Here is a 54960-nt window from a genome sequence, read left to right on the forward strand (position 1 = left end):
ACACCGCTCCGGCACCATCACCGGCCTCACCGCCGAAGTCGGCGCCTCCCTCACCTCCGGCGCCACCATCTGCGAAATCAAGGACTGACCTCGCCAGACGCCAGACGTCAGAGGTCAGACGCCATCGGCCCCCAGGACCCGTTCGGGTCCTGGGGGCCGATGTCATGTACGGAGAGCCGCCGCGGGACGCGACCGAGCCGTCACCGCCGTGCCGCCCCCGGCGGGGTCACCGCCGCCGCATGTCCGCCACCCTCGCGCGTTCGCGCTCCCGGTCGCCCGGGTCCGGGAGGGCCGACGCGCTGCGCAGTTGCGACGGCGGGGCGCCCCGGCGCTGGACGGGGAGGGGGGAGTCGCGGCGGGGCCGACGGCCCTGCATCGGGTCACCGGCGGTACCCGGGTGGGCCGATCCCGCCACCGTGATCTGTACGCCCTGGTCGGCGAGGGCCTGGAGCTCGGTCGCCGCGCGGTCGTCGTGCGGCGGCGGCTCGTCCGTGACGAGGCGGGTCATGACGTCGGTCGGCACCGTCTGGAACATGGTGTCCGTGCCGAGTTTGGTGTGATCGGCCAGGACGACCACCTCCGCCGCCGCCTGGACGAGGGCCCGGTCCACGCTCGCGCTGAGCATGTTGGACGTGGACAGCCCGCGTTCGGCGGTCAGGCCGCTCCCGCTCAGGAAGGCCCGGGAGACGCGCAGCCCCTGGAGGGACTGCTCGGCACCGCTGCCGACCAGCGCGTAGTTGGACCCGCGCAGGGTGCCGCCGGTCATGACGACCTCCACCCGGTTGGCATGGGCCAGGGCCTGGGCGACCAGGAGGGAGTTGGTCACCACGGTGAGACCGGGCACCCGGGCGAGCCGGCGGGCCAGCTCCTGGGTCGTGGTGCCCGCGCCGACGACGATGGCCTCGCCCTCTTCCACGAGGGAGGCCGCGACATCGGCGATGGCGGTCTTCTCCGCCGTCGCGAGATGGGACTTTTGCGGAAAGCCGGACTCCCGCGTGAAACCACCCGGCAAGACCGCACCGCCGTGCCGGCGGTCGAGGAGTCCTTCTGCCTCCAGCGCCCGCACGTCCCGCCGTACGGTCACTTCGGAGGTCTGGACGACGCGGGCGAGCTCCCGGAGCGATACCGCTCCGTTGGCCCGCACCATTTCGAGGATCAATTGGCGACGTTCTGCAGCGAACACGAAACTGACAGTAACCCCAACGACCGTCTGCTTTCAGCTCCTTGCGCCGGAATACCGAAGTTGTCCGTATGGCAGGGCGACTAGTGGTATACGCGGCCCGAGCCTTGGGTGAACGGACGGCCACACGGCGACCCACCGCCCCAACACCATGACGGCTTGGGGCGGTTGGGGCGGATCAGGCCTTGCCTTCGGCCTTGCGGGTGTGGAGCTGGCGGGCCACCTCGGCGATCGAACCGGACAGCGAGGGGTACACGGTGAACGCGTTTGCGATCTGCTCGACCGTCAGGTTGTTGTCGACCGCGATCGAGATCGGGTGGATGAGCTCGCTCGCCCGCGGGGAGACGACCACGCCGCCGACCACGATGCCCGTGCCCGGGCGGCAGAACATCTTCACGAAGCCGTCCCGGATGCCCTGCATCTTCGCGCGCGGGTTGCGCAGCAGCGGCAGCTTCACCACCCGCGCGTCGATCTTCCCGGAGTCCACGTCCGCCTGGGTGTAGCCCACGGTGGCGATCTCGGGGTCGGTGAACACGTTCGAGGAGACCGTCTTCAGGTCCAGCGGGGCGACCGCGTCGCCGAGGAAGTGGTACATCGCGATGCGGCCCTGCATGGCGGCGACCGAGGCGAGGGCGAAGACGCCGGTGACGTCACCGGCCGCGTACACGCCGGGGGACGAGGTGCGGGACACCTTGTCGGTCCAGATGTGCCCGGAGTCCTTGAGGCGGACGCCCGACTCCTCCAGGTTCATGTTCCGGGTGTTCGGGATCGCGCCGACCGCCATCAGGCAGTGCGTGCCGGTCAGCACCCGGCCGTCGGAGAGGGTGACCTCGACCCGGTCGCCGACCCGCTTCGCGGACTCCGCGCGCGAGCGCCCGACGACGTTCATGCCGCGGCGCCGGAAGACGTCCTCCAGTACGGCGGCGGCGTCCGGGTCCTCGCCCGGCAGCACCCGGTCGCGGGAGGAGACGAGCGTCACCCGGGAGCCGAGGGCCTGGTACGCGCCGGCGAACTCGGCGCCGGTCACGCCGGAGCCGACCACGATCAGTTCCTCGGGGAGCTCCTCCAGGTCGTAGACCTGGGTCCAGTTCAGGATGCGCTCGCCGTCGGGCATCGCGTCCGGGATCTCGCGGGGGTGTCCGCCGGTCGCGATCAGAACGGCGTCGGCGGTGAGGATCGTCTCCGAGCCGTCCGCGGCCGTGACGATGACGTCCCGGGTGCCGTCGATGCCCTGCGGGCCGCCGAGCTTGCCGCGGCCGCGCAGCACGCGGGCGCCCGCGCGGGTGACGGAGGCGGTGATGTCGTGCGACTGGGCGAGCGCGAGGCGCTTGACGCGCCGGTTCACCTTGCCGAGGTCGACGCCGACGACGCGCGCGGCCTGCTCGATGTGCGGGGTGTCGTCCGCGACGACGATGCCGAGCTCCTCGTACGACGAGTCGAAGGTCGTCATGACCTCGGCCGTCGCGATGAGCGTCTTCGAGGGAACGCAGTCGGTCAGGACCGACGCCCCGCCCAGACCGTCGCAGTCGACGACGGTCACCTCCGCGCCGAGCTGGGCCCCCACCAGGGCTGCCTCATACCCGCCGGGTCCGCCGCCGATGATCACGATCCGGGTCACGAAAAGTCCGCCTCACGTCTACCCGGTCGGCTGCCGCCCCGGCCGGTGTTCCGGGGGGTCTCCCCGGGGGATGCATTCCGTGCCCCATTGTCCCGCACGCATCAAGGTGCTTCGCGCCCGGTCCCTCCATCCGGGAACGCGGCCACCGCCGCCCCTCCCGTACCCTCGACCCCATGTCGCTCTACGCCGCGTACGCCGGCAACCTCGACCCGCGGCTGATGACGCGCCGCGCCCCCCATTCGCCGCTGCGCGGCACGGGCTGGATCAACGACTGGCGGCTGACGTTCGGCGGCGAGCAGATGGGCTGGGAGGGCGCACTCGCGACGATCGTGGAAGCCCCGCGCCACCAGATCTTCGTCGCCCTCTACGACATCGCGCCGCTCGACGAGGAGTCGATGGACCGCTGGGAGGGCGTCGGGCTCGACATCTACCGCCGGATGCGCGTACGGGTGCACACCCTCGACGGCGAGGAGGCGGCCTGGGTGTACGTCCTGAACGGTTACGAGGGCGGTCTGCCCTCCGCCCGCTACCTGGGCGAGCTGGCCGACGCCGCCGAGTCCGCGGGCGCCCCGCACGATTACGTGATGGAACTGCGCAAGCGCCCCTGCTGAGCCCCGCGGCCCGGCCCCGCGGCCCGGCGCCCGCCCCGTACCGGCCCCCGCACCGCGCGACCGGGACGATTCGGCGGAAACGACAAGGCAACGATCCGAACACCGTGAGCTGCGCCATCTACGCGCGTAGGGATTGAGCGGTTACGCTCGTCCGCGTGAACGCATCTGTTACCGACCCCTTCGCCGCCGCCGACGCCGCAGCCGCCCGTCTGCGCGAGCTGACCGGCGCCGAGACCCACGATGTCGCCCTCGTGATGGGCTCCGGCTGGGCCCCCGCCGCAGAGGCGCTCGGCGCGCCCGAGGCCGAGTTCCCGGTCACCGAGCTGCCCGGCTTCCCGCCCCCCGCCGTCGAGGGCCACGGCGGCAAGATCCGCTCGTACAAGATCGGCGACAAGCGCGCGCTGCTCTTCCTCGGCCGGACCCACTACTACGAGGGCCGCGGCGTCGCCGCCGTCGCCCACGGCGTGCGCACCGCGGTCGCCGCCGGCTGCAAGACCATCGTGCTGACCAACGGCTGCGGCGGTCTGCGCGAGGGCATGAAGCCCGGCCAGCCGGTCCTGATCAGCGACCACCTGAACCTCACGGCCACCTCGCCGATCGTCGGCGCGAACTTCGTGGACCTCACCGACCTCTACTCGCCGCGCCTGCGCGCGATGTGCAAGGAGATCGACGAGACCCTCGAAGAGGGCGTCTACGTGCAGTTCCCCGGCCCGCACTACGAGACCCCGGCCGAGATCAACATGATCCGCGTGATGGGCGCCGACCTCGTCGGCATGTCCACCGTGCTGGAGGCCATCGCCGCCCGCGAGGCCGGCGCCGAGGTACTGGGCATCTCCCTGGTCACCAACCTGGCGGCGGGCCTGTCGGGCGAGCCGCTCAACCACGAAGAGGTGCTCCAGGCCGGCCGCGACTCGGCCTCGCGCATGGGCACGCTGCTGACCCAGGTCCTCGCGCGCATCTGAGCGACCGCGCGAGAGGCCGCAGGGGCCGCAGAGGGCCGCAGGGGTCCCAGAGGTACGAGAGGTAAGGCGGAAGCAGTGCAGGAACAGGACGACCTGATCACCCGGGCGCGGGCCTGGCTGGCGGAGGACCCGGACCCCGAGACGGCGGCGGAGCTCGCCGCGCTCCTCGACGCGGGCGACACGGCCGATCTCGCGGACCGCTTCGCCGGCACGCTCCAGTTCGGCACCGCCGGACTGCGCGGCGAGCTGGGAGCGGGCCCGATGCGGATGAACCGCGCCGTGGTCATCCGGGCGGCGGCGGGCCTCGCCGCCTACCTGAAGGCCCAGGGCCACGCCGGCGGCCTGGTCGTCGTGGGCTACGACGCGCGCCACAAGTCGGCGGACTTCGCCCGCGACACCGCGGCGGTCATGACCGGCGCCGGGCTGCGCGCGGCCGTCCTGCCCCGCCCGCTGCCGACGCCCGTCCTGGCGTACGCCATACGGCACCTGGGCGCCGTCGCCGGCGTCGAGGTGACCGCGAGCCACAACCCGCCCCGGGACAACGGCTACAAGGTCTACCTGGGCGACGGCTCGCAGATCGTGTCCCCGGCGGACGTGGAGATCGCGGCGGAGATCGCCCGCGTGGACACCCTCGCCTCGGTCCCCCGCCCGGAGTCCGGCTGGCAGGACCTCGGCGACGAGGTCCTGGGTGCCTACCTGGCCCGTACGGACGCCGTGCTGACCCCCGGGTCCGCCCGCGGCGTACGGACCGTCTACACGGCCATGCACGGCGTCGGCAAGGACGTCGTCCTGGCGGCCTTCGCCCGCGCCGGGTTCCCGGAGCCGGTCCTGGTCGCCGAGCAGGCCGAGCCCGACCCGGCCTTCCCGACCGTGGCGTTCCCCAACCCGGAGGAGCCGGGTGCGATGGACCTGTCCTTCGCGACGGCCGCCCGGGTGAACCCCGACATCGTGATCGCCAACGACCCGGACGCCGACCGCTGCGCGGTGGCCGTCTCGGACGCCGCGTCGGCCACCGGCTGGCGGATGCTGCGCGGCGACGAGGTCGGCGCGCTGCTGGCGGCGCACCTGGTGCGCAAGGGCGCGCGGGGCGTCTTCGCCGAGTCGATCGTCTCGTCCAGCCTGCTGGGCCGGATCGCGGAGGCGGCGGGGGTCGGCTACGAGGAGACCCTGACGGGCTTCAAGTGGATCGCCCGCGTCGAGGGCCTGCGCTACGGCTACGAGGAGGCGCTCGGCTACTGCGTGGACCCCGAGGGCGTCCGCGACAAGGACGGCGTCACCGCCGCCCTGCTGGTGGCGGAGCTGGCCTCGGAGCTGAAGGAGCAGGGCCGCACCCTGACGGACCTGCTGGACGACCTGGCGCTGGCCCACGGCTTGCACGCCACCGACCAGCTGTCGGTCCGCGTCTCGGACCTGTCGGTGATCGCCTCGGCGATGGCCGCGCTGCGGGCGGAGCCCCCGGTGTCCCTCGCCGGTCTGCGGGTCGTCTCGGCGGAGGACCTGTCCGTCGGTTCGGCGGCGCTGCCGCCCACGGACGGCCTGCGCTACCACCTGGACGGCGACTACAAGGCCCGGGTGATCGTCCGCCCGTCCGGCACCGAGCCGAAGCTGAAGTGCTACCTGGAGGTGGTGGTCCCGGTCGCCGACGCCTCCGGCCTCGCCGCGGCCCGCACCCGTGGCCAGGAGATCCTGGACGCGGTCAAGAAGGACCTGTCGGCGGCGGCAGGAATCTGACCTTCTCGACGCGCCCGACATCCGACGGCCCCCGGCAGCCCCAGGCTCCGGGGGCCGTCGTCGCGCGTACCCCAGCCCCCGGGCCCGCCCCGTCGCGGGGGCGCGCCCGGGCTCGTACGGGCGGGCGCACCGTCCGCCCCGGCCCGCGGGCGGGTCAGGACGGGGTGGGTGACGGGCGTACGAGTTCGCCCAGCGTCGGCACCGACTCCGGTCGCGAGCGCACCGCGTCCGTGCACTCCCACGCCCGCGGCGGGTCCGCGTCCGGACCGCCCAGGACCACCGGCCCCGGGCCCGCCGAGACCGCCTCGTTGCCCGCCAGCGTGCAGACGATCTGCGACAGCGCCACCGGCGGCAGGTCCTCCGGCTTGCGGCTCAGGCGCACCGCGCCCGCCGGATCGCCCGGCCTCGGCGCGCCCGCCGTCAGCCCCGAGGGCACCCCGGTGCTGAAGCCCGCGTCCCGTTCCTGGGCCGAGGGCGACTTCTCCAGCGCCTCCAGCAGCGCCTGCGCGGCCAGTGCCACGGGATCCCGTACGACCCGCTTCTCGGGCACCGGGACGATCCGCTCCACCCCCACCAGCTGAGACCCGCAGACCAGTTCCACCGAGGCCCGGAAGCCCTGCACCCCGCCCTGCCCGGACGGCTGGTCCGGGGTGTCGCACGACACCCGCGACGGCGCCGGCCCCACGTCCACCGGCACGGTCGTCGCCCGGATGCCGCACCCGGACACCAGGCCCGCCAGGACCACCAGGCCCGCCAGCCCCTTCAGTCCCGCCACACCCCTCAGACCCAGCGGCGCCCGCGCCGCCGCCCTCCTACTCCTCGTCATCCTCGGTCACCTTCCCCACGTCCACGGGCAGCCGCAGCGTGAACAGCGCACCGCCCCCCGCCCCGTTGGCCGCGGTGATGTCGCCGCCGTGGATGTGCGCGTTCTCCATGGCGATCGACAGGCCGAGCCCGCTGCCGTCCGACTTCGGCCGCGACGCGCTCGCCTTGTAGAACCGGTCGAAGACGTGCGGCAGCACCTCCTCGGGAATGCCCGGCCCGTTGTCGCGCACCGCGATCACCAGCCACTCCCCCTCCACCGCCAGCGACACCCGCACCGGCGAGCCGCCGTGCTTGAGCGCGTTGCCGATCAGGTTGGCGAGGATCACGTCGAGGCGGCGCGGGTCGAGCCGCGCCACGATGCCCCGCTCGGCGTCGAGTTCGACCGCGTCGAGCCAGGCCCGCGCGTCGATGCAGGCGGTGACCTGGTCGGCGACGTTCACGTCGTCGAGCACCAGCCGGGCCGTCCCCGCGTCGAAGCGGGTGACCTCCATCAGGTTCTCCACCAGGTCGTTGAGGCGCCGCGTCTCGCTCACGACCAGCGCCACCGCCGGCGCGATCATCGGATCGAGGTGGTCGACCTCCTCCTCCAGCACCTCCGCCACCGCGGTCAGCGCCGTCAGCGGCGTGCGCAGCTCGTGCGACATGTCCGCGACGAAGCGCCGGCTGGACTCCTCGCGCGCGCTCATGTCGGCGACCTTCTTCTCCAGCGCCTCCGCCGTCTTGTTGAAGGTGTGCGACAGGTCCGCGAGTTCGTCCGTGCCCGACACGGCCAGCCGGTGGTCCAGCTCGCCCTCGCCCAGCCGCCGCGCCGCGTCGCCGAGGCGCTGCACGGGCTTGAGCACGGTCCGCGCCGCGGCCTGCGCGAGCAGCGCCGAGCAGAGCAGCGCCAGTCCGGTGGCGATCGTCAGCGACCAGCCCAGCGCGTTCAGGTCGTCGCGCTCCTGCGCGAGGGACTTGTACATGTAGCCGGTCGGCCCGCCGCCCACGATCCGCGTCCCGCCGACCAGGTACGGATTGCCCCGCGGCTTCGTCCGCTGCCAGTACACGTGGTACTCGGAGTCGTTCGCCGACGTCGTCTTCTGCCGGTCGTCGACCGCGTGCCGCAGCGACCTCGGTACGTCGTCCAGCCCGAAGGAGTCGGGCCCCGCCGCGCCGAACACCTCGCGGCCGTCCTCGCCCTCGTTCACCAGGAGCACGCTGTATCCGGGGCTGCTGCCCGCCATCAGCTCGGCGGTCCGCTGCATCTCCTCGGCGGTCGGGTCCGCGGGAAGCGCGGCGGCCCGGTTCTGCATCTCCTGCCGGAAGTCGCCGAGGGCGGCGTCCTGCGTACGGGTCAGGACCGCCTCACGGTTGAGCCAGTACGCGATCCCGGAGGCGGAGACCGCGGCGGTGAGCGCGACCAGCGCGAAGACCACGAGGAGCCGCAGCCGCAGGCTGGTCCAGCGCCGGCCCGCGAGCAGCGCCCGGATCACTGCGGCGAGTCCAGGCGGTACCCGACGCCGCGGACGGTACGGATCAGGGTGGGCGAGGACGGCACGTCCTCGACCTTGGCGCGCAGCCGCTGCACGCAGGCGTCGACGAGCCGCGAGTCGCCGAGGTAGTCGTGCTCCCAGACGAGGCGCAGCAACTGCTGGCGGGACAGGGCCTGGCCGGGGCGGCGGCTGAGTTCGAGGAGCAGCCGCAGTTCGGTCGGCGTGAGCTGGAGGTCCTCGCCGTTCTTCGTGACGGTCATGGCGGCGCGGTCGATGACCAGTGAGCCGAAGCTCGCCGAGTCGGTGGACTCGCGCTCGCCGCGGCGCAGCACGGCCCGGATGCGCGCGTCGAGGACCCGGCCCTGGACGGGCTTGACCACGTAGTCGTCGGCCCCGGACTCCAGTCCGACGACCACGTCGATGTCATCGCTGCGCGCGGTGAGCAGGATGATCGGCAGCTGGTCGGTGCGGCGGATGCGGCGGCACACCTCGAAGCCGTCGATCCCGGGCAGCATCACGTCCAGCACGATGAGATCGGGCCGCTGCTCGCGCAGCAGTTTCAGGCCGTCCTCTCCCGTCGCCGCGGTGGCCACTCGGTGGCCCTGGCGTGACAGGGAGAGTTCGAGGGCCGTGCGGATGGCGTCGTCGTCCTCGATCAGCAACAGGAAAGGCACGGGCTCATTCTGTCCCATCGGCCGTCGGGAGTTCGACCGTCGGGAGCGGGTGATCTCGACAGGGCCGCTGTGACAGGGCTGTGACAGTCGACGGACACCCCGGTTAAGTCGGCCCGGCAGGCTTCAGTCATCGAACGAAGCACGGACCGGAGCAGACTCCACGACGGGGGGCGCGAGATGAACACGCTGCACAGCATCAACACCAGCGCGATTGTCACGCGGCTGCACGATGTGAACCGCCGGGCGGGTGTCCGTACGGTCGCGGTCGCCCGCCCCCGGCAGTCGCACGTGGTGGCCATCGACGCGAACACGTACCAGCCGCCCACCGCCGTCCCGGCGCCGGCGGCGCGGCCGTCCGCCGCCGCGGAGGCCGAGTTCACGGCGTACGTCCAGGAGCGCCGGTCCGCCCTCTACGCGACGGCCTTCCACCTCACCGGTGACCGGCACGAGGCCGAGGACCTGCTGCAGAGCGCGCTGTTCTCCACGTACCGGGCCTGGGACCGCATCAGCGACAAGGCCGCCGTCGGCGGGTACCTGCGCCGCACGATGACGAACCTGCACATCAGCGCCTGGCGCCGGCGCAAGCTCAACGAGTACCCGACGGAGGAACTGCCGGAGACGGCGTCGGACACGGACGCGATGCGCGGCACGGAGCTGCGCGCGGTGCTGTGGCAGGCGCTGGCCCGGATCCCCGAGCCGCAGCGCACGATGCTGGTGCTGCGCTACTACGAGGGCCGCACCGACCCGGAGATCGCCGAGATCCTGGGCATCAGCGTCGGCACCGTGAAGTCGAGCATCTGGCGGTCGCTGCGGCGGCTGCGGGACGACGAGGCGCTGAGCTTCGGCAACGACGAGGCGGAGTCCTTCGAGGAGCTGGTGGCGTAACGCGCCGCCGTACAGACCATCGGGCCGGGGGCCCGTCCCGCGGGGGTGGGACGGGGAACGGGGGGAAGGGGCGGGAACGAGCGGCCGGGGGTCCGCTTGTTCCCGCCCTTTCGCATGCCCCGCCCTTTCGCATGCCCCGCCCTTTCGCATGCCCGGAGCCCGTGCGGGCGGGCGTTCCGCGCTCCTACACCGTTGCGGCCGGCGTGCGGTGGCGGCCCGCCGCCGCGGCGGCCAGCCGGCCCAGGGCCTCGTCCCGGGCGCAGGCGTGCGCGCCCAGGGCGGTGTGCCGGGCCACGATGCCCCGCTCGGCCCGCATCAGCCGCCAGCCCCGGCGCAGCAGGAACGGCACCGACTTGCGGCCCTCCCGCAGGTCGCGGGCGAGGCGCCGCCGGAACGTCGTCGAGGGGCGCCCCCGCAGGCACAGGGCGTCCGCCAGCAGGCCCAGTTCCTGGCAGCGGGTCGCGATGTCGGCGGCGAAGATGCCCTCCGCGATGAACAGCGGGGTCCGCGGGGAGCGGGCGATGTCCAGGGTCTCGGTGCCCGTGCGGGAGCTGGTCGCGATGTCGTAGACCGGGATCTCGGTGCGGCCCGTCGCGCAGAGCTCGGCGATGGCGGCGACCGCCGCGGCCGCGTCCCAGGAGCCCGGGGAGTCCCAGTCGATGTCGGAGCTGCCGGCGACCAGGGGGAGGGTGGGGTCGTCGCCCTCCTTGTAGAAGTCGTCGAGGCGCAGCACGGGCAGCCCCGAGCGGGCGGCGAGGGAGGATTTACCGGAGCCCGACGGACCGGTCAGCAGGACGACTCGGGTCGGCGAAGGAGAGGAGGAGCTCACGGGACACCAGTCTGAACCATTCCCCCGGGCAGGGGACCCTCCCGGTGGCCGGTTGGTATCGAGGATCACACCTCAACTACGCTGCGTGCGCACGCGACTACGACCTCAGGCGGGATTCCCATGGCACGTCACGCAGCCTCCTCCACCCCGAACCGGTTCCGCGCCGCGGGCCTGACCGTCTCCATGGCAGGCGCGGCGCTGGCCATGGCCGCCGGCGGCGCCCAGGCCGGTGAGCTGTCCGTACCGGCGGCGCTGGCCGGGGTCGCCGACCCGATCTCGAACCTCAAGGTGAACCCGCTCGCGCACACCGGCGTGGACCCGCTCGACAACGGCGTGGCCACGAAGGTCGCGGACTTCCCGTCCGTCGGCACCGGCATGGTCACCGGGATCCTGACCCAGGGACCGTCGGTCGGGGAGCTGCCGACCGCGGCCGTGACCTCGCTGCTCGGACCGGCGCTCCCGAGGACGTAGCGGTCCGCGGGCACGGGAAGGCCCCGGCAGCGCGGGGGACGCTGCCGGGGCCGGCTCGTGCGGGGCCCTCCCGTACGGGGACGGCCCGGGGACGCCCGCTAGTACGAGGAGCCGCCCGCGCCCAGCGAACCCGTGGGGTGCCAGACGGTCTTGGTCTCCAGGAACGGCGTCATGCGCGCGGTGCCCGGGTCGGCGCTCCAGTCGTCCACAGGCTGTGGACGCAGGACGCGCTTGAGGTTGTCGGCCGCGGCGATCTCCAGCTCCTTGGCGAGCTCGGCGCCGGCACCGGCCAGGTCGATCGCGTTGACGTCCTGGTGGGAGGCCAGGTGCGGGCCCATCTCGGCGGCCTTGCCGGACAGGATGTTCACCACGCCGCCCGGCAGGTCGGAGGTGGCCAGCACCTCGCCCAGGGAGAGGGCGGGGAGCGGGGACTTCTCGCTGGCGATGACGACGGCCGTGTTGCCCGTCGCGATCACCGGGGCGATCACGGAGACCAGGCCCAGGAACGAGGAGTCCTGCGGGGCCACGACCGTGACCACACCGGTCGGCTCCGCGGTGGAGAGGTTGAGGAACGGGCCCGCGACGGGGTTGGCGCCGCCGACGAGCTGGCCGATCTTGTCGGTCCAGCCCGCGTACCAGACCCAGCGGTCGATGGCCGCGTCCACGACGGCGGCCGCCTTGGACTTGGACAGCCCCTCGGCCTCGCCGACCTCGCGGACGAACTGCTCGCGGCGGCCCTCCAGCATCTCGGCGACGCGGTAGAGGATCTGGCCGCGGTTGTACGCGGTGGCGCCCGACCAGCCGCCGAAGGCCTTGCGGGCGGCGACGACCGCGTCACGGGCGTCCTTGCGGGAGGACAGCGGGGCGTTGGCCAGCCACTTGCCCTTCGAGTCCGTCACTTCGTACACCCGGCCGCTCTCGGAGCGGGGGAACTTGCCCCCGACGTACAGCTTGTAGGTCTTGAAGACACTCAGACGCGTCGACGACGACTCAGACATCGAGGTACCCCTCCAGGCCGTGACGGCCGCCTTCGCGCCCGAAGCCCGACTCCTTGTAGCCGCCGAACGGCGAGGTCGGGTCGAACTTGTTGAACGTGTTGGCCCAGACGACGCCCGCGCGGAGCTTGTTCGCGACCGCCAGGATGCGCGAGCCCTTCTCCGTCCAGATGCCGGCGGAAAGGCCGTATTGGCTGTTGTTGGCCTTCGCGACCGCCTCGTCGGGCGTGCGGAAGGTCAGCACGGACAGCACCGGGCCGAAGATCTCGTCGCGGGCGACGGTGTGCGCCTGGGTGACGTTCGTGAAGAGCGTCGGGGCGAACCAGTAGCCGGCGGAGGGCAGCTCGCACTCCGGGGACCAGCGCTCGGCGCCCTCGGCCTCGCCGGTCTCGGCGAGCGCCGTGATGCGGGCGAGCTGCTCGGCGGAGTTGATCGCGCCGATGTCGGTGTTCTTGTCGAGCGGGTCGCCCAGGCGCAGCGAGGAGAGGCGGCGCTTGAGGGAGTCGAGCAGCTCGTCGTGGATCGACTCCTGGACCAGCAGGCGCGAGCCCGCGCAGCAGACCTGGCCCTGGTTGAAGAAGATGCCGGTGACGATGCCCTCGACGGCCTGGTCGATGGGGGCGTCGTCGAAGACGATGTTGGCGCCCTTGCCGCCCAGCTCCAGGGTGACCTTCTTGTCGGTGCCGGCGATCGTGCGGGCGATGCGCTTGCCGACGGCCGTGGAGCCGGTGAAGGCGACCTTGTTGACGTCCGGGTGCTCGACGAGGGCCGCGCCCGCGTCGCCGTGGCCGGTCAGGATGTTGACGACACCCTTGGGCAGACCCGCCTGGCGGCAGATGTCCGCGAAGAACAGCGCCGACAGGGGAGTGGTCTCGGCGGGCTTGAGGACGACCGTGTTGCCGGTGGCGAGCGCCGGGGCGATCTTCCACGCGAGCATCAGGAGCGGGAAGTTCCAGGGGATGATCTGGCCGGCCACGCCGAGCGGGCGGGGGTTCGCGCCGTAGCCCGCGTGGTCGAGCTTGTCGGCCCAGCCCGCGTAGTAGAAGAAGTGCGCGGCGACCAGCGGGAGGTCCGCGTCGCGGGTCTCCTTGATCGGCTTGCCGTTGTCCAGGGTCTCCAGGACGGCCAGTTCGCGGCTGCGCTCCTGGATGATCCGGGCGATGCGGAAGAGGTACTTGGCGCGCTCGGAGCCCGGCAGCGCGGACCACTTCTCGAAGGCCCTGCGGGCGGCCTTGACGGCGCGGTCCACGTCGGCGGCGCCCGCCCGGGCGACCTCGGCGAGGACTTCCTCGGACGACGGGGAGACGGTCTTGAAGACCTTGCCGTCGGCGGCCTCGGTGAACTCGCCGTCGATGAAGAGCCCGTAGGAGGGGGCGATGTCGACGACCGAGCGGGACTCGGGGGCCGGTGCGTACTCGAAGAGGGATGCCATGGTGATCAGTCCACCGTCACGTAGTCGGGACCGGAGTAACGCCCGGTGCTCAGCTTCTGGCGCTGCATCAACAGGTCGTTGAGCAGGCTGGAGGCGCCGAAGCGGAACCAGTGGTTGCTCAGCCAGTCCTCGCCCACGGTCTCGTTGACCAGGACCAGGAACTTGATCGCGTCCTTGGTGGTGCGGATGCCGCCGGCCGGCTTCACACCGATCTGGATGCCGGTCTGCGCGCGGAAGTCGCGGACGGCTTCGAGCATCAGCAGGGTGTTGGCGGGGGTGGCGTTCACCCCGACCTTTCCGGTCGACGTCTTGATGAAGTCGGCGCCGGCCATCATGCCGATCCAGGAGGCCCGGCGGATGTTGTCGTACGTCGACAGCTCGCCGGTCTCGAAGATGACCTTGAGGCGGGCCGCGGTGCCGTCGGGGCGGACGCATGCCTCCTTGACGGCTCTGATCAGCTCGTACGTGTCCAGGTAGCGGCCGGCGAGGAAGGCGCCACGGTCGATGACCATGTCGATCTCGTCGGCGCCGGCGGCCACGGCGTCCGCGGTGTCCGCGAGCTTGACCGGCAGGGCGGCCCGGCCGGCGGGGAACGCCGTGGCGACGGAGGCCACCTTGACGTCGGCGCCGTTCAGCGCCGCCTTGGCGGTGGCCACCATGTCGGGGTACACGCAGACGGCGGCCGTCGTCGGGGCGGTACGGTCGGTCGGATCGGGGATGACGGCCTTGGCGGAGAGCGCCCGGACCTTGCCCGGGGTGTCCGCGCCTTCCAGGGTCGTCAGGTCGATCATCGAGATGGCCAGGTCGATGGCGTACGCCTTGGCCGTCGTCTTGATCGAACGGGTGCCGAGGGCGGCCGCGCGGGCCTCCAGGCCGACAGCGTCGACGCCGGGCAGCCCGTGCAGGAAGCGGCGCAGCGCACTGTCGGACGTCGTCACGTCAGCGAATGCGGTGAGGGTGGTGGGCATGGTCACCACATGAGCATATCTACGCGCGTAGCGGCCTGTCACCCCCCTCCCCCGATTCCGGTGCGGAATCGACACCTCCGCTCCCGCGCGCCCGCCGGCCGGGGGCGGGAGCGGCGCCGATCTCGTCCGCCGGCACGGCGTGGGGCAGAATCGACCGCATGAGCAGCCAGCCGCAGCCGACCGACGAGCCCGTCTACGACGACCGGGTCTACCGCTCCTCCATGGCCGTCGTCACCGGGGTGCTGCTGCTCGGGCTGACCGCCTGGCTGTGCGGGGACGCGGCGGTGCGGGGCTCGGGGAACACCCCGTGGATCGCGCTGGCCCTGGCGCTGTGCGCGGTCCCGCTGATCGTGGCGTTCACCGTCCGCCCGGCCGTCTTCGCCAACGACGACCGGATGCGCGTGCGCAACCCCTTCCGGGTCATCGAGCTGCCCTGGGCGGCCGTGGACACGGTGCGCGCCGGATACTCGGCCGAAGTGCTGGCCGAGGGGTCCACGTACCAGCTCTGGTCGGTGCCCGTCTCGCTGCGGGAGCGCAAGAAGGCGACCCGGCGCCAGCACAGCCGCCGCGGCGGACTCACCGGCCGCGGCACGGCCGCCCCGGCGCAGAACGGCGCCTCCGGCGCCGCCGCTCCCGCCGCACCGCAGCGGGCCGCGGCGGACCGGGTGGTGGACGAGCTGCGCGAGCTGGCCGAGCGCGGCGCCTCGCGGGCGGGCGCCCAGGGCGGCGTGCGCGTGCAGTGGTCATACGAGGTCATCGTCCCCGCCGTGGCCGGAGCGGTGCTCCTGGCCGTCCTCCTCGTCGCCGGCTGACGCTCCGCCCGGCGTGGTCCCCGCCACACCCCCGCCGGTGCGGAACCGGCGCTACCGGTGGCGCGTCCTCGCAGGTGTGCAGCGTCATGAGGCCGGCGGGAACGCCGCCACCGCCATCCATCCCCGGTTCCGACTCGCGGCCGGGGTCCTGCTGGCCGCTCATCTCCTGGTCGTCGCCTGGCTCACCCTGCGGCCCCTGGACGTGCCCTGGGCCGCGGCGGCCAATCTGACCCCGCTGGAGGGGATCAGGACGGACCTCGCCCTCGGCCCCCTGGAGGCCGCCCGCCGGATCGGCGAGGGGCTCGCGCTGCTGGCCCCGCTGGGGGTGCTGCTGCCCCTGGTCAGCGGACGGCTCGCGCCCTCACGGCTGTCCGCGTGGTCCTCGCTGGCCCGGACCGCCGCCGCGGGCGCGCTGGTCTCGGTGTGCATCGAGCTGCTCCAGACCGCCGTCCCGGGACGGGTCGTCGACGTGGACTCGGTGCTGCTGAACACGGTGGGCGTACTCCTCGCCCACGCGGCCGTGGTACCGGCGCTGCGGGCCCGGATGCGGCGTGCGCGAGCCGTTTATCAGGGGGCGACCCCGAGAATTACCAGGGTCGGCCTCGGCCCCTGGACCGAGGTCGTCTCGGCAGTTCAGCGGGAGTATTGAGGCATCGCGCAAGAGCGATCCCGACGAAGGAGACACACCATGAGCGCCTTGGCCCGCCCCCGTGACGGACGATGGATCGGCGGCGTCTGCGCCGCGCTGGCGCGCCGCTTCGGAACGTCGGCGAACACGATGCGCGTCATCTTCGTCGTCTCGTGCCTGCTGCCCGGCCCGCAGTTCCTGGTCTACCTGGCGCTCTGGCTGCTCCTGCCGAACGACAAGAGCGCCTCCACCGCCTGGTAGACCTCCCGGCGGATCAGCCGGCCAGCCGGACCTTCTCCAGCTGCTTGTCCGCCACTTCCTGCGGCACCAGCGCCTTCTGCTCGGCGGCCGCCACGTTGAGGGCCATCAGCCGCACGACGGTGTCGCCCTCGCGCACGACGACCAGGTGGACCTGCGCCGAGACGCCCTGGGCGGCCGCGGTCGTGGTCCAGCTGACGCTCTCGTCGCCGGACGTCGTGTACGCGGCGGCCCGCACGTCGCGGTAACTGCCGGTCTGCTTCTCGACGGTCGCGGAGAAGCCCGTGGCGCAGGCCGCCACGGCGCTCTTGAGCCGGGCGATCAGGGCCTTGGCGTCGTCCTGCGCGTACGAGCTGACGGAGGCGGAGACGGCGAGGCCGATCTGCTTCTGGGAGCCGACGCCGCGGTTGACCGTCTCGACGGCGGCCGGGTCCGGCTTGTCGCCCATGATGTCCGCCAGCGGCTGGCACGCCTTGCGGTCGGCCTGCGGCTGGCCGTCGGGGGCGTTCGGGTTCTTGCCCTGGGCGGAGATCTGGTAGCCGGGCAGGTCGCCCTGTTCCAGCGCGGACCGCTCCGCCTTCGTGCCGCCGGTCTTGGGCGCGCCGCTTCCGGCGGGGGCGGCCGCGGTCGGGGCCGGGGCGCCGGGGGCGCCGGGCGCACCGGAGGCGGAGGATCCCTTGGGGTCCGGGGCCTCGCCCTTGGCGGGGGTGTCCGTACTGCTGCATCCGACCGCCGCGAGGAGCAGGGCGGGGACCAGCGCGACCAGGGTCGCTCGTGCCTTCATTCGCATGACCAAAGACCTCATACCGATTGCTTCGGCGGGCAGTTGGTGGTGATCGTGGCACACGGCACGGCGGGGCACACACCTCGTCGAAGAGGCGTGCGCCCACCGCGCGCGCGTTCGGGTCGCGGCAGCGTCAGCCGCCGAGGCCGTTCAGGGCGCCGGTGGCCGGGGCCAGGCCGCCGAGGAGGCCGGTGATCGGGGCGGCGGGGTCCGACGACTCGCCCTGCTGGCCGCCCACGTTCTGCTGGCTGGTGGCTCCCTGGAGCGCGCCGGTGGCGCTGGTCAGTGCGTCGGTGAGGCCGACCGCGGGGACGGCGGCGGAGGCGGTGCCGGCGGCGACGACGGCGAAGGCGGCGCCGAGAGCGGCGACACCGAGGGTCTTGGCAGCTGACTTCTTCATGAAAGATCGTCCTTGCGACGGGGAATTGAGCGGCTCCGCAAACTAGTCACTTCAAACCCCCGCCCGCAAACATCCTTAAATACGAGAAAGCGCCCGGGAATTGCTCCTCCCGGGCGCTTTCAGTACGTCATGCCCTGGCCTAGGCCGAGACGGAACCGCTGGTGGAAGCGGTCTGCCGGAACAGCCACTCCGACTTCAGTTCCGCGTATCCGGGCTTGATGACCTCGTTGATCATGGCCAGTCGTTCATCGAAAGGAATGAACGCCGACTTCATCGCATTGACGGTGAACCACTGCATGTCGTCCAGCGAGTAGCCGAAGGTGTCGACCAGGTGCTCGAACTCGCGGCTCATGCTGGTGCCGCTCATCAGCCGGTTGTCGGTGTTGACGGTCAGCCTGAAGTGCAGCTTCCGCAGCAGGCCGATCGGGTGCTCGGCGTACGAGGCGGCCGCGGCCGTCTGCAGGTTCGAGGTCGGGCACATCTCCAGGGGGATGCGCTTGTCCCGTACGTACGAGGCCAGGCGGCCCAGCTTCACCGTGCCGTCGGCGGCGACCTCGATGTCGTCGATGATCTTCACGCCGTGGCCGAGGCGGTCGGCGCCGCACCACTGCAGGGCCTGCCAGATCGACGGCAGGCCGAACGCCTCGCCCGCGTGGATGGTGAAGTGGTTGTTCTCGCGCTTGAGGTACTCGAAGGCGTCGAGGTGGCGGGTGGGGGGGAACCCGGCCTCGGCGCCGGCGATGTCGAAGCCGACCACGCCGTTGTCGCGGTAGCGGTTCGCCAGCTCGGCGATCTCCAGGGCGCGGGCCGCGTGGCGCATGGCGGTCAGCAGGGCGCCGACGCGGATGCGGTGGCCGTTGGCCTTCGCGCGGCGCTCGCCCTCGCGGAAGCCGTCGTTCACGGCCTCGACGACCTCTTCGAGGGTCAGGCCGGCTTCCAGGTGCTGCTCGGGCGCGTACCGGATCTCGGCGTACACGACGCCGTCCTCGGCCAGGTCCTCGGCGCACTCGGCGGCGACCCGAAAGAGGGCCTCCTTCGTCTGCATGACCGCGCAGGTGTGCGCGAACGTCTCGAGGTAGCGCGGCAGGGAACCGGAGTCGGCGGCTTCCCGGAACCAGACGCCGAGCTTGTCGGCGTCGGTCTCGGGGAGGTTCTCGTAGCCGGCCTCGCGGGCCAGCTCGATGATGGTCCCGGGGCGCAGCCCACCGTCGAGGTGATCGTGCAGGAGCACCTTCGGGGAGCGGCGGATCTGGTCCGGGGTCGGCAGGTTGAGGGTCTCGCTCGTCATCTGGGCACTCTAGCTCCTACGCGCGTAGAGCGTGCCCCGGCGACGTGGGTCGATATGTAACAGAGACCGCGCGGACGGATGGCGTACACCTCGGGGTCTGAGACTGTTCCGCCATGGCACAGCATGCGCCGCCGGCGCGCGGGGCCCGCTTGGGGCGGGCGGCCGGCGCGAACGGTTCGGTCACGACGGTCAACGGTGTGGTGCTCCTGCTTCCCGGAGCATCCAGATTCTCCCCCGGCCCCCTGCGTCCGCTCGCGCGGGCGCTGGCCCGGGCGGGCGGTACGGAGGGACTGGCCGCGCACGCCGTCCTGCACGGCGGGGACGCCCCCCGCGAGGATCAGGCACGGTGGGCGGCGGACGAGGTGGTGCGGCGCTACGGCGACGTGCCCGTGTGTCTGGCCGGCTTCGGCGCGGGCGGCCTGGCCGCGCTGCGGGCGGCGGGGCACGAGGCCGTCGGCTCGGTGCTGGCGATGGCCCCCTGCCTGCCGGAGGCGCGGGCCTCAGCGGAATCCCCCGAGCCGGTGAAACACCTGGCGGGGCGCCGGGTGCTGATCGTGCACGGCACGGACGACGCGCGCAGCGACCCGGAAGCCTCGTTCCTGCTGGCGGCGCGGGCGAAGAAGGCGAACCGGTCGACGTGCCGGTTCGAGGTGCACTCGGACGGGCACGGGCTGCGCGAGCACCAGGCCGAAGTCGTGGCGCTGGCCGTGGACTTCGTCCTCGGGTCGGTGTTCTCGGGGCGGTACTCGCGCCCGGTGACGGACGCCCTGGCGGCGCCCCCGCCGCTGGGCCTGCGCATGCCGCTCGCCTCGGGCTTCGGCAGGCCGCCGCGGCGGTGACGCACCGGCGCGGCCCGGCCAACCCCGGCCTCCTCGTCCCGTCCGCACTCGTTCCGTACGCGCTCGTCCCGTACGCGGCGTGAGGGCCGGGGCGGGCCGAACGGCCCGGCGTACAGTGGGATCGAGGACTCGGGGACTTCTCCCCGGAGGCGATCATCATGGCCGATCTGGTGTGCAGGAACTTCGACGCGGCCGACGAGACGCGGCCCTTCCTGGCCGGCAAGGGCCGGCTGGACCTGCTGGAGACGGATGGCGGACAGGTCGGCCGCGCGGTGTTCGAGCAGGGCTGGAAGTGGTCGGATCACATCAAGCCGCTGGCCGGCACCGAGAGCTGCGAGTCCGCGCACACGGGATACGTGGTCAGCGGCCGCATCCGGATCGTCATGGACTCCGGGGACGCCATCGAGGCCGGGCCGGGCGACTTCATCCAGGCGGCTCCCGGGCACGACGCCTGGGTCCTGGGCGACGAGCCCTGCGTCCTCCTGGACTGGACCGGCTACGGCGACTACGCCAGGCCGCCCTCCGGCTGAGGGATCCGGCGGGCCGCCGCCTGGCCCAGCAGGCCCGTGGCCCGGTCGAGGGCCCGCGCCAGGGAGCCCGGGGTCGCGGCGGTGGCCAGGACGTACGCGTGGTGCCGGGCCCCCGTCGGGGCGCGGCGGACGGTGGCGCCCGGCGGGACCTCCAGCTGGACCCGCACCACCCCCGGCACGGCGCGGGCCGCGGCGATCCCCGGGCGCACCCCGTCGAGGCGGCGGCCGGGCGGGAAGTCCACGTACCGCAGCCCGGCGCAGGCGGCGCGGGGGCTGCGCACCGGGTCGGGCAGGCCCAGTCCGGAGGCGAGCGCGAGGCCGAGGACGTCGGTGCCGTGGGCGAGCCGGAGCAGCCGGGCGAACTCCTCGGCGCCGGGGCGGGCATGGGTCTCGATCAGGCGGGGGCCGTGCCGGGTGAGGACGACCTCGGTGTGGGAGGGGCCGTCGCCGTGGCCCGCGAGGTCGAGGACGCCGCGCACGAGGGCCCGTACGGCATCGGCGGTGCCGGGGTCCAGGGCGACGGGCAGTTCGTGGCCGGTGGCGGTCAGGCCGGGGCCGGCTGAGCGGCGGGCCCAGCCCAGGACCCGGTGGCGGCCCGCCCGGGAGAGCGCCTCGACGGCGAGTTCGGGCCCTTCGAGGTACTCCTCGACGAGGAGGTCGGTGACCTCCGGGTAGGCGAGGGCGGCGGCCGACGCCTCGGCCGCGTCGCGGACCAGGCGGACGCCCTCGCCGTCGGAGCCCGCCCGGGGTTTCACCACGCACGGGTAGCCGATGAGGGTGGTGACGAAGGGGAGGGTCGCGGCGCGGCCGCAGCGGGCGAAGGAGACGGGCCGGCCCGGGTGCAGGGTGTTGGAGCGGACGCGCAGGGCGGCCTTGTCCATGAGGGCGGTGACGGCGGCGGTGGGGGTGCCGGGCAGGCCCAGCTCCTCGTTGGCGCGGGCGGCGGCCAGGGCCGAGGCGGCGTCGAAGCCGAAGACGGCGGCGCGGCCGTCGCGGACCTCCTCGATCGGACCGACGGCGCCGACGAGGCGGCGGTGGTCGCGCCAGTCCGCCCGTACCCGCCGCTCCGCCCCCTCACGGTCGGATGGCACCGATGGAACCGGCGCGACCACCACGGTGCGCGCGCCCGCGCGACGTGCGGCCGCCACCACGGCGGGTCGAGGGCTCAGCAGGACGGCGACGGGCTCCCGCCCCTCGATGGGTGTCCGCTGCCGCATGCCGCGCTCCCCCCTCACGCCGTGTGACCACTGTGCCGCTTCGGCATATGCCGGAACCGGCCGGGCACGCGTCGTCTTGCCGCCTTGCGGGAACACGAGGGGTTTATAAACGGACACAGCCCGGGACGAATACGCATATGCCAGCCGACCAAGCCGGAGAGTCCGAGGAGCTGAGCCCCGCGGCCCGGCGCCTCTACGCGTACGCCGTCGAGCGGCACGCCTTCGGCGCGGCCGAGGCCACCGGGGCCCTCGGCGTGCGCGCGGCAGCCGCGATCACCGAGCTGGCCGCGGCGCACCTGCTCCAGCGGGCGCCCGGCGGCGCGCCCGACCGGTGGAGCGCGGTCGCGCCCCGGGCGGCGGCCGCCCGGGCGCTGGCCCCGCTGGCCCTGCTCGTACGGGAGACGCACGACGAGATGGACCGGCTGCGGGGGTGGCTGGAGACCCTGGTCCCGGCGTACGAGGCGGGGACCGCCCACCGGGACCCGAGCGGATCGGGGAGCCTGGAGCTGGTCACCGATCTGGGGGCCGTCCGGGGGCTGATCGCGGAACTGGTCGCCTCTTGCGAGCGGGAGCTGCTGACCTCGCAGCCGGGCGGCGGGCGGCCGCTGGAGACGCTGGAGGAGTCGATCGGGCGGGACGAGTCGCTGCTGGCGCGCGGGGTCCGGATGCGGACGATCTACCAGCACACGGCGCGCTACTCGCGGCCCACGGCGGCGTACGTGGAACGGGTGACGGCGCTGGGCGCGCAGGTGCGGACGCTCGGCGACGGGCTGATGCGGATGCTGGTCTTCGACGCGCACACGGGCCTGATGGCGGTGCCGGACCGCAGCGGGGCGGCGCTGGTGGTGCGGGAGCCGAGCGTCGTGCACTTCATGACGGCGGCGTTCGAGCGGTCCTGGCTGGGGGCCCGGCCGTTCCCGGTGACGGTGAGCCCGGACGCGGCCCGGTCGATCTCGGACGAGCTGCGGCAGACGATCGTACGGCTGCTGTCGCAGGGGCTGGAGGACAAGGTGATCGCGCGCCGGCTCGGCATGTCCGAGCGGACGTGCCAGCGCCACATCGCGGAGATCATGCGGGCGGTGGGGGCCAAGTCCCGCTTCCAGGCGGGGTTCCTGCTGTCCGCGCACCCGGGGCCGGTCCCGGAGGGGGCACCGGAGGCGGAGGGGGCGCCGGACCGCGCTTAGGGGGTCTCCAGCTCCGGGATCAGGCGGCCGCGGCGGGAGAGCAGGAAGCGTTTGAACTCGGCCACCGGCGGGGTGTCGGGATGGCCGTCGAGCCAGGCGACGCCGATCTCGCGGACCGCGCGCGGGGCGGTGACCGTCAGCTCGACGACCCCAGGGCGGGCCACGGCCGGGGGCGGCAGCAGGGCCACGCCGAGTCCGGCGGCGACCAGGCCGCGCAGGGTCTCGGCCTCCTCCCCCTCGAAGGCGACCCGGGGGGTGAATCCGGCCTCGGCGCACAGGTCGTCGGTGATGCGGCGCAGGCCGTAGCCGGGCTCCAGGGTGACGAAGGTTTCCTCGGCGGCCTCGGCGAGGCGGATGCGCTTGCGCCCGGCGAGGCGGTGGTCGTCGGGGACGACCAGGCGCAGCCGCTGCTCGTCCAGGCGGCGGGCGACGAGGTCCGGGGCGACGGGGAGGGGCGAGGTCAGGCAGAGGTCGAGCTCGCCGGCGCGCAGCCGCTCCAGCATGGCCTCGCCGTAGTTCTGGACGAGGGAGAAGCGGATGCGGGGGTGGTCGGCGCGGAAGGCGCGGATCAGACCGGGCACGGTCTCGGAGCCCAGGGTGTGCAGGAATCCGAAGGCCACCTTGCCGGCGGTGGGGTCGGCGTCCTGCTGGACGGACTCGGCGGCGCGGGCGATCCCGTCGAGGGCCCGCTCGGCGGAGGCGAGGAAGGTGTGGCCGGCGGTGGTGAGGGCGACGGTGCGGCCCTTGCGTGCGAACAGCGTGACGCCGAGGTCCTGTTCGAGCCGGACCATGGCCCGCGACAGGGTCGACTGGGGGACGCCGAGCTCGTGCGCGGCGCGGGTGACGTGCTCGTGCCGGGCCACGGCCGCGAAGTACGCGAGGCGCGGGGCCAGCAGACGTGTCACCGCCATGTCTTCTTCGTAACGGTTCATCGACATGCGCCCCTCTGAGCTGTACTGATGCGCGAGTGGAACGATTATCGCGAATCCGTGCATTGGACGCATGAAAAACACGGGCCTACCTTCGACGCATGCCTCCCGCTCATACCGGGGCACCCGTCATCCCGGGTGCCTCCACCCCGTCGTTCGCCGAACCCGCGCCGGAGCCGGCGCCCGCATCCGCGCCCGCGCCGCAGCCCGCGCCGCCCGCCGCCGCCCCCGAGGGCCGCGAGCCCGGCCGCCCCGGCTACCGCCGCATGAGCCTCGCGCTGTTCGCCGCCGGCCTCGCCACCTTCGCCCTCCTCTACTCCACCCAGGCGCTGCTGCCCGCCCTCTCCGCGGGCTTCGGCGTGACGGCGGGTCAGGCCAGCTGGACGGTGTCCGCGGCCACCGGCGCGCTCGCGCTGTTCGTCCTGCCGCTGAGCGCGCTGTCCGAGCGGTTCGGGCGCACCCGGATGATGACCTGGTCGATGGTGGTGGCCGTGGCCGTGGGCCTGCTGGTGCCGTTCGCGCCGAACCTGGAGTGGCTGGTCGTCCTGCGCGCCGTCCAGGGCGCGGCCATCGCCGGGATCCCGGCCTCCGCGATGGCCTACCTCGCGGAAGAGGTGAAGCCGAAGGCCCTCGTCGGCGCGATCGGCCTGTTCGTCGCGGGCAACTCCATCGGCGGCATGAGCGGCCGCCTCGTCACGGGCTGGGGCGCGCAGCTGGGCGGCTGGCGGGTGGGCCTGCTGGCCGTGGGCCTGCTGTCGCTGGCCTGCGCGGCGGCCTTCCTGGTGCTGCTGCCGCGGGCCCGGTTCTTCCGGCCGGCGTCGCTGAACCCGCGCGCGGTGGGCCGTACGGTCTCCGGGCACCTGCGCGATCCGCTGCTGCTGCGGCTGTACGGGATCGGCGCGCTGTTCATGACCGTCTTCGGCGCCGTGTACACCGTGATCGGCTACCGGCTCGTGGACGAGCCGTTCTCGCTGGGCCAGGGCGTGATCGGGTCGATCTTCCTGATCTACCTGGTCGGTACGGTCTCCTCGGCGGCCGCCGGACAGCTGGTGGCCCGTACGGGGCGGCGGGGCGCGCTGTACCTGGCGGTGACCACGACCGCGCTCGGGCTGCTGTTCTCGCTGGCCGGCTCCCTGGCCCTGATCCTCGCCGGGCTGGTGCTGATCACGGCCGGGTTCTTCGCGGGCCACGCGGTGGCGTCCGCCGCCGTGAGCCGTACGGCGAAGACGGGCCGGGCACAAGCCTCCGCGCTCTACCAGTCGGCGTACTACCTGGGCTCCAGCGCCGGTGGCACGCTGGGCGCGCTCGCCTACCACTGGGCCGGGTGGGCGGCGACGGTGGGCATCGCCCTGCTGGCCGTGCTGGGCGTCGTGTCGATCACGCTGTACGGGTCCCACGCGGCCCGCGCCGAGCGCCGGACGCTGACGGCGGCCGCGGTCGCGGTCGCGCGCTGACGGCGGCGACGGTCGCACGCTGATGGAATCTACGCTCCCCGACAGGTAACTCCCGCGCGTTTTCCGGGCATTGAACCGGCAGGACGACCGTGCGACCAAGGGGAGGAACTGATGGGGGCGAGGCGCGCGTACGCGAGGCGGCGGGCCGCGGTGGTGTGCGGGGTGGCGGCGGCGCTGGCCGTACCGGTGGTGGTGGCGGGGGGCGGCACGGCTCAGGCCGCCGCCTGCAACCTCACCACCGGGCCGTACCAGCGGCAGGTGGAGCAGTTCCTCGGCCGCCCGGTGGACGGCCGGCAGTCGGCGGCGGACTGCGCCGCGGTCAGGGCGTTCCAGGCGGCCCACGGGATCACTCCGACCGTGGGGTACGCCGGGCCGCTGACCTGGCAGACGATGAGCACGATGCTGGCGCAGCGGGCCGCGGGCAGCACCCCGAACCAGGCGGGCGCCTGCCCGGTGAACCGGGGGCGGATCGCCTGCGTCGACCTGACGCGGCAGCTCAGCTGGATCCAGGACGGCGCCACGCTGCGGTACGGCCCGGTGCCGGTCCGCACCGGCAAGGACGGCACCGAGACCCGGACCGGCCTGAAGAAGATCTACTACCGCAGCATCAACCACTGGTCGACGATCTACAACGTCGCGATGCCGTACTCGCAGTTCTTCGACGGCGGCATCGCCTTCCACTCCACGACGAAGAGCATGTGGAACCCGCCCGGCTCGGGCGGCTGCGTGAACATGCGGCCCGCCGACGCCAAGGCGTACTGGAGCCTGCTGGCCAACGGGAACGCCGTCCACGTCTACGGCCGCAAGCCCGGCACGTAACGGCGGCACGGGTCCTGACCTGCTCCGGCTGCCGTTGTCGGACCCCTCGGGTAGTTTCCGGAGTATCGGATCTATCTGGGGGACGACGGCCATGAGTGACCTCGCGACGACGGCGCCATCCGACCTGGATGCCGCGATGGACCGGTACCGGGTCGAGCTGACCGGGTACTGCTACCGGATGCTCGGCTCGGCCTTCGACGCCGAGGACGCGGTGCAGGAGACGTACATCCGCGCCTGGCGCGCGCGGGACAAGTTCGAGGGCCGCTCCTCACTGCGCTCCTGGCTGTACCGGATCGCCACGAACGTCTGCCTGGACCTGCTGAAGGCCGGCAACAAGCGGGCCCGCCCGATGGACCTGAGCGCCCCGCAGCACCAGACCTCCGCCGTGCTGAACGAGCGGTCGGAGGTGACCTGGCTGGAGCCGGTGCCGGACGGCCGGGTGCTGCCGCAGACCGCCGATCCCGCCGAGACGGCGCTGGCCCGGGAGTCCGTACGGCTGGCGTTCGTCGCGGCGCTCCAGCACCTGCCGGCGAAGCAGCGGGCGGTGCTCATCCTGCGCGAGGTGCTGGCCTGGAAGGCGGACGAGGTCGCCACGCTCCTGGACACCACGGTCGCCTCGGTCAACAGCGCCCTCCAGCGGGCGCGGGCGACGCTCGCGGGACACGCGCTGCGCGAGAGCGACCCGGCGGACCCGCTGGACGCGGAGCAGGCGAAGCTGCTGGAGCGCTACCTGACGGCGTTCGAGGCGTACGACATCTCCCGGCTGACCGCGCTGCTCCACGAGGACGCGGTGCTGTCGATGCCGCCGTTCGACCTGTGGCTGCGGGGACACGAGGACATCGCCGCCTGGCACCTGAACCAGGGCATCGGCTGCAAGGGCTCCCGGCTCGTCCCGACGACGGCGAACGGCATGCCGGCCTTCGGGCAGTACCGGCCGGCGGCCTCCGGGAAGGGTCACGAGCCGTGGGCGCTCCAGGTGCTGGAGATCTCAGACGGGAAGATCGTCGGGCTCAACGCCTTCCTGGACACCGCCCGGTGGTTCCCGCTGTTCGGCCTCCCCGAGGAGCTCGGCGAGTCCGACGAGGTGCAGGAGGCCCCGTAGCGCGGGGCCGACGCCGGTGACGGTGAGGGTCCCTCGGCCGCGCGCGCCCAGCCGCAGCCGGGCGAGGGCCTCGACGGCGCCCAGGCCGGGGGCGGTGACGGCCCGCGCGTCGCACACGACGGCATCGGCCCCGGCCTCATAGAGCAGGACGAGCTGTGCGCACAGGCGCGCGGCGTCCTGCCGGGTGGGACTGGGTCCGGGCAGCACCAGTCGGGTGATCTCCACGACTGGGTGACCGCCGGGGCCGCCCGAACTCATCGGTGGCCGGTGCTTCCCGTCAGGGACAGGGGAAGAGGGAGGTGTCCAGCGTGAGGTCGAAGGGCCCGGGAAGCCGCACCGGATCGCCGAACTTGGCCACCGACAGCAGGCGGTAGGTGCCGTCCTGCGGATCGCCGTACAGGTGGACCGTGGGGCTGCCGGACACGTACGGGTCGATGAGCAGGTACAGCGGGACGCCAGCGGCCGCGTAGCCGGCGAGTTTGGCGACCCGATCGTTGGAGGCGTTCCACTTCGAAGTGATCTCGACGACGAGCTCGGCGGCATCCGCGGGAACGGAGTTGCCCTTGCACTGCACCACATCGCGCGGTACGACCGCGAGGTCAGGGATGTAGAGGCCGATCCGGGACTGGACTGCGATGTTGAGCGTTTGATAGATCCCGCAGTCGGCGGGCTTCGCCGCGTACAGGACCTCCTGCACCAGTTCGGCGATGTAGTTGTGATGGTTGACGGGCGGTGGTGCCACGGTGACGATCCCCTTGATGATCTCCACCTTGCAGCCCTCCGGCGCGTTCGTCCCTTCCCAGAGACGGACGAGGCCCTCCCAGCTCTCGCCGTTGACCGGCTCGTGCTGGACGGTGAGTGCGCTCATGGTGTGCTCCTCAATCGGTCGTCACCGATCCCAGCATGCCGAACGGGACCGGTGGGCGTCCACCGGTCCCGTTCGCCCGAAAGGGAAGCCGCAGGTCAGGCGATGCGGTCCAGCACGATCGGCGTGGCGGAGAAGGACGTGCCCGCCGGGGCCACGTCGAAGGAGCCGTCCAGCGCGGAGAGGGCGTACTCGAACTTCTCGGGGGTGTCCGTGTGCAGCGTCATCAGCGGCTGGCCGGCCGTGACGGTGTCGCCCGGCTTGGCGTGCAGCTCGATGCCCGCGCCCGCCTGCACCGGGTCCTCCTTGCGCGCACGGCCGGCGCCCAGGCGCCAGGCGCCGACGCCGACGCCGTACGCGTCGAGGCGGGTCAGGACGCCCGAGGACGGGGCGGTGACGACGTGCTGCTCGCGGGCGACCGGCAGGGCCGCGTCCGGGTCGCCGCCCTGGGCCGCGATCATCCGGCGCCACACGTCCATCGCGGAGCCGTCGGCCAGCGCCTTCTCCGGGTCGGCGTCCTTGATGCCCGCCGCGGCCAGCATCTCGCGGGCCAGGGCCAGGGTCAGCTCGACGACGTCGGAGGGGCCGCCGCCGGCCAGGACCTCGACGGACTCGCGGATCTCCAGCGCGTTGCCGGCGGTGAGGCCGAGCGGCGTGGACATGTCGGTGAGCAGGGCGATCGTCTTGACGCCGCTGTCGGTGCCGAGGGCGACCATGGTCGAGGCCAGCTCGCGCGCGTCCTCGATGTTCTTCATGAAGGCGCCGGAGCCGACCTTCACGTCGAGGACGAGCGAGCCCGTGCCCTCGGCGATCTTCTTCGACATGATCGAGGAGGCGATCAGCGGGATGGCCTCGACGGTGCCGGTGACGTCGCGCAGGGCGTAGAGCTTCTTGTCGGCGGGGGCCAGGCCGTCGCCGGCCGCGCAGATGACCGCGCCGGTGGTGTCCAGGACGTGCAGCATCTCCTCGTTGGACAGGAGCGCGCGCCAGCCCGGGATGGACTCCAGCTTGTCGAGCGTGCCGCCGGTGTGGCCGAGGCCGCGGCCGGACAGCTGCGGCACGGCCGCGCCGCAGGCGGCGACGAGCGGGGCCAGCGGGAGGGTGATCTTGTCGCCGACGCCGCCGGTGGAGTGCTTGTCGGCGGTGGGCCGCGCGAGGGAGTCGAAGTTCATGCGCTCGCCGGAGGCGATCATCGCGGCGGTCCAGCGGGCGATCTCGGTGCGGTTCATCCCGTTCAGCAGGATGGCCATCGCCAGCGCCGACATCTGCTCGTCGGCGACGACACCGCGCGTGTACGCGTCGATGACCCAGTCGATCTGCTCGGGGCTCAGCTCGCCGCGGTCCCGCTTGGTCCGGATGACGGAGATGACGTCCATGAGGTGACTTCCTTCTACGCGCATAGAGAGGGGGGTGTACGGAGGGGGAGGAGAGGAAGACGACGGCCCTCCGCCCGGGAGGGGCGAAGGGCCGTCGGCACGGCTATCTCAGGTGGTCGGGCCCGAAGGCCTGGGGCAGCATCGCGGCCAGCGGAAGGATCCCGTCGGGGGTCTCCACCAGCAGCTCCGGGCCGCCGAACTCGAACAGCAGCTGCCGGCAGCGCCCGCAGGGGACGAGGATCTCGCCCTTGCCGTCCACGCACGTGAAGTGCGTGAGCCGGCCGCCGCCGGTCGCGTGGAGCGAGGACACCAGTCCGCACTCGGCGCACAGGCCGAGTCCGTAGCTCGCGTTCTCGACGTTGCAGCCGGTCACGACCCGGCCGTCGTCGACGCGGGCGGCGACCCCGACCGGGAAGCCCGAGTACGGCGCGTACGCACGGGACATGGCGTCCCGGGCCGCGACGCGCAGGGCCTCCCAGTCGACGGCCGGAGCCGGTGCCGGGCTCGTCACTTGCCCTGGCCCTTGCGGTACGGCATGCCGTCCGCCTTCGGCATCCGCAGCCGCTGCGCGGAGAGCGCGAGGACCAGCAGGGTGGTGACGTACGGAGCCGCGTCCACGAACTGGCTGGGCACCGAGTCGGTCATGGCGTACCAGAGGAACAGCAGAACCGCGAAGAGCGCCGCGACGCCGGCCTGGACGTACTTCTTCTTGTACAGCTGCCAGGCGGTGACCAGGACCAGCAGGATCGCGATCAGGAGCAGCATCGCGTGGACGTTCTCGGCGCCGCCGCGCAGCTTGAGGCTGTCGATGAAGCCGAAGAGGCCCGCGCCGAGCGCCGTGCCGCCGGGCATCCAGTTGCCGAAGATCATCGCGGCGAGACCGATGTAGCCGCGGCCGCCGGTCTGGCCCTCCTGGTAGATGCCCGTGGTGATCGCGAGGAAGGCGCCGCCGAAGCCGGCCAGCCCGCCCGAGATGATCACGGCGATGTACTTGTACTTGTAGACGTTGACGCCGAGGGACTCCGCCGCGATCGGGTTCTCGCCGCAGGAGCGCAGGCGCAGGCCGAAGGCGGTCCGCCACAGCACCCACCAGGTGCCGGGGATCAGCAGCAGGGCGATGAGGGTCAGCGGCGAGAGGTTGGTGATGACTCCGCCGACGACGCCCGCGAGGTCCGAGATGAAGAACCAGTGCTTGCCCTGGAGGTCCGCCAGCGCCTCCGAGAGCCCGCCGATGTTGATCCGTGGGATGTCCTCGATGCGCGGCGACTGCTTGGAGGAGCCGCCCTCGGCCTCGGCGAACGTGAAGTTCGACAGGTACTGGGTGAAGCCCAGCGCCAGGATGTTGATGGCCACACCGGAGACGATGTGGTTGACGTTGAACGTGACCGTGATGATCGCGTGCAGCAGGCCGCCGAGGGCGCCGCCGAGGATGCCGACGAGGATGCCGGTCCACGGACCCCACTGGTAGCCGGCCCAGGCACCGAACCAGGTGCCGAGGATGAGCATGCCCTCGAGGCCGATGTTGACGACGCCCGCGCGCTCGGCCCACAGGCCGCCGAGGCCGGCGAGGCCGATCGGCACGGCGAGCTGGAGGGCGCCGGAGACCTGGCCGACGGACGTCAGGTCGTCGGCCCCGCTGATCACGCGGACCAGCGAGACCAGCGCGAGGCCGCCCGCGATGATCAGCAGGATCCAGGGCAGGGTGAGCTTTCGGCGGCCGTCCGACTTCTTCGGGGCCGCGCTCGCCGCGGAGACGGTGCTGGTGCTCACGCCGCGACCTCCTTGTCGGTCTTGATGGCGCCGCCGGCGGCGAGTTCCTCGCCGACCTTCTGCTGCTGGCGGCGGATGCCGTAGCGGCCTACGAGCTCATAGGAGACGACGACCGCGATCACGATCAGACCCTTCATGATCGTGCCGATCTCCTTGGCGTACCCGGCCGTGTCGAGCGAGGCCGAAGCCTTGTCGATGAAGGCCATGAGGAACGCCGCGAAGAAGATGCCCACCGGGCTGTTGCGGCCGAGCAGGGCGATGGTGATGCCCGTGAAGCCGATGCCGACCGGGAAGGACAGGCTGTACGTGTGGCTCTCGCCCAGCAGGACGGGCATGCCCGCGAGGCCGGCGACGGCGCCGGAGATGAGCATCGAGGTGATGATCATCTTCTTGGCGTCCACGCCCGAAGCCTGGGCCGCGGACTCGCTGGCGCCGGTGGCGCGCAGGTCGAAGCCGAAGCGGGTGCGGTTGAGGACGAACCAGTAGACGACGCCGAGGGCGAAGGCCACGAAGGTGAAGCCGTAGATCTCCAGGCCGTCACCGATGCCCAGCGCCGGGAACCAGCCCGACTGGGCGATGTCGCCGGTGGTCAGGTCGTTGGAGCCCTCCGGCTGGACACCGAGGTTCTTCGGGAGGATCAGGTAGGCGATCAGGCTGGTGGCGATCGCGTTCAGCATGATCGTGGAGACGACCTCGCTGACGCCCCGCTTGGCCTTCAGGACGCCGGCGATGCCGGACCAGAAGGCGCCGACCATCATCGCGACGAGCACGATCAGCAGGATGTGGAGCGGGCCCGGCAGGGTGACGGCCGTGCCGACCACCGCGGACACCATCGCCGCGAGGCGGTACTGGCCGTCGACGCCGATGTTGAAGAGGTTCATGCGGAAGCCGATGGCCACGGCCAGGGCTGCCAGGTAGTACGTACCGGCCTGGTTCACGATGAGGACCTGTACGTCCTCGTAACCCGCGTTCTCCACCATGATGCGCAGCGGGTCGATCGGGTCCACGCCCGTCGCCGCCAGCACGATCATGGTCAGCACGAACGCGGTGACCAGCGCGAGCGCGGGCCCGGCGAAGGCGAGGAGCAGCCGGTCCTTGTCGAATTTCTTCATCGGGCCTCGTCCTCCGGGGAATCGGCACCAGCGTCGGTACCGGCGGAGTGGTTGTCGGTGGCTTCCAGGTGCCCGGAGGCGGCGCCCGTCATCGCGGTGCCGAGCTCTTCCGGGGTGACGGTCGCGGGGTCGGCGTCCGCCACCAGGCGGCCGCGGTAGATCACGCGCAGGGTGTCGGACAGGCCGATCAGCTCGTCCAGGTCGGCGGAGATCAGGAGCACGGCCAGGCCCTCGCGGCGGGCCTCGCGGATCGCGTCCCAGATCTGCGCCTGCGCGCCGACGTCCACACCACGGGTGGGGTGGGCGGCGATGAGGAACTTCGGGTTGTGGCTCATCTCGCGGCCGACGATCAGCTTCTGCTGGTTGCCGCCGGAGAGCGAGGCCGCGGTGACCTCGATGCCGGGCGTGCGGACGTCGTACTCGCGCACGATCCGCTCGGTGTCCTTGCGGGCCGCCTTCAAATCGAGGACGCCGCGCTTGGAGTTGGGCGCCTCGGTGACGTGGCCGAGGATGCGGTTCTCCCACAGCGGGGATTCCAGCAGCAGGCCGTGGCGGTGGCGGTCCTCGGGGATGTACCCGATGCCGCCCTCGCGGCGCTTGCGGACCGGCGACTTCGTGATGTCGGCGCCGTCCAGGGTGATCACGCCCGCGTCGGCGGAGCTCATGCCCATCAGGGCTTCGATCAGTTCGGTCTGGCCGTTGCCCTCGACGCCCGCGATGCCGAGGATCTCGCCCTTGTGGATCGTGAAGCTGACGTCGTCCAGCAGCAGGCGGCCGCCCACGGCGGGCTCGTGCACGAAGGTGTCCGACGACTCCGGGGTGCGCGCGGTGTCCTCGGTGGCGACGACGACGCCGCCCTGGGCGACGGTCAGGCCCGCCACCGTCAGCATCGGGATGTCCGTCACCGTCGACTCGCGGGTCTCCGGCGAGGGCAGCTCCGCGCCGACCATCAGCTCCGCGAGCTGCTTGGGCGTGGTGTTGCGCGGATCGGCGGTGCCGACCGTGGTGCCGCGGCGGATGACGGTGATGTCATCGGCGACCTTCAGGACCTCGCCCAGCTTGTGCGAGATGAAGATGACGGTGAGGCCCTCGGACTTGAGCTCGCGCAGGTTGTCGAAGAGGGCGTCCACCTCCTGCGGCACGAGCACCGCGGTCGGCTCGTCGAGGATGAGGATCTTGGCGCCGCGGTAGAGGACCTTGAGGATCTCCACCCGCTGGCGGTCGGCGACACCGAGGTCCTCGACGAGGGCGTCGGGGCGCACGCCGAGGCCGTACGCGTCCGAGATCTCCCTGATCTTCTTACGGGCCTTGGCACCGATGCCGTAGAGCTTCTCGCCGCCGAGAACCACGTTCTCCAGGACGGTGAGGTTGTCGGCCAGCATGAAGTGCTGGTGCACCATGCCGATGCCGCGGGCGATGGCGTCGCCGGGGCTGGTGAAGGAGACCTGCTCCCCGTCGATGGCGATGGTGCCCTCGTCCGGCTTCTGCATGCCGTAGAGGATCTTCATCAGAGTCGACTTGCCGGCGCCGTTCTCACCGACGAGGGCATGGACCGTGCCCTTGCGGACGGTGATCGCGATGTCCTTGTTGGCTACGACGCCGGGGAAGCGCTTGGTGATGCCGTGCAGTTCCACGGCGGGGGGCGGGCTGGACGCGTTGATGACGCACTCTCCTTGGCGCGGAAGGAGCGGAGGCAGGGGGAGACAGGGCGGGACTCGGCCGGGCGGGTGGGCGGGAGCAGGACGGTACCGCGTCCACGATGCCTCTACGCGCGTAGCACTGTCGAAAGTGAAAACTTGCGGCCAAGTGGCCACAACGAATCACGGGGTGACGGTTCACAAGACGCGGCTCGGGGTCCGGGAGCGGCACTGACCGCTCCCCGGACCCCGGAGACCACGACTACATGTCGGACTCGGCCTTACGGCGCGGTCTTGACAGTGATCTTCTTGGAGATGATGTCGGCCTTGGCCTTCTCGACCGCGGCGATGACGTCGGCCATCTTCTTGTACTCGGGGTTCGAGTCGGAGAGGCCCACGCCGTCCTTGTCCAGGCCGTAGCGGATCTCACCGTTCTCCGGCTTGCCGTCCTTGACCGACTTGATCAGGTTGTAGACGGAGTCCGAGACGTCCTTGGTGACCGAGGTCAGGATCTTGTCCTTGTACTTGGACAGACCGGCCTGGTTGTACTGGTCGGAGTCGACACCGATGGCCCACTTGCCGGCCGCGTGGGCCGCCTCGATGGCACCGGAGCCGGCCAGGCCCGCCGCGGCGTAGACCACGTCGGCGCCGCCCGCGCTCAGCTGGCCCTGCGCGGCCGCCTTGCCGAGGTCGGGCTTGGCGAAACCGTCGAAGTTCGGCGGCTGCGTCAGGTAGGCGGAGAGCACCTTGGCGTTGGGGTTGGTGTCCTTGACGCCCTGGGTGAAGCCGGCCTCGAACTTCTTGATCAGCGGAACCTCGACACCGCCGATGAAGCCGACCGTGCCGGTCTTGGACACCTTGGCGGCGGCGACGCCGGCCAGGTAGGAGCCCTGCTCCTCGTTGAAGACGAGGTTGGCGATGTTCGGGCCGGTCACCGAGGTGTCGTCGATGATGCCGAAGGTGGTCTCCGGGAACTTCGGAGCGACCTTCTTGATGGCCGGGGCGTAGGCGAAACCGACGCCGATGACCGGGTTGTTGCCCTTGCGGGCAAGCTCGGTGAGGCGCTGGACCTTGTCGGCCTCGCCCTCACCGTCGGTGGGCTCGGCCTCGGCACCCTTGATCTTGAGGTCCGTCTCGGCCTTCTGGAGGCCCGCGTAGGCGGCGTCGTTGAACGACTGGTCGCCGCGGCCACCGATGTCGTACGCGATGGCGGCGCTGGCGGCCTTCGCGTCGCCCGAGGCGGAGGACGAGGAGGAGGACGAGGCGTCCGACGAGTTCTTTCCGCCACAGGCGGTGGCAGAGAGGGCCAGCGCAGCGGACGCGAGGCCCACGGTGGCGATCCTGGTGATCCGGCGCAAGGGGAGGCTCCTTCAAAACCTGACCGAAGCGCCACGACCGGCGCTGGTTTCGCGGCGATCGTAACGCGCGTAGATGTCAGTTAAAGGCCCGTTCATGAGTCGTTATCGGATCGTCGCGAACCGGACAGTGACCGATTGGTGACTGCATTGCTGTCCAGCCCTTGTGTACCAAGGGCTGGACAGCTCCGCAGGGAGAACGCCGGATGTTGTACGGACTTTCGCCGGACCCGGCCGGGCGGTTCCGGCGGGCGGTCCGGCGGATGTTCCGGCGGGCGGTCCTACTGGGCGGGTCCGGCGCGCCGGCCGTCCAGCAGCGCGGCGGCCGTGAAGAACTCCACACCGACCCCGATCGCGGACTCGTCGACGTCGAAGTCGCCCCGGTGCAGGTCCCTCTTGGCGGTGTCGCCGGGGGTGCGGACGCCCAGCCGGGCCATGGCGCCCGGAACGTGCTCCAGGTACCAGGAGAAGTCCTCCCCGCCCAGGCTCTGCTCGGTGTCCTCGACCGAATCGGCGCCGCGGCGCACGCCCATCGCCTCGCGGAGCAGCTCGGTGACCGCCGGATCGTTGACCACCGGCGGGACTCCGCGGACCTGGTTGATCTCGAACTTGGCCCCGTGCATCGTGGCGATCTCGTCGATCGCCGCGTGGATCATGTCGGGGGCCTCGTGCCAGGCCGCCAGATCCAGGCAGCGCACGGTCCCGGACAGCTCGGCGTGCATCGGGATGACGTTGCAGGCGTGGCCCGCCTCGATCCGCCCCCAGGTGACGGCCATGCCCGAGCGGGCGTCCATCCGCCGCGACAGCACCGCGGGCAGGTCGATCGCCACCCGGGCGGCCGCCGTCACCAGGTCGGTGGTCAGGTGCGGCCGGGCGGTGTGCCCGCCGGGACCGGAGAGGCTGACCTCCAGCCGGTCGCAGGCCGAGGTGATGGGGCCGGACCGCAGCCCGATGCGGCCCGAGTCGACCCGGGGGTCGCAGTGCACGGCGATGATCTTGCCCACCCCGTCCAGGACCCCGTCCTCGATGGCGTCGGTGGCCCCGCCGGGGAGTACTTCCTCCGCCGGCTGGAAGAGCAGCCGCACCGGGCGGGGCAGCAGGCCCTGGCGGTCGAGCTCGGCGAGGACCAGGCCCGCGCCGAGAACCACCGCGGTGTGCACGTCGTGACCGCAGGCGTGCGCGCGGTCGGGCACCGTCGAGCGGTACGCGACGTGCGTCTTGGCGTCCGGGATGGGGAGGGCGTCGATGTCCGCGCGGAGGGCCAGCATGGGCCGTACGCCGTCCCAGGTGCCCACGTCACAGATCAGACCGGTGCCCGACGTCAGCACCCGTGGTCGCAGGCCGGCTTTTTCCAGCCGGGCCTTGATCGCGGCCGTGGTACGGAATTCCTGGTGCCCGAGCTCGGGATGCATGTGCAAGTCCCGGCGGAAGGCGATCAGTTCGGCACGCAGGTGGTCCGGAAGCTTGCCGGGCAGCTCGGGCCGGTCGGACGCGGCGGGCTGGGCGGTCTGGGATTCGCGGGACATCAACTGGTTCACCCGTTGAAGGGTAGGCGCACCGACCGGCCAACTGGCTGGAGATCACCAAAAGTTCATGCCGTTAGGCGAAAGAAACCCGGCCTCTGGACGCATGGCCGAATGCGCCCGGGGGTAAACTCGCGCGCTCATCCGGCCGCCCGGGCCGTCTGGGCAGGGAGTCTGCGCACATCACGGGCGCTGTCGGTGACCCCCGCGAGGAAACCGCGGGCGCGCGGTGACGCGGATCCGGTGAGCCAGGCGGGGTCGACATCGCATACGGCGACGGTGACGCCGGTACCCCTCAGGGCGTACGGCAGGGTGTGGACGACCGTGGACGGGAAGCTGACCACCGTGTGCCCCACCGGGCCCCGCCGGGCGATCAGCTCCAGCGGCAGGTCCGGCCGTACGATCTCCAGCCCGGTCGCCGCGCTCAGCGCGCGCAGCTTCTCGGGGGACTCCCGGCGGTGCGCGAAGTAGCGGGTCGCGCCGTGCTCGGCGGTCAGGGCGCGCACCGCGTCGAGGTAACGGGCCGGGTCCACCACCCCGGTCTCCACGAGCGAGGTCCCGACCAGGTCGGTTCCCCTGGTCAGCCGGGGCGGGCCGAAGCGGGCGCGGGTCCAGGCGAAGTCGTTGACCCGCAGGGTGGTGCCGCCGTGGACCGTGACCGGCATCGAGCTGAACAGCTCCACGGCGCGCGTCCCGGAGGGCGTGAACCGGCGCCGGGCGGTCGCCGAGACCGGCGCGTACGCCAGCTCGCGGACCCGGCCGGGCAGTCCCCCGGCGCCGACCCGGTGCCAGCGCACCAGGCGCTCGCCGCGGGCGGTCTGGGCGACGAACTCCATCGTGGCGGTTCCGTCGTCGACCACGACGAGCCGGTCGGCGCGCACGAGGGTCAGCAGCAGCTGCACGTACCGGGAGAACGGGTCGCCGACCACGACGGTCCGGGCGGCCCGGACGTCGCCGACGAGCGCCGCGAGGGCCTTCAGCGGCGCGAGCCCGCCGCCGCGCGCCTCCTGCCAGCGGACGTCGTGACCCTCGTCACGTGCCAGGGCGGCCATGCGGCGCAGCTGGCCGCGGGACATCGGGTCGGTCGGGGGCAGGACGACGATCCTCAGCGGGCCGTCGGCGGGCGTGGACGCGGAGGACGGGGCGGGGGCGGAGGACGGGGCGGGGGCGCCGGCGTCGCGGCCCTGGCGCGGGATGCCGCCGAGCAGCGGAGCCGCGACCGCCGGGCCGGAGCCCGCGGGGCCGGCGGGCCGGGCGTACGCCCACTCCAGGACGTTCAGGAGCTGGACGGGGCTCTCGACGAACGCCAGGGCGGAGGCGGAAGGGGGCACCACGGACACCACGTACTCCTCGTCTGGGGCGGAACTCGTACGCGTCGGACTGGGGGCGGAAGTCGTACGGACGGTCAGACGGCGACCGGCGTGCCCTGCACCCGGCGGAGCTTCTTCATCGGGCCGAGCTCGGAGGCGTAGACCCGCTTGACGCCGTCTCCGAGGGCGGTCTCGATGGTCCGGATGTCGCGCACCAGGCGGGTCAGGCCGCCCGGCTCGACGGAGGCGGCCTGGTCGGAGCCCCACATCGCGCGGTCGAGGGTGATGTGCCGCTCGACGAAGGCGGCGCCGAGGGCGACGGCGGCGAGGGTGGTCTGCAGGCCCGTCTCGTGGCCGGAGTAGCCGATGGGGACGTTGGGGTACTCCTCCCGGAGGGTGTTGATCACCCGCAGGTTGAGCTCCTCGGCCTTCGCCGGGTACGTCGAGGTGGCGTGGCAGAGCAGGATGTTCTCGCTGCCGAGGACCTCCACCGCGTGGCGGATCTGCTTCGGGGTGGACATGCCGGTGGAGAGGACGACGGTGCGGCCGGTGGCGCGCAGGTCGCGCAGCAGCTCGTCGTCGGTGAGGGAGGCGGAGGCCACCTTGTGGGCGGGGACGTCGAACTTCTCCAGGAAGGCGACGGCCTCGGTGTCCCACGGGGAGGCGAACCAGTCGATGCCGCGCTGGGCGCAGTGCGTGTCGATGGCCCGGTACTCGTCCTCGCCGAACTCGACGCGGTGGCGGTAGTCGATGTACGTCATGCGGCCCCAGGGGGTGTCGCGCTCGATGTCCCACTGGTCGCGCGGGGTGCAGATCTCCGGGGTGCGCTTCTGGAACTTCACGGCGTCGCAGCCGGCTTCGGCGGCCGCGTCGATCAGGGCGAAGGCGGTGCCGAGGTCGCCGTTGTGGTTGATGCCGATCTCTCCGACGACGTAGACGGGGTGGCCGGGTCCGGCGGTACGCGATCCGAAGGTGCGCAGGCGGGCGGAGGCATGGGGGGTGGCGGTCATGGCGGGCGACGTCCTTCGGGTGGGTACGGGGTGTACGGGATCTGCGGGGTGTACGGGGAGCGCGGGGTGCGGGGTGTTCGCGGGGTCTGCGGGGTGTGGTGCGGGGGCGGTGAGCGCGGGGTGCGGGGTCAGGGGGTCGAGGAGGGGGGCGAGGAGGCGGGCCCGGGCCAGGTCGTGCGGGTCGTCGATCTCCAGCACCCGCGCCGGGTCGGTGGCGACGGGCAGGACGCGGCCGAAGAAGCGGTGACCGGCGGCGCGGAAGCCCGCGGCGTCCATGGCGTAGGCGGCGCCGGTCTCCAGCAGGTCCCGGGGGCGGTCCTGGCGCCTGGGGCGGTACGCCTCGTCGTGGTTGACCCCGGCCGCGGACCCGTCGGGGCGCTCCCGCCAGAGGAAGCCGTGGAACGGGGCCGCGGTCAGCGCCGAGTCGGCCTCCCCCGAGGCGACGGCGGCGGCGACGGACTCGACGTCGGAGGCGGTGAGGAACGGGCTCGTGCACTGGACCAGGAGGACCACGTCGACGGTGGCGCCGTGCAGCTCCTCGAAGGCGGCCAGCGCGTGCAGGACCGCGGACTCGCTGCTCGCCGTGTCCCCGGAGATCGCCCGGGGGCGGGTGACGGGCTCGGCTCCGGCGTCGCGGGCGGCCGCGGCGATAGCGGCGGAGTCGGTGGAGACCACCACGTCGGTGACGGTCGGCGCGGCCAGGCAGGCCCGTACGGCGCGGGCGACGAGCGGCGTCCCCGCGACCTCGGCGAGGTTCTTCCCGGGCACCCCCTTGGAGCCGCCCCGGGCGGGTACGACGGCCAGCACCCGCGGCGCCCCGGGCCGCGGCGCGGTCACAGCTCCCCCAGGCGGCGGATCACCGGGGCCACGCGCTGGACCCCGTGGCGGTACGCCCCACGGGCGGCCCCGCGCAGGTGGGCGCGCAGCCGGCGGCGCAGCCGGGACTCCCCCGCCGTGCCGCGCACGGCGCCGGGCAGCGGGGTGCCGTCGGGGGCCAGGCGGTGGCGGGCCAGGATGCCGGGCAGGTAGCCGGGGGCGGTGGTGAGCGTGTAGTACGGCGCCGGGGCGGGCAGCCGCTGCTCGGCGGCCAGCGCGGCGACCCGCTCCCGGGCGGCCGCGTAGGCGTCGGCGGGGGCCGCGCCGGTGGCGCCGTCCCCGGCCGCCGGGCGGACGCCCTGGGCGCGCAGCCACTCCGGGTCGCCCTGCGGGAGCAGCCCGGCGTCCAGCTGGTCCCAGGAGGCCAGGCAGCCCGAGCCGAGGAAGTGGTGGTTCCCGAGGGCCTCGCGGATGCCGAGGTCGGTGAGGACCGCGGTCGGCACGGACCGGTGCAGGGACTCCAGGGCCGCCGTGGACGAGACGGTGACGAGCAGGTCGGCGGTGTCGAGGACCTCGCCCATGTTCCCGTACACGAGGCGGCAGTTGGGCGGGAGCCCGCCCGGCAGCCGCTGCGCGAGCCGCTGGTAGGGGTGCTCCTCCAGGTGCGTGGTGTGCTCCCCGGGCCGGCTGCGGAGCTTGATCAGCACCTCCCGGCCGGGGTGCAGCCGCGCGTGCCGCGCCGCCCGCTCCAGCAGGTACGCGCGGTCCGCGCGGCCCTCGGGCACGGAGGGCTGCACGGCGAAGACCACCCGGTGCGCGGACCCGGCGGATCCGGCGGCTCCGGCCGGCGGGGCGTACCGCGCGCCGCCCAGGAACGGCAGGGCCGTCTCGGTCACGGCGCCGGCGTCCGCGCCCACCCCCTCGTACACGGCGCGGAACCGCTCGGCGTCGTGGCGGGAGTTGGCGAGGACGAGGTCGGCCCCGTGGCGCAGGAGCAGCCCGTCGGCGAGCTTCTCGTAGACGACCCCCACGTAGCCGGTGACCAGTACGGGCCGCGCGGCCGGGGCGGGCCACAGGGCGCGGGCCCCGTGCAGAACGGCCTGGACGGCGCCGCCGACGAGCGCGAGGACGACCACGTCGTAGCGCTCGCGCACGAGTCCGTCGAGGAACTCGGCGCAGGACACCTCGGCCAGCCGGTCGGCGCCGACCCCCACCTCGCCGAGCTGGCGGTCGGTGGGCGTGGCGCGGCCGCGCAGCAGGTATCCGGTGAGCTGGTGGTCGGGCACGAGACGGCGGGCGGTGAGTGCGCCCCATTTCCATCGCGTATCGGAATCGGCGAGCACGGCGACGCGCAGCTTGCTTTCTGGCACGCGGCAGAAACTATTCCGCGGCGCCGCCGACCGGCCCAACGACCGCACAACAGCGGGTTAACAACCAGTCGACGAAATGCGAAAGCGTGCGGGTTAACGCGCCCGCCCCGCGTCGTTCACGTGGAATCCGCACGGGGGTCACGGTGAATGCCGGACGGGCCCCTAACGTCCCGTGAGTGCCCAAGCTCTCTGTTGTCGTGCCGTTCTACAACGTGCGGACGTACGCACCGGATGTCCTGAGGAGCCTCGAAGCCAACGCCCGGGACGATTTCGAGTTCCTGCTCGTCGACGACTGCTCGACGGACGGGACGGGCGACCTGCTGGAACGGGCGGCCCGCACGCTGCCCGGCGCGGTCCTCCTGCGGCACGGGCGCAACGGCGGCCTGGCCACCGCGCGGAACACCGGGCTGGACGCGGCCGGCGGCGAGTACCTCGCCTTCCTGGACGGGGACGACTGGCTGGCCCCCGGCCACCTGGCCCGGACACTGGCCGCCATCGAGGCCCTGAGCTGCGACTTCGTCCGCACCGACCATGTGCGGTGCACCGGCCGGGACCGGAGCGTGCAACGCGTCCCGTACGGGCCGCAGTCGATCGTCGCCGATCCGCGCACCGCGATCCTGCCCGCCGACCGGGCCACGTCGGTGGACTACCCGTACGCCTGGGCCGGCATGTACCACCGGCGGCTGCTGGACCGGGGAGTGCTGCGCTTCACCGACGGGCTGCGGACGGCGGAGGACCGGCCGTGGATCTGGCGGCTGCACCGGGAGGCGGAATCCTTCGCGGCCGTCGGAATGCCCGGAATCTTCTACCGTCGCGGGATTTCCACCTCACTGACGCAGGTCGGGGACGAACGGCAGCTCGATTTCATCCGCGCATTCGATCAAGTAATCGCGGAAACCGCGACGGACCGCGAATCGGACCGGCTGATGCCGAAAGCCGTCCGAACGTATTGCGCGATCATCGCCCACCATTTCGGATCCATCGAAAGGTACGAACCGGCCGTGGCCAGGAAACTCCGCACGATGAGCACGGCCGCACTCGGACGCATGCCCCAGGACGTACTGGACCGGGCCCTGGACTCGATGGACCCGGAGCGCTCCACCCTGTTGCGCCGGGTGCGCCGGGCACACCGCCCCCTGGGCCGTCGCCCGCTCGGCCTGCGCAGCCCGCGGGGAGCGGCCGCCTGATGCCCACCCAGATCTTCCTGGCCTCGACCCTCTACGGCGCCGCCACCCTCGCGGCGGGCATCGACGCGGGCGTCTTCCCGCCCGCCGGCCGCCGCATCCTGCTGACCAGCAACCACGCCGTGACCGCCGAGGTCAGCCCCGGGCTCGCGGACCTGCCGGGCTTCGCCGTGCCGCGCGCCCGCTTCGACGAGGTGCTCGACTGGAACGCCGTCATCGCACCGCAGCACCCGAGCACCTGGGCCCCGCGCCCGGAGGACGTCCCGCTGTGGGAGCGTCAGTTGCGCGGCCTGTGGGGACTCGGCGACGACCGGGTCGAGCTGGTCGTGGAGTCGCTCCAGGTGCCGCCCGCCCAGACCCTGTGCCGGCTCTTCCCCGGCGCGGCCGTCGACGTCTACGCCGACGGGCTGATGAGCTACGGGCCCACCCGCTTCCGTCTCGACCCCCAGCTCGGGACGCGGGTGCGGCGGGTCCTCCACCCCGACCTGGTGCCGGGTCTGGAGCCGCTGCTGCTGACCGAGTTCGGGGTACGGGCGGAGCCGCTGCCCGCGGAGCCCCTCCTGAAGGTGCTCGCGGAACTCGCGGAACACGCGGACCTCGAAGGTCTCGGAGGGCTCGAAAGCCTCGGAGGGCTCGGAGGAGCCGCCGGCCCCGGAGGAGTCGCGGACCCCGAAGACCCCGCCGGCCGCCCGGTCCTCCTCCTCGGCCAGTACCTCTCCGCGCTGGATTTGATGACCCCCGACGAGGAGGAGCGGCTGCACGGGGACATGGTCCGCGGCGCGCACGCCCTCGGCCACCGCGAGCTGGTCTTCAAACCGCACCCCGGCGCCCCCGCCGCGTACTCCCGTGAAGCCGAGCGGGAAGCCGCGCGGCTCGGCGTCCGGCTGACCGTGGCCGCCGCCCCGGTGCTGGCCGAGACGCTCTACCAGCGGCTGCGCCCCGCGCTGGTCGTCGGCTGCTTCTCCACGGGCCTGCTGACCGCCGCCACCCTGTACGGGCTCCCCGTCGCCCGCACCGGCACGGACGCGGTGCTGGCCCGCCTGACCCCGTACGCGAACAGCAACCGCGTCCCGCTGGCCCTGGTCGACGCCCTGCTCCCCGACCTGGCCGACGCGGACGCGGTCCGCGCCTGGACGCCCCCCGGCCCCGAGCGGGTCCGGGCCGAACTGGCCGGGCTCCTGACCGCGGTCGGGTTCACGATGCAGCCGCGGATCCTGGCGGCCCGCCGGGCGGAGGCCGAGGCCCACCTCGCCGGGCGGCCCGGCCCCGAAGCCCTGCGGTACGTCACCCGGCGCCGGCTGACCGTGCTGGGACTGCCCGGCGGCGTCCCCGCCCGGCTGGCGTTCCTGCCGCGCAGCCCGAAGGTGCGCCGGGCCGTACGGCGGCTCGCGCGGCTGCGGCGTACGGGCCGCGGGGGCCCCGCGCTCAGCTGACGGCGAGCTTGGCCGCGAAGCCCAGGAACAGCACGCCGGCCGCCGAGGTCGCCCAGGCCGACAGCCGCTTGCGGCGGCGGAAGGCGGCCGACAGCCGGGTCCCGGTGAAGATCAGGGTCGACAGGTAGACGAAGCTCACCAGCTGCGACACCGTGCCGAGCAGCAGGAACGACAGCGCCGGATAGGCGTACCCGGGGTCGACGAACTGCACGAAGAAGGACAGCAGGAACAGGATGGCCTTCGGGTTGACCAGGCTCACCAGCAGCGCCCGCCGGTAGGGCCGCCCGGTGCCGCCCTCCGGTTCGGCGCCGGTCAGCAACTCCTCCTGCGTGGCCCTGCGCCCGCGCCACATGGCCAGGGCGGTCCGCATCATCCCCACGGCCAGCCACGCCAGGTAGCCGGCGCCGAGGAACTTCACCACGGCGAACAGCAGCGGGCTCGCCTGGAGCAGGGCGCCCGCGCCGGCGGCGGTCAGCACCATCAGGACCGCGTCGCCGGTGAACACCCCGGAGGCGGCCTTGTAGCCCTCTTTCACCCCGCCGCGCGCCGCCACGGACAGCACGTAGAGCGAGTTCGGCCCCGGCAGCAGCACGATCAGCACCAGGCCGGCGAGGTACGTCGGAAGATCTGTCACACCCAGCATGTGCAGGAGTGTCGCACAGGGTTGTACCTGTCACGCCACCCTGTTTCACCCACGGGAACCGGCCGTCCCGTACGCCTCCCGTGCACGTCCCGTGCGCCTCCCGGATCACCCGATCAGGTGATCGTGCCCCACTCCGTCAGGCCGCCGGGCCTGCGGGCCCGTTCGATCGGATTTCCGGTCACGGTGCGCGCCGCGGGCCGTCCGCGCGTGGAACGACCGGGTCCGGGACTGATAGAACCTTCCCCGGCCACCGCTGGGCACGCCCCGCCCCGCACGCCTTCGAACGGCCGCGGCCGGGCCCCGGTCACAATGGCGCAACATCCCGGGACTCTGTGCAACTCTCCGCGCGCCCCAGGCATCACCTACTTACACGACGTGGAAATCGGGGGAATGCAATGCAACGCCAGAGAGTCATAATCCGCACGCTTGGGGTGGTCACCGCCGTCGCGCTCGCCGCGACCGCCTGCGGACCGCAGAAGTCGCAGTCCTCGGGCTCCTCTTCGACGGTTTCCGCCTCGCCCACGGCGGGCGCCTCCCCCGATGCCTCGCCGACCACCGACGACAAGCCGGGCGAACCGTCGAAGTCCGCCTCGCCCTCCGCCTCGAAGTCGGCCTCGCCGTCCGCTTCGAATTCGGCCTCACCGTCGCCGACGGTCCGGCAGGTCATGGCCAACGGTGATGACAGCGAGCAGGTGCGCGAACTCCAGGCGCGCCTGAAGCAGCTCAAGCTGATGTCGGTCGCGCCGACCGGCTTCTACGGCTCCAAGACGACCTCCGCGGTCAAGTCCTTCCAGTCGAAGAACGCTCTGAACCCGACCGGGTCGGTCGACGAGCCCACCTGGAAGAAGATCCAGGCCGCCACCAAGCAGCCCACCGCCGACGAGCTGCGCCCGCCGACGGTCAACGAGCCGGACGCCCCGGACGCGCGCTGTATGGAGGGCCGGGTGATGTGCATCAGCAAGGAGAGCCGCACGCTCGCCTGGATGATCGACGGCAAGGTCGTCTCGACGATGGACGTGCGCTTCGGCTCGGAGAACACCCCGACCCGCGAGGGCGTGTTCAACGTGGGCTGGAAGGCCAAGGAGTGGACGTCGACGATCTACCACACGCCGATGCCGTACGCGATGTTCTTCAGCGGCGGCCAGGCGGTGCACTACTCGGCCGACTTCGCGGCCCGCGGCTACGCCGGCGCCTCGCACGGCTGCGTCAACGTCCGGGACAAGGGCAAGCTGTCGGCGCTGTTCGACCAGGTCCAGGTGGGCGACAAGGTCGTCGTCTACTGGTGACGACCGCCGTGCCGCGCGAGCGGTCGGAAGTAAAGGGCGCGGGCAGGGCCGGGGGAACGTGCCCCGCCCGCGCCGGTTGCGCAGAGCCCAGGGGTACGGGGGGAACCCCGGCTCATGCGCGGCCGATGACCAGTCGGCTCGATACGTACTGCGTCGCGGGTTCGAAAAGTGTTACAGGCAGGTCAGCACACTGATCAGTGGCGGTCGCGCAGGCCCGAACCACCCGGCAGCGCCGGGGTCAGGGTCGGGGCCCGGAAGACGCCGTCGCCGCCGCCGTCCCCGCCCGGACCGCCGCTCCCGCCCGAACCGCCGGTCGTACCCGATCCGCCCGAGCGGCCGGGTGCGCCGGGTGCGTCGCCGGGCATGCCGCCGGCGTCGGTGACGCCGTCGAGCAGCGCCTCGCAGTAGCGCGGGATGCGGGAGAGGCCCCGGGCCAGGTTCGAGAGCTTCTCGCGGCGGTCCTTGTCGAGGTGTCCCGCCCGGTAGTCCTCGCAGAGGGTCGCCGCCCGGCGCTTCGCCCGGTCGTGGTCGCGCTCCTTGCTGCCGCCGTTGGCGAAGGTGTTCCCGTTGCCCTCGGGGTCGCCCGCGTCGTCCTTGCCCGCGGCGGCCCCGTCCTGGGTGCCGTCCCGGAGGTCCTTGCCGGTGCCGCCGGCGGCGAGCCCTCCGGTGGAGGTTCCGGTTCCGGTGGTGGCCACGGCGGAGGGCTCCGTACGCCCGTCCGCTTCCGGCGTCGCGGTGGCGCCACCCGGGTCGGGCTGGACGGTCGCGCCGCCCCGGAGCGGGGTCGGCTGCGGCTGGGGGGCGAGGGTGGGGAGCGCGCCGTCGGCGTCCGGGGGCGCGTCGTCGTCGGCGCTGACCGACATCGCCGGTACGGGTCCCGCGCTGTCGAACCGGTCCTGGTCCAGCAGCCCGGCTCCCGCGGCGGCGGCCAGACCGCCCACGGCGACGCTCGCCAGGGCGGCCGCGAGGCCGAACCGGACGTGCCGCCGGGTGCGGGGCGCCGCGACGGGGGTGAGGCGGCCGAGGTCGAGCAGGGCCTCCCGGGAGGCGGCGGCCGGCGGCCCGGCCGCGGCGGCCGCGTGCGCGGCGCGCGTGGCGTGCGCCGCGCGGAAGGCGGCGACCGCCGCGGCCTCGCCGGGCAGTTCCCCGCGGGCGGGCGAGGGCTCGGCCAGGGCGTCGAGGGCCGCGCGCAGGCGGGCGGCCCGTGCACGGGCGTGCGGATCGGCGGCCGGTCCCACAGGTTGCGCCGGCTCTCCGCGCAGCAGTTTGTCCGCCGCGGCTCTGTCCAGCCACCTGTCGCGCTCGTCGGCCATCACATGTCCTTCTGCGTCCGCCAACGTGAATGCGTCACACCGGTTTGTTCTACGAGGCCCCCGCCACGGCCACGCTGAGCGGGTACGGCGTCGAGATCCCTCCCGCCCCCGCCGTCCCATGCCTGGCCACCGGCATTATGGCCGACCCGGGGCCGCCCGTCCGAGTCCGGTTCCGGTTCCGCTTCGCCGCCCGGCGCGAAGTCGCCCGTCACGCCCTGCGCGCCCAGCAGCTCCGCCAGCCGCTTCAGGCCCCGGTGCGCGGCGGTGCGTACGGCTCCGGGCCGCTTGCCGAGGGTCTCGGCGGCGGTCTTGGCGTCGAGACCGACCACGACGCGCAGGACGACGGCCTCCGCCTGGTCCTGGGGGAGCTGGGCGATGAGCGCCATGGTCGAACCGGTGGCGAGCGACTCCATGGCCGCGCCCGCGGTGTCGCACTCGGCGGCCCAGCCGGTGAGTTCGGTGTCGTCGCCGCCGATGGCGGGGCGGCGGCCGCGCATGCGGATGTGGTCCAGGGCCCGGTTGCGGGCGATCCGGGCGGCCCAGCCGCGGAAGCGGTCGGCGTCGCCGGTGAAGGAGTCGAGGTCGCGGGCGATCTGCAGCCAGGACTCGGACGTCACGTCCTCCGCGTCGCCGTCCCCGACGAGCGTGCGTACGTATCCGAGCAGGCGTGGGTGCACGGCGCGGTACACAGCACGGAACGCGTTCTCGTCGCCGTCCTGTGCCGCGAGCACCGCGGCGGTCAGCTCCGCGTCGTCCCCCAGCAAAGTCCCCAACCCGTTCACTGTCCTGTACGTCTGGCGCAAATCAGCACGTTACGGCTTTCAAGCACCTTCGTCCACGAGTTGTACAACCAGCAACCAACCCTGCGCGGAGCGAGGTGTGACACAAAACGCACTCGGGGCGCTGACAGGGGTACGGGCTTGTCGCACGAGTCCGTGACGGACGGCGACCGGGGCCTCTCCTGTGGGGGGTGGCGGCCTCGGTCGTCTTCCCCTTCCCGGCCCGCCCGCGCGGCTCCCCGCGGACGGGCCGCGCGTCCTTCGAACGGCTGCCCCACGCTCCGTACCAGGCGTCCACGTCATCCTTTCGGCTCTCTTCCGGGTGATTTCCCCGCGGGAGTACGACACACCCGACCCCACGTCGCTAGCGTGGCGGTACACCCGCGCCACGCCCCGAGGAGCTCCCGCTGTCCAGCCATCTTCCGGCACAGGCCGCCGCGGGCACCTTCCAGGGGGCATCTTCCGGACGAAGTCCGGGCGAGCCGTCCGGGGCACGCTCCGAACCCCCTCGCGGCCGCGGACTGACGCGGTTCAACGCCCTCTCCCCCGAGGCGGCCCACGCCGCCCTGCTGCACTGCTGCGGAAGCCGCCGCTGGGCGCACCGGCTGGCCGCCCACCGCCCCTACCCGGACCCGGGCGTGCTGCTCGCCGCCGCCGACGAGGCGTCGTACGACCTCTCCCAGGCCGACCTGACGGAGGCGCTGGCCGCCGAGAGCTCCGCGGAACTGGAGCACGGTGCCTCGTACGCCGCCCTGCTGGCCCTCGACGCGGCCCACGCCGCGTACGAACGCAAGTTCGGCCACGCCTTCGTGATCTGCCTCGACGGGCACCCGCCGGAGGAGCAGGCGGACCAGCTGCTGGCGGCGATCCGGCGGCGGATGGGGCACGAGGTGGACGAGGAGCGGTCGATCTCCGCGGACGAGCTGCGCAGAGTCGCGCAGGCCCGGCTGCTGGACCTGACACGCTGGCTCACGTCGGCCGATGGGCTGACTGCGGAGGAATTCGGGCTATTTGCCCCTGTGGGATAGTCCGTCCGTGCCTGTTTGATCACACCGATGACCCCCGCGCAAGGGAACCGACAAAGCGTCGCTACGATGTCCGGGGCCGGAGGACCGTACCCGGCCGGGCCCGACCGACAAAGAAGCCGGCTGGCCCCCGCCCCGCTTCCGGAGGGTTTTCCGTGCCGGCTGGAACGTTGTACCGCGGCCGGGAAGGAATGTGGTCCTGGGTGGCTCATCGAGTCACCGGCGTCCTCATTTTCTTCTTCCTGTTCGTACACGTCCTCGACACCGCTCTCGTCCGCGTCTCCCCCGAGGCGTACGACGACGTGGTGGCTACCTACAAGACGCCGATCGTCGCGCTGCTGGAGTACGGCCTCGTCGCCGCAATCCTGTTCCACGCGCTCAACGGTCTCCGTGTCATCGCCGTGGACTTCTGGTCCAAGGGCCCGCGCTACCAGAAGCAGATGCTCTGGACCGTCGTGGGCATCTGGATCGTGCTGATGGTCGGGGCCCTCTACCCCGTACTCGGCCACGCCTACCTTGAACTGTTCGGGAAGTGACACGCATGTCTTCTGACACTTCTTCCCCCAAGGTCATCGGCGACGTCGAGGGCGTGTCCCTCTACGACGTCGACAACCCGGCCCCGTACATCGAGGCCCCGCGCAAGCGGACCGGCAAGACCCCGCGCTCGACCCGCGGCAACTTCGAGATGGTGGCATGGCTCTTCATGCGCCTCTCGGGCATCGTCCTGGTCGTGCTCGTGATCGGCCACCTCCTGATCCAGCTGGTGCTGGACGGCGGCGTCTCCAAGATCGGCTTCGCCTTCGTGGCCGGCCGCTGGGCGTCCCCGTTCTGGCAGGTCTGGGACCTGCTGATGCTGTGGCTGGCCATGCTGCACGGCGCGAACGGTCTGCGTACGGTCATCAACGACTACGCGGAGCGCGCCAACACGCGGCTGTGGCTGAAGGGCCTGCTCTACACCGCCACGGTGTTCACCATCCTTCTGGGCACGCTGGTGATCTTCACCTTCGACCCGAACATCCGCTAGGCAACGGGGCTGAGGCGTAACCAATGAAGATCCACAAGTACGACACCGTCATCGTCGGCGCGGGCGGCGCGGGCATGCGCGCCGCCATCGAGTCGACGAAGCGCAGCCGCACCGCCGTGCTGACGAAGCTCTACCCCACCCGCTCCCACACGGGCGCCGCGCAGGGCGGCATGGCCGCCGCCCTGGCCAACGTGGAAGAGGACAACTGGGAGTGGCACACCTTCGACACGGTCAAGGGCGGTGACTACCTGGTCGACCAGGACGCCGCCGAGATCCTGGCGAAGGAGGCCATCGACGCCGTCCTCGACCTGGAGAAGATGGGCCTGCCGTTCAACCGCACCCCGGACGGCACCATCGACCAGCGCCGCTTCGGCGGCCACTCGCGCAACCACGGCGAGGCCCCGGTCCGCCGGTCCTGCTACGCCGCGGACCGCACCGGCCACATGATCCTCCAGACGCTCTACCAGAACTGCGTCAAGGAGGGCGTGGAGTTCTTCAATGAGTTCTACGTCCTGGACCAGCTCCTGGTCGAGGAGGACGGCGTCACGAAGTCGGCCGGCGTGGTCGCGTACGAGCTCGCCACCGGCGAGATCCACGTGTTCCAGGCCAAGTCCGTCATCTACGCCTCCGGCGGCACCGGCAAGTTCTTCAAGGTGACCTCCAACGCGCACACCCTCACCGGCGACGGCCAGGCGGCCTGCTACCGGCGCGGTCTGCCGCTGGAGGACATGGAGTTCTTCCAGTTCCACCCGACGGGCATCTGGCGCATGGGCATCCTGCTGACGGAGGGTGCCCGCGGAGAGGGCGGCATCCTCCGCAACAAGGACGGCGAGCGCTTCATGGAGAAGTACGCGCCGGTCATGAAGGACCTCGCGTCCCGTGACGTCGTCTCGCGCTCCATCTACACCGAGATCCGCGAAGGCCGCGGCTGCGGTCCGGCCGGGGACCACGTGTACCTGGACCTGACGCACCTGCCGCCGGAGCAGCTCGACGCCAAGCTCCCGGACATCACCGAGTTCGCCCGTACGTACCTCGGCATCGAGCCGTACACGGACCCGATCCCGATCCAGCCCACCGCGCACTACGCCATGGGCGGCATCCCGACCAACGTCGAGGGTGAAGTCCTGCGCGACAACACCACCGTCGTCCCGGGCCTGTACGCGGCCGGCGAGGTCGCGTGCGTGTCGGTGCACGGCGCGAACCGCCTGGGCACCAACTCGCTGCTGGACATCAACGTCTTCGGCAAGCGCTCGGGCATCGCCGCTGCGGCGTACGCCCACGCGCACGACTTCGTCGAGCTGCCGGAGAACCCGGCGCAGCAGGTCGTCGACCTCGTCGAGCAGCTGCGCAACTCCACGGGCCGCGAGCGGGTCGCCGACCTGCGTCTGGAGCTCCAGGAGACGATGGACGCGTGCGTGATGGTGTTCCGTACGGAGCAGACCATCAAGACCGCGGTCGACAAGATCGCGGAGCTGCGCGAGCGCTACCGCAACGTGTCCGTCCAGGACAAGGGCAAGCGCTTCAACACGGACCTGCTGGAGGCCATCGAGCTGGGCAACCTGCTCGACCTGGCCGAGGTCATGGCCGTGTCCGCGCTGGCGCGCAAGGAGTCCCGCGGCGGTCACTACCGCGAGGACTACCCGAACCGCGACGACGTCAACTTCATGCGCCACACCATGGCGTACCGCGAGGTGGACGCCGACGGCAGGGACTCCGTCCGGCTGGACTACAAGCCCGTCGTCGTCACCCGCTACCAGCCGATGGAGCGTAAGTACTGATGGCCACCCCGACCCTGTCCAAGACGGACCAGATGGAGGCCGCGGCGGCCGCCTCGCCCTTCATCACGGTCACCTTCCGGATCCGCCGCTTCAACCCGGAGATCTCGGAAGAGTCGACCTGGCAGGACTTCCAGGTCGAGATCGACCCGAAGGAGCGCGTGCTCGACGGTCTCCACAAGATCAAGTGGGACCTCGACGGCACGCTGACCTTCCGCCGCTCGTGCGCGCACGGCATCTGCGGCTCCGACGCGATGCGGATCAACGGCAAGAACAGGCTCGCCTGCAAGACGCTGATCAAGGACATCGACCCGGAGAAGCCCATCACGGTCGAGGCCATCAAGGGCCTCACGGTGATGAAGGACCTCATCGTCGACATGGAGCCGTTCTTCCAGGCGTACCGCGACGTGATGCCCTTCCTCATCACCAAGGGCAACGAGCCGACGCGCGAGCGCCTGCAGTCCGCCGAGGACCGCGAGCGCTTCGACGACACCACCAAGTGCATCCTGTGCGCCGCGTGCACGTCCTCGTGCCCGGTGTTCTGGAACGACGGCCAGTACTTCGGCCCGGCGGCGATCGTCAACGCGCACCGCTTCATCTTCGACTCGCGCGACGAGGCCGGCGAGCAGCGGCTGGAGATCCTGAACGACAAGGACGGCGTGTGGCGCTGCCGCACGACCTTCAACTGCACCGACGCGTGCCCCCGCGGCATCGAGGTCACGAAGGCGATCCAGGAAGTCAAGCGCGCCCTGATCACGCGCCGCTTCTGATCCGCGCTTCGCAGCAGTAGCCGTACCGAGCCCCGTGTCCCGGACCACCGTCCGGGACACGGGGCTCACGTGTACGGGATTGGTCCCGGTCTGAGCACGCGGGGTACGGGGGCGGGCGGGCCTGTGGAAGGATCGCCCGCATGAGCGAGCAGCAGCCGAACCCCTACGCGAGCGACCCCGGTCAGGGCGGCCAGCCCGGTCAGCCCGGTGAGGGCGACTACAGATGGGGGCCGGGCGAGGCCAGTTACGGCTACCCGCAGCCCTACCCGGCAGCCGCCGCCTACCAGCCGACCATCGGCGGCGCGGGCTTCCCCGTACCGGCGTACGGTCCGGGTACGGGTGGCGGCGGGGGCGCGATGCTGTCCCTCGGTGACATCAGCGTCGTCGGCGACCAGATCATCACCCCGTCGGGTTCGATGCCGCTCCAGGGCTCGATGTGGAACGCGACGGACTTCTCGCGCACCGAGGAGAAGATCCCGACCCACGCCATCGTGCTGGCGGTCGTCTTCGCGGTGTTCTGCCTGCTGGGCCTGCTGTTCCTCCTGATGAAGGAAAAGGTCACGACGGGCTATATCCAGGTCACGGTCACCAGCGGCGGCCGCCACCACTCCACGATGATCCCGGCGGCGAACGCGCACGCGTACCCGTGGGTCATGAACCAGGTCAACTACGCCCGCTCGCTGAGCTTCTGAGGGGGCGGGGCGGGCGGCGGGGGCGGGCGGCGCGACGTCGGGCGGGGGGTGTGGGGCGGGGCGGGGGCGCGGCGAGCGGTACTTGTGCGGGGCGGAAGCGCGAGGTGTTGGGGGGTTCCCGTCAGTCTCATCGTCTCTCCGGTTCGGGCCGGCCCCTCAAGGGCGCTCCCTGCGGTCGCGTCGCTACGCGATGGCCTGCGGCCACCCTTGACCGACCGTCCCGAACCGGACATACGAGACTGTCGGGAACCCCCCAAAAGAACGGCACCGGGCGAGACACCAACAGACCCGGCAGCCAGGGAGGAGCGGGCCCGCTCGCGGGCGCGTCAGATCGCTACGCGCTTCAGTTGGCTTAGCGGCTGCGGGCCGGCTGGGGCTGGGCATAGGCCGCATCAGATCGCTACGCGCTTTCAGCCGGCTCAGCGACTGCGGGCCGGCTGGGGCTGGATCTAGGCCGCGCTTGGCCACTTGAGGGTCGCTGGGACGGCGTCAGCAGGCCATTCGTGCGCAAGAACCGGCCGTTCGGGGTGCCGAGGTGCCGTGCCGGAGCGTGAGGTTGACGCAATCAACCTCACGCTCCGGCAGCAGTGGCAGGCCGATCGCAAAGCCTTCGGCGACCGCGACCTGGCCGGATCCGACTACGTCTGGGCCGACGGCATCCACCTGTCGGAACGGCTCAAGACCAAGGTCACCAAGGGCGCCGGCGGTGCGGCTGCCGCGCTCGCCATGGTCTTCAAGCTTGTCGCGTCCGCCTGGGCCCGCAGGCGAGCGGTCAACGCACCAGCCCTCGTGGCGCCCGTCCGTGCCGGAGCCCGCTTCGAACGCGGCCGCCTCACCGAACGCTCCGAGAATCACGCAGCCTGAACTGACTCTCGTTCGACGAACCGGCCCTACTTGTAGGGCCGAATGGCCACCGTGACATCCATGGCGAAGGTGTTCGCCCCCGCCGCGGACGGCAAGCCCAGGGCCCGGTCGAACGCGCGACTCAGGAGGCCGCAGCCACTGGTGCCCGGGGCGGCGAACTCCGCATCCTGGGCACCGAAGGCGACGACCAGGGGGTCCTTGGATATCACCCGGGTGGGAAAGGTGTCCCTGAGTACTAGGTGGACCGCGTCCTCATCGCTGCCCACCGAGCAGCCCGACGACGGCAGGGCCGGCAGCCCGTGCATCGTGCCTATGGCGAACTTGATGTCGAACTCGCCGCGCCGGATGTCGTCGGACAGGAAGTCCGAGTAGCCGCCGTACTGCGGAGTCAGGGTGAACGGGGTGCCTCTCAGCCGGATTGGCGCAGCGGTCATCTCCCCGAAGACCTGGCGGAATTCACCGTCCACACGGCCTTCCGCAAAGGTGATCTTCATAGGTTTGGTGAGCGGCTCGTCGATGGCGCCCATGCGCAGATGCCCCGTGGCGTGCATGACCTCGCAGCGCCAAGTCCCGGGATCCGCACCCGCGGGCAGCTCATCGATGGTCGGGCAGGCGGAGAAGTCGAATTCGGGGAGTTGCGCGGCCCGTTCAGCTCCTTGCGCGGGTGCGGCGCCCAGGGCGAGTCCGGCGAGTAGTGCCCCCGCGACAGCACTCGTGAAGCGGCGGACTGTGCGATTCAAGGTCACTCGGTTCGGCGTCATACGCCACAGCATTGCAGATGTTTCTCTGCAGAGAAAGGTCTGCAGAGAAATCACTGTGCTCTGGATAGACTGCCGCCATGACGAAAGAGCGGAGAGCGGAAGCTGCAGGGCGGCGCACGGTCGACAGCCCCGAGGTACTCAAGGCCCTCTCACACCCCCTGCGCCTGCGCATCCTGCGCCACCTCGGCGCGGCGGGCCCGGCCACCTCGACCACGCTGGCGGCCGCTTTCGGCGAGAACACCGGGACGCTCAGCTACCACCTGCGCATGCTGGAGCGCAGCGGCCTCATCGAAGACATCCCCGAGCGCTCCACCGGGCGTGAGCGTTGGTGGCGCGGGGTGCGCGGCCTCGACATCCGCAGACCACCGCA

Annotated in this window: 54 protein-coding genes and 2 pseudogenes (1 of these 56 only partly in view); 25 read left to right on the top strand and 31 right to left on the bottom strand. The window is 72.3% G+C overall.

Features of this window, described 5'->3' with window-relative positions; genetic code table 11:
* Positions 1-226 precede the first annotated feature (226 nt).
* A complete protein-coding gene (locus ABT106_RS04505; protein WP_351272184.1) occupies positions 227-1183 on the bottom strand; it encodes a DeoR/GlpR family DNA-binding transcription regulator in 957 nt (318 codons plus the stop codon).
* Between the two features lie 175 nt (positions 1184-1358).
* On the bottom strand, positions 1359-2798 hold the full coding sequence (locus ABT106_RS04510; RefSeq protein ID WP_351272187.1) for an NAD(P)H-quinone dehydrogenase: 1440 nt from the start codon (positions 2796-2798) through the stop codon (positions 1359-1361).
* A gap of 173 nt (positions 2799-2971) precedes the next feature.
* Between ABT106_RS04510 and ABT106_RS04515 the strand changes: the two genes are divergently transcribed.
* From ABT106_RS04515 to ABT106_RS04525, 3 genes are all read left to right on the top strand, one after another.
* Entirely contained in the window at positions 2972-3409 is a 438-nt protein-coding gene (locus tag ABT106_RS04515) for a gamma-glutamylcyclotransferase family protein (RefSeq protein ID WP_267841370.1), read from the top strand.
* A gap of 155 nt (positions 3410-3564) precedes the next feature.
* The gene (locus ABT106_RS04520) at positions 3565-4371 is read left to right on the top strand and encodes a purine-nucleoside phosphorylase (RefSeq protein ID WP_351272190.1); all 807 of its coding nucleotides are present in this window, start codon (positions 3565-3567) and stop codon (positions 4369-4371) included.
* Positions 4372-4446: 75 nt separating this feature from the next.
* A complete protein-coding gene (locus ABT106_RS04525; RefSeq protein WP_351272193.1) occupies positions 4447-6102 on the top strand; it encodes a phospho-sugar mutase in 1656 nt (551 codons plus the stop codon).
* Positions 6103-6256: 154 nt separating this feature from the next.
* Here ABT106_RS04525 and ABT106_RS04530 read toward each other — a convergent pair whose 3' ends face one another.
* Genes ABT106_RS04530 through afsQ1 form a run of 3 tightly spaced genes read right to left on the bottom strand, consistent with a single transcriptional unit; the run spans position 6257 to position 9073 of the window.
* Positions 6257-6928, bottom strand: a complete 672-nt coding sequence (locus ABT106_RS04530) for a hypothetical protein (RefSeq protein ID WP_351272196.1) — start codon at positions 6926-6928, stop codon at positions 6257-6259.
* Positions 6915-8399: an ATP-binding protein gene (locus ABT106_RS04535; protein ID WP_351272198.1), complete on the bottom strand. Its 1485-nt coding sequence runs from the start codon at positions 8397-8399 to the stop codon at positions 6915-6917. The genes ABT106_RS04530 and ABT106_RS04535 overlap by 14 nt, the downstream gene beginning before the upstream one ends.
* A complete protein-coding gene (gene afsQ1 / locus ABT106_RS04540) occupies positions 8396-9073 on the bottom strand; it encodes a two-component system response regulator AfsQ1 (protein ID WP_267723259.1) in 678 nt (225 codons plus the stop codon). Before afsQ1 ends, ABT106_RS04535 begins: the two co-directional genes overlap by 4 nt.
* Before the next feature lie 177 nt (positions 9074-9250).
* On the opposite strand from afsQ1, the gene ABT106_RS04545 reads away from it, so the two are divergent.
* Positions 9251-9958, top strand: coding sequence for a SigE family RNA polymerase sigma factor (locus ABT106_RS04545; protein WP_351272200.1), 708 nt, complete (start codon positions 9251-9253; stop codon positions 9956-9958).
* Positions 9959-10142: 184 nt separating this feature from the next.
* Here the strand turns inward: ABT106_RS04545 and ABT106_RS04550 are convergent, their stop codons facing one another.
* Positions 10143-10853 (bottom strand): uridine kinase family protein, encoded by a 711-nt coding sequence (locus ABT106_RS04550; protein ID WP_351272375.1) that lies wholly within the window; start codon positions 10851-10853, stop codon positions 10143-10145.
* Between the two features lie 54 nt (positions 10854-10907).
* Between ABT106_RS04550 and ABT106_RS04555 the strand changes: the two genes are divergently transcribed.
* Entirely contained in the window at positions 10908-11258 is a 351-nt protein-coding gene (locus tag ABT106_RS04555; RefSeq protein WP_351272203.1) for a hypothetical protein, read from the top strand.
* A 98-nt stretch (positions 11259-11356) separates the two neighbouring features.
* Here ABT106_RS04555 and ABT106_RS04560 read toward each other — a convergent pair whose 3' ends face one another.
* Genes ABT106_RS04560 through deoC form a run of 3 tightly spaced genes read right to left on the bottom strand, consistent with a single transcriptional unit; the run spans position 11357 to position 14653 of the window.
* Complete coding sequence (locus ABT106_RS04560) at positions 11357-12256, bottom strand: aldehyde dehydrogenase family protein (RefSeq protein ID WP_351272206.1); 900 nt, start codon at positions 12254-12256, stop codon at positions 11357-11359.
* The gene (locus tag ABT106_RS04565; RefSeq protein ID WP_351272208.1) at positions 12249-13685 is read right to left on the bottom strand and encodes an aldehyde dehydrogenase family protein; all 1437 of its coding nucleotides are present in this window, start codon (positions 13683-13685) and stop codon (positions 12249-12251) included. The genes ABT106_RS04560 and ABT106_RS04565 overlap by 8 nt, the downstream gene beginning before the upstream one ends.
* 5 nt (positions 13686-13690) lie before the next feature.
* Positions 13691-14653 carry a deoxyribose-phosphate aldolase gene (deoC, locus tag ABT106_RS04570; RefSeq protein WP_267723278.1) on the bottom strand — a complete coding sequence of 321 codons (963 nt, stop codon included), beginning with the start codon at positions 14651-14653 and terminating at the stop codon, positions 13691-13693.
* A gap of 158 nt (positions 14654-14811) precedes the next feature.
* Between deoC and ABT106_RS04575 the strand changes: the two genes are divergently transcribed.
* The 3 genes from ABT106_RS04575 (at position 14812) to ABT106_RS04585 (ending at position 16354) form a co-directional block, all read left to right on the top strand.
* Entirely contained in the window at positions 14812-15465 is a 654-nt protein-coding gene (locus tag ABT106_RS04575; RefSeq protein ID WP_351272211.1) for a PH domain-containing protein, read from the top strand.
* 76 nt (positions 15466-15541) lie between these two features.
* Positions 15542-16114, top strand: a complete 573-nt coding sequence (locus tag ABT106_RS04580; RefSeq protein WP_351272213.1) for a VanZ family protein — start codon at positions 15542-15544, stop codon at positions 16112-16114.
* Between the two features lie 39 nt (positions 16115-16153).
* The gene (locus ABT106_RS04585; protein WP_351272216.1) at positions 16154-16354 is read left to right on the top strand and encodes a PspC domain-containing protein; all 201 of its coding nucleotides are present in this window, start codon (positions 16154-16156) and stop codon (positions 16352-16354) included.
* 13 nt (positions 16355-16367) lie between these two features.
* On the opposite strand, the gene ABT106_RS04590 is transcribed toward ABT106_RS04585, so the two are convergent.
* From ABT106_RS04590 to ABT106_RS04600, 3 genes are all read right to left on the bottom strand, one after another.
* Entirely contained in the window at positions 16368-17135 is a 768-nt protein-coding gene (locus ABT106_RS04590) for a hypothetical protein (RefSeq protein ID WP_351272219.1), read from the bottom strand.
* A gap of 133 nt (positions 17136-17268) precedes the next feature.
* Positions 17269-17535: a hypothetical protein gene (locus ABT106_RS04595; RefSeq protein WP_267723247.1), complete on the bottom strand. Its 267-nt coding sequence runs from the start codon at positions 17533-17535 to the stop codon at positions 17269-17271.
* Positions 17536-17674: 139 nt separating this feature from the next.
* Positions 17675-18823, bottom strand: coding sequence for an adenosine deaminase (locus ABT106_RS04600; protein WP_351272222.1), 1149 nt, complete (start codon positions 18821-18823; stop codon positions 17675-17677).
* 113 nt (positions 18824-18936) lie between these two features.
* On the opposite strand from ABT106_RS04600, the gene ABT106_RS04605 reads away from it, so the two are divergent.
* Complete coding sequence (locus tag ABT106_RS04605; RefSeq protein ID WP_351272225.1) at positions 18937-19662, top strand: alpha/beta hydrolase; 726 nt, start codon at positions 18937-18939, stop codon at positions 19660-19662.
* A 158-nt stretch (positions 19663-19820) separates the two neighbouring features.
* Positions 19821-20192: a cupin domain-containing protein gene (locus ABT106_RS04610; protein ID WP_351272228.1), complete on the top strand. Its 372-nt coding sequence runs from the start codon at positions 19821-19823 to the stop codon at positions 20190-20192.
* Here the strand turns inward: ABT106_RS04610 and ABT106_RS04615 are convergent.
* Positions 20168-21409, bottom strand: a complete 1242-nt coding sequence (locus ABT106_RS04615) for an ATP-grasp domain-containing protein (protein ID WP_351272231.1) — start codon at positions 21407-21409, stop codon at positions 20168-20170. The genes ABT106_RS04610 and ABT106_RS04615 overlap by 25 nt on opposite strands.
* A 137-nt stretch (positions 21410-21546) precedes the next feature.
* On the opposite strand from ABT106_RS04615, the gene ABT106_RS04620 reads away from it, so the two are divergent.
* Positions 21547-22593: a helix-turn-helix transcriptional regulator gene (locus ABT106_RS04620; RefSeq protein WP_351272234.1), complete on the top strand. Its 1047-nt coding sequence runs from the start codon at positions 21547-21549 to the stop codon at positions 22591-22593.
* Here ABT106_RS04620 and ABT106_RS04625 read toward each other — a convergent pair.
* Positions 22590-23525: a LysR family transcriptional regulator gene (locus ABT106_RS04625; protein ID WP_351272237.1), complete on the bottom strand. Its 936-nt coding sequence runs from the start codon at positions 23523-23525 to the stop codon at positions 22590-22592. The genes ABT106_RS04620 and ABT106_RS04625 overlap by 4 nt on opposite strands.
* A 98-nt stretch (positions 23526-23623) precedes the next feature.
* On the opposite strand from ABT106_RS04625, the gene ABT106_RS04630 reads away from it, so the two are divergent.
* The 3 genes from ABT106_RS04630 to ABT106_RS04640 all read left to right on the top strand — a co-directional run bounded on the left by ABT106_RS04630 (position 23624) and on the right by ABT106_RS04640 (position 26897).
* Positions 23624-24976, top strand: a complete 1353-nt coding sequence (locus tag ABT106_RS04630) for an MFS transporter (RefSeq protein WP_351272240.1) — start codon at positions 23624-23626, stop codon at positions 24974-24976.
* A gap of 111 nt (positions 24977-25087) precedes the next feature.
* Complete coding sequence (locus ABT106_RS04635) at positions 25088-25795, top strand: L,D-transpeptidase family protein (protein ID WP_351272243.1); 708 nt, start codon at positions 25088-25090, stop codon at positions 25793-25795.
* Between the two features lie 91 nt (positions 25796-25886).
* Complete coding sequence (locus ABT106_RS04640) at positions 25887-26897, top strand: sigma-70 family RNA polymerase sigma factor (protein ID WP_351272246.1); 1011 nt, start codon at positions 25887-25889, stop codon at positions 26895-26897.
* Here ABT106_RS04640 and ABT106_RS04645 read toward each other — a convergent pair.
* The 13 genes and pseudogenes from ABT106_RS04645 to ABT106_RS04705 form a co-directional block, all read right to left on the bottom strand.
* Positions 26784-27122 (bottom strand): STAS domain-containing protein, encoded by a 339-nt coding sequence (locus ABT106_RS04645; protein ID WP_351272249.1) that lies wholly within the window; start codon positions 27120-27122, stop codon positions 26784-26786. The genes ABT106_RS04640 and ABT106_RS04645 overlap by 114 nt on opposite strands.
* Before the next feature lie 52 nt (positions 27123-27174).
* Positions 27175-27765 (bottom strand): Uma2 family endonuclease, encoded by a 591-nt coding sequence (locus tag ABT106_RS04650; RefSeq protein WP_351272252.1) that lies wholly within the window; start codon positions 27763-27765, stop codon positions 27175-27177.
* Between the two features lie 95 nt (positions 27766-27860).
* Entirely contained in the window at positions 27861-29138 is a 1278-nt protein-coding gene (locus ABT106_RS04655) for a thymidine phosphorylase (protein WP_351272254.1), read from the bottom strand.
* A gap of 103 nt (positions 29139-29241) precedes the next feature.
* Entirely contained in the window at positions 29242-29649 is a 408-nt protein-coding gene (locus tag ABT106_RS04660; RefSeq protein ID WP_351272257.1) for a cytidine deaminase, read from the bottom strand.
* Positions 29646-30908: an ABC transporter permease gene (locus ABT106_RS04665; RefSeq protein ID WP_351272260.1), complete on the bottom strand. Its 1263-nt coding sequence runs from the start codon at positions 30906-30908 to the stop codon at positions 29646-29648. The genes ABT106_RS04660 and ABT106_RS04665 overlap by 4 nt, the downstream gene beginning before the upstream one ends.
* Entirely contained in the window at positions 30905-32020 is a 1116-nt protein-coding gene (locus ABT106_RS04670; RefSeq protein ID WP_351272263.1) for an ABC transporter permease, read from the bottom strand. The genes ABT106_RS04665 and ABT106_RS04670 overlap by 4 nt, the downstream gene beginning before the upstream one ends.
* The gene (locus tag ABT106_RS04675; protein ID WP_502979214.1) at positions 32017-33717 is read right to left on the bottom strand and encodes an ABC transporter ATP-binding protein; all 1701 of its coding nucleotides are present in this window, start codon (positions 33715-33717) and stop codon (positions 32017-32019) included. Before ABT106_RS04675 ends, ABT106_RS04670 begins: the two co-directional genes overlap by 4 nt.
* Positions 33718-33938: 221 nt before the next feature.
* On the bottom strand, positions 33939-35015 hold the full coding sequence (locus ABT106_RS04680; protein ID WP_351272268.1) for a BMP family lipoprotein: 1077 nt from the start codon (positions 35013-35015) through the stop codon (positions 33939-33941).
* Between the two features lie 278 nt (positions 35016-35293).
* On the bottom strand, positions 35294-36538 hold the full coding sequence (locus ABT106_RS04685) for an amidohydrolase (protein WP_351272377.1): 1245 nt from the start codon (positions 36536-36538) through the stop codon (positions 35294-35296).
* Between the two features lie 137 nt (positions 36539-36675).
* The gene (locus tag ABT106_RS04690; protein ID WP_502979215.1) at positions 36676-37869 is read right to left on the bottom strand and encodes a hypothetical protein; all 1194 of its coding nucleotides are present in this window, start codon (positions 37867-37869) and stop codon (positions 36676-36678) included.
* A 71-nt stretch (positions 37870-37940) separates the two neighbouring features.
* Positions 37941-38855, bottom strand: a complete 915-nt coding sequence (locus ABT106_RS04695) for an N-acetylneuraminate synthase family protein (protein ID WP_351272380.1) — start codon at positions 38853-38855, stop codon at positions 37941-37943.
* Positions 38856-39290: 435 nt separating this feature from the next.
* Positions 39291-39692, bottom strand: a pseudogene (locus ABT106_RS04700) (acylneuraminate cytidylyltransferase family protein); the annotation flags it as partial.
* On the bottom strand, positions 39689-41041 hold the full coding sequence (locus tag ABT106_RS04705) for a DUF6716 putative glycosyltransferase (protein ID WP_502979210.1): 1353 nt from the start codon (positions 41039-41041) through the stop codon (positions 39689-39691). The gene ABT106_RS04705 and the pseudogene ABT106_RS04700, both read right to left, overlap by 4 nt.
* 176 nt (positions 41042-41217) lie before the next feature.
* Here ABT106_RS04705 and ABT106_RS04710 point away from each other — a divergent pair, with 176 nt between their 5' ends.
* On the top strand, positions 41218-42228 hold the full coding sequence (locus tag ABT106_RS04710; protein WP_351272274.1) for a glycosyltransferase family 2 protein: 1011 nt from the start codon (positions 41218-41220) through the stop codon (positions 42226-42228).
* Positions 42228-43658, top strand: coding sequence for a polysialyltransferase family glycosyltransferase (locus tag ABT106_RS04715; RefSeq protein ID WP_351272277.1), 1431 nt, complete (start codon positions 42228-42230; stop codon positions 43656-43658). Before ABT106_RS04710 ends, ABT106_RS04715 begins: the two co-directional genes overlap by 1 nt.
* Here the strand turns inward: ABT106_RS04715 and leuE are convergent.
* Positions 43651-44301 (bottom strand): leucine efflux protein LeuE, encoded by a 651-nt coding sequence (gene leuE / locus ABT106_RS04720; protein WP_351272280.1) that lies wholly within the window; start codon positions 44299-44301, stop codon positions 43651-43653. The two genes, ABT106_RS04715 and leuE, sit on opposite strands and share 8 nt — an antisense overlap.
* A gap of 431 nt (positions 44302-44732) precedes the next feature.
* On the opposite strand from leuE, the gene ABT106_RS04725 reads away from it, so the two are divergent.
* On the top strand, positions 44733-45587 hold the full coding sequence (locus ABT106_RS04725) for a L,D-transpeptidase family protein (protein ID WP_351272283.1): 855 nt from the start codon (positions 44733-44735) through the stop codon (positions 45585-45587).
* 194 nt (positions 45588-45781) lie between these two features.
* Here the strand turns inward: ABT106_RS04725 and ABT106_RS04730 are convergent, their stop codons facing one another.
* On the bottom strand, positions 45782-46900 hold the full coding sequence (locus ABT106_RS04730; protein ID WP_351272285.1) for a hypothetical protein: 1119 nt from the start codon (positions 46898-46900) through the stop codon (positions 45782-45784).
* Positions 46900-47664 (bottom strand): RNA polymerase sigma factor, encoded by a 765-nt coding sequence (locus ABT106_RS04735; protein ID WP_351272385.1) that lies wholly within the window; start codon positions 47662-47664, stop codon positions 46900-46902. The genes ABT106_RS04730 and ABT106_RS04735 overlap by 1 nt, the downstream gene beginning before the upstream one ends.
* 584 nt (positions 47665-48248) lie before the next feature.
* Here ABT106_RS04735 and ABT106_RS04740 point away from each other — a divergent pair.
* The 7 genes and pseudogenes from ABT106_RS04740 to ABT106_RS04770 form a co-directional block, all read left to right on the top strand.
* Positions 48249-48707: a 2-oxo-4-hydroxy-4-carboxy-5-ureidoimidazoline decarboxylase gene (locus ABT106_RS04740; RefSeq protein WP_502979216.1), complete on the top strand. Its 459-nt coding sequence runs from the start codon at positions 48249-48251 to the stop codon at positions 48705-48707.
* A gap of 152 nt (positions 48708-48859) precedes the next feature.
* Positions 48860-49240: a succinate dehydrogenase, cytochrome b556 subunit gene (gene sdhC / locus ABT106_RS04745; RefSeq protein ID WP_078892868.1), complete on the top strand. Its 381-nt coding sequence runs from the start codon at positions 48860-48862 to the stop codon at positions 49238-49240.
* Positions 49241-49245: 5 nt separating this feature from the next.
* A complete protein-coding gene (locus ABT106_RS04750) occupies positions 49246-49728 on the top strand; it encodes a succinate dehydrogenase hydrophobic membrane anchor subunit (protein WP_136229772.1) in 483 nt (160 codons plus the stop codon).
* Positions 49729-49751: 23 nt separating this feature from the next.
* Positions 49752-51506 (top strand): succinate dehydrogenase flavoprotein subunit, encoded by a 1755-nt coding sequence (gene sdhA, locus ABT106_RS04755; protein WP_351272290.1) that lies wholly within the window; start codon positions 49752-49754, stop codon positions 51504-51506.
* Entirely contained in the window at positions 51506-52273 is a 768-nt protein-coding gene (locus tag ABT106_RS04760) for a succinate dehydrogenase iron-sulfur subunit (RefSeq protein ID WP_351272293.1), read from the top strand. The genes sdhA and ABT106_RS04760 overlap by 1 nt, the downstream gene beginning before the upstream one ends.
* A gap of 140 nt (positions 52274-52413) precedes the next feature.
* A complete protein-coding gene (locus tag ABT106_RS04765) occupies positions 52414-52965 on the top strand; it encodes a hypothetical protein (RefSeq protein WP_351272295.1) in 552 nt (183 codons plus the stop codon).
* A 672-nt stretch (positions 52966-53637) separates the two neighbouring features.
* Positions 53638-53829: pseudogene (locus tag ABT106_RS04770) on the top strand (IS256 family transposase); the annotation flags it as partial.
* Between the two features lie 26 nt (positions 53830-53855).
* Here ABT106_RS04770 and ABT106_RS04775 read toward each other — a convergent pair.
* Positions 53856-54590, bottom strand: a complete 735-nt coding sequence (locus ABT106_RS04775; protein ID WP_351272298.1) for a hypothetical protein — start codon at positions 54588-54590, stop codon at positions 53856-53858.
* Between the two features lie 77 nt (positions 54591-54667).
* Here ABT106_RS04775 and ABT106_RS04780 point away from each other — a divergent pair, with 77 nt between their 5' ends.
* Positions 54668-54960: the 5' portion of an ArsR/SmtB family transcription factor gene (locus ABT106_RS04780; RefSeq protein ID WP_351272300.1), read on the top strand. The gene runs 280 nt beyond the window's last position; 293 of the gene's 573 nt are visible here — the first part of the coding sequence; the start codon lies at positions 54668-54670; its stop codon lies off the right edge, out of view.

The sequence above is a fragment of the Streptomyces sp. NPDC002044 genome, assembly GCF_040296725.1.
GTDB lineage: Bacteria > Actinomycetota > Actinomycetes > Streptomycetales > Streptomycetaceae > Streptomyces > Streptomyces antarcticus.

What these genes read in the sequence shown, in the direction of transcription:
- ABT106_RS04515 (WP_267841370.1), top strand. Translation starts at nt 2,972, where the DNA reads ATGTCGCTCTACGCCGCGTACGCCGGCAACCTCGACCCGCGGCTGATG.
- ABT106_RS04530 (WP_351272196.1), bottom strand. Translation starts at nt 6,928, where the DNA reads ATGACGAGGAGTAGGAGGGCGGCGGCGCGGGCGCCGCTGGGTCTGAGG.
- ABT106_RS04545 (WP_351272200.1), top strand. Translation starts at nt 9,251, where the DNA reads ATGAACACGCTGCACAGCATCAACACCAGCGCGATTGTCACGCGGCTG.
- ABT106_RS04555 (WP_351272203.1), top strand. Translation starts at nt 10,908, where the DNA reads ATGGCACGTCACGCAGCCTCCTCCACCCCGAACCGGTTCCGCGCCGCG.
- ABT106_RS04560 (WP_351272206.1), bottom strand. Translation starts at nt 12,256, where the DNA reads ATGTCTGAGTCGTCGTCGACGCGTCTGAGTGTCTTCAAGACCTACAAG.
- ABT106_RS04565 (WP_351272208.1), bottom strand. Translation starts at nt 13,685, where the DNA reads ATGGCATCCCTCTTCGAGTACGCACCGGCCCCCGAGTCCCGCTCGGTC.
- deoC (WP_267723278.1), bottom strand. Translation starts at nt 14,653, where the DNA reads ATGCCCACCACCCTCACCGCATTCGCTGACGTGACGACGTCCGACAGT.
- ABT106_RS04575 (WP_351272211.1), top strand. Translation starts at nt 14,812, where the DNA reads ATGAGCAGCCAGCCGCAGCCGACCGACGAGCCCGTCTACGACGACCGG.
- ABT106_RS04585 (WP_351272216.1), top strand. Translation starts at nt 16,154, where the DNA reads ATGAGCGCCTTGGCCCGCCCCCGTGACGGACGATGGATCGGCGGCGTC.
- ABT106_RS04590 (WP_351272219.1), bottom strand. Translation starts at nt 17,135, where the DNA reads ATGAAGGCACGAGCGACCCTGGTCGCGCTGGTCCCCGCCCTGCTCCTC.
- ABT106_RS04595 (WP_267723247.1), bottom strand. Translation starts at nt 17,535, where the DNA reads ATGAAGAAGTCAGCTGCCAAGACCCTCGGTGTCGCCGCTCTCGGCGCC.
- ABT106_RS04600 (WP_351272222.1), bottom strand. Translation starts at nt 18,823, where the DNA reads ATGACGAGCGAGACCCTCAACCTGCCGACCCCGGACCAGATCCGCCGC.
- ABT106_RS04605 (WP_351272225.1), top strand. Translation starts at nt 18,937, where the DNA reads ATGGCACAGCATGCGCCGCCGGCGCGCGGGGCCCGCTTGGGGCGGGCG.
- ABT106_RS04610 (WP_351272228.1), top strand. Translation starts at nt 19,821, where the DNA reads ATGGCCGATCTGGTGTGCAGGAACTTCGACGCGGCCGACGAGACGCGG.
- ABT106_RS04615 (WP_351272231.1), bottom strand. Translation starts at nt 21,409, where the DNA reads ATGCGGCAGCGGACACCCATCGAGGGGCGGGAGCCCGTCGCCGTCCTG.
- ABT106_RS04620 (WP_351272234.1), top strand. Translation starts at nt 21,547, where the DNA reads ATGCCAGCCGACCAAGCCGGAGAGTCCGAGGAGCTGAGCCCCGCGGCC.
- ABT106_RS04625 (WP_351272237.1), bottom strand. Translation starts at nt 23,525, where the DNA reads ATGAACCGTTACGAAGAAGACATGGCGGTGACACGTCTGCTGGCCCCG.
- ABT106_RS04630 (WP_351272240.1), top strand. Translation starts at nt 23,624, where the DNA reads ATGCCTCCCGCTCATACCGGGGCACCCGTCATCCCGGGTGCCTCCACC.
- ABT106_RS04635 (WP_351272243.1), top strand. Translation starts at nt 25,088, where the DNA reads ATGGGGGCGAGGCGCGCGTACGCGAGGCGGCGGGCCGCGGTGGTGTGC.
- ABT106_RS04640 (WP_351272246.1), top strand. Translation starts at nt 25,887, where the DNA reads ATGAGTGACCTCGCGACGACGGCGCCATCCGACCTGGATGCCGCGATG.
- ABT106_RS04650 (WP_351272252.1), bottom strand. Translation starts at nt 27,765, where the DNA reads ATGAGCGCACTCACCGTCCAGCACGAGCCGGTCAACGGCGAGAGCTGG.
- ABT106_RS04655 (WP_351272254.1), bottom strand. Translation starts at nt 29,138, where the DNA reads ATGGACGTCATCTCCGTCATCCGGACCAAGCGGGACCGCGGCGAGCTG.
- ABT106_RS04670 (WP_351272263.1), bottom strand. Translation starts at nt 32,020, where the DNA reads ATGAAGAAATTCGACAAGGACCGGCTGCTCCTCGCCTTCGCCGGGCCC.
- ABT106_RS04685 (WP_351272377.1), bottom strand. Translation starts at nt 36,538, where the DNA reads ATGTCCCGCGAATCCCAGACCGCCCAGCCCGCCGCGTCCGACCGGCCC.
- ABT106_RS04695 (WP_351272380.1), bottom strand. Translation starts at nt 38,855, where the DNA reads ATGACCGCCACCCCCCATGCCTCCGCCCGCCTGCGCACCTTCGGATCG.
- ABT106_RS04715 (WP_351272277.1), top strand. Translation starts at nt 42,228, where the DNA reads ATGCCCACCCAGATCTTCCTGGCCTCGACCCTCTACGGCGCCGCCACC.
- leuE (WP_351272280.1), bottom strand. Translation starts at nt 44,301, where the DNA reads ATGCTGGGTGTGACAGATCTTCCGACGTACCTCGCCGGCCTGGTGCTG.
- ABT106_RS04730 (WP_351272285.1), bottom strand. Translation starts at nt 46,900, where the DNA reads ATGGCCGACGAGCGCGACAGGTGGCTGGACAGAGCCGCGGCGGACAAA.
- ABT106_RS04750 (WP_136229772.1), top strand. Translation starts at nt 49,246, where the DNA reads ATGTCTTCTGACACTTCTTCCCCCAAGGTCATCGGCGACGTCGAGGGC.
- sdhA (WP_351272290.1), top strand. Translation starts at nt 49,752, where the DNA reads ATGAAGATCCACAAGTACGACACCGTCATCGTCGGCGCGGGCGGCGCG.
- ABT106_RS04760 (WP_351272293.1), top strand. Translation starts at nt 51,506, where the DNA reads ATGGCCACCCCGACCCTGTCCAAGACGGACCAGATGGAGGCCGCGGCG.
- ABT106_RS04765 (WP_351272295.1), top strand. Translation starts at nt 52,414, where the DNA reads ATGAGCGAGCAGCAGCCGAACCCCTACGCGAGCGACCCCGGTCAGGGC.
- ABT106_RS04775 (WP_351272298.1), bottom strand. Translation starts at nt 54,590, where the DNA reads ATGACGCCGAACCGAGTGACCTTGAATCGCACAGTCCGCCGCTTCACG.